The organism is Micromonospora maritima (assembly GCF_902825405.1).
Classification (GTDB): domain Bacteria; phylum Actinomycetota; class Actinomycetes; order Mycobacteriales; family Micromonosporaceae; genus Micromonospora; species Micromonospora maritima.
Genome location: NZ_CADEAU010000005.1, coordinates 1 through 45,147 on the forward strand (window position 1 = coordinate 1; position 45,147 = coordinate 45,147).

The 45,147-nt window shown below is 70.7% G+C and carries 73 protein-coding genes, 32 tRNA genes and 1 pseudogene; 17 read left to right on the plus strand and 89 right to left on the minus strand.

The features are described 5' to 3' along the window. Positions 1 to 214 precede the first annotated feature (214 nt). On the minus strand, positions 215 to 535 hold the full coding sequence (locus HUW36_RS01365) for a hypothetical protein (protein WP_174526394.1): 321 nt from the start codon (positions 533 to 535) through the stop codon (positions 215 to 217). A gap of 25 nt (positions 536 to 560) precedes the next feature. On the opposite strand from HUW36_RS01365, the gene HUW36_RS01370 reads away from it, so the two are divergent. The 4 genes from HUW36_RS01370 (at position 561) to HUW36_RS01385 (ending at position 2,239) form a co-directional block, all read left to right on the plus strand. Continuing rightward, the gene (locus tag HUW36_RS01370) at positions 561 to 806 is read left to right on the plus strand and encodes a hypothetical protein (RefSeq protein ID WP_174526395.1); all 246 of its coding nucleotides are present in this window, start codon (positions 561 to 563) and stop codon (positions 804 to 806) included. Positions 807 to 1,109: 303 nt separating this feature from the next. Further along, positions 1,110 to 1,403, plus strand: coding sequence for a holin (locus HUW36_RS01375; RefSeq protein ID WP_174526396.1), 294 nt, complete (start codon positions 1,110 to 1,112; stop codon positions 1,401 to 1,403). Further along, positions 1,400 to 1,999, plus strand: a complete 600-nt coding sequence (locus tag HUW36_RS01380; protein ID WP_246247779.1) for a C40 family peptidase — start codon at positions 1,400 to 1,402, stop codon at positions 1,997 to 1,999. The genes HUW36_RS01375 and HUW36_RS01380 overlap by 4 nt, the downstream gene beginning before the upstream one ends. Positions 2,000 to 2,068: 69 nt before the next feature. Next, positions 2,069 to 2,239 (plus strand): hypothetical protein, encoded by a 171-nt coding sequence (locus HUW36_RS01385; RefSeq protein ID WP_174526398.1) that lies wholly within the window; start codon positions 2,069 to 2,071, stop codon positions 2,237 to 2,239. Between the two features lie 140 nt (positions 2,240 to 2,379). On the opposite strand, the gene HUW36_RS01390 is transcribed toward HUW36_RS01385, so the two are convergent. The 9 genes from HUW36_RS01390 to HUW36_RS01430 form a co-directional block, all read right to left on the minus strand. Then, positions 2,380 to 2,580, minus strand: coding sequence for a hypothetical protein (locus tag HUW36_RS01390; RefSeq protein ID WP_174526399.1), 201 nt, complete (start codon positions 2,578 to 2,580; stop codon positions 2,380 to 2,382). Beyond that, on the minus strand, positions 2,577 to 2,804 hold the full coding sequence (locus HUW36_RS01395; RefSeq protein ID WP_174526400.1) for a hypothetical protein: 228 nt from the start codon (positions 2,802 to 2,804) through the stop codon (positions 2,577 to 2,579). Before HUW36_RS01395 ends, HUW36_RS01390 begins: the two co-directional genes overlap by 4 nt. 15 nt (positions 2,805 to 2,819) lie before the next feature. Further along, the gene (locus HUW36_RS01400; protein WP_174526401.1) at positions 2,820 to 3,842 is read right to left on the minus strand and encodes a hypothetical protein; all 1,023 of its coding nucleotides are present in this window, start codon (positions 3,840 to 3,842) and stop codon (positions 2,820 to 2,822) included. A 91-nt stretch (positions 3,843 to 3,933) separates the two neighbouring features. After that, complete coding sequence (locus HUW36_RS01405) at positions 3,934 to 4,239, minus strand: hypothetical protein (RefSeq protein WP_174526402.1); 306 nt, start codon at positions 4,237 to 4,239, stop codon at positions 3,934 to 3,936. Then, positions 4,240 to 4,818, minus strand: a complete 579-nt coding sequence (locus HUW36_RS01410; RefSeq protein ID WP_174526403.1) for a DUF6221 family protein — start codon at positions 4,816 to 4,818, stop codon at positions 4,240 to 4,242. It abuts the gene before it with no gap. Next, on the minus strand, positions 4,815 to 4,985 hold the full coding sequence (locus HUW36_RS01415) for a hypothetical protein (RefSeq protein WP_174526404.1): 171 nt from the start codon (positions 4,983 to 4,985) through the stop codon (positions 4,815 to 4,817). Before HUW36_RS01415 ends, HUW36_RS01410 begins: the two co-directional genes overlap by 4 nt. Next, a complete protein-coding gene (locus tag HUW36_RS01420; protein WP_174526405.1) occupies positions 4,978 to 5,235 on the minus strand; it encodes a hypothetical protein in 258 nt (85 codons plus the stop codon). Before HUW36_RS01420 ends, HUW36_RS01415 begins: the two co-directional genes overlap by 8 nt. 15 nt (positions 5,236 to 5,250) lie before the next feature. Continuing rightward, positions 5,251 to 6,642, minus strand: a complete 1,392-nt coding sequence (locus HUW36_RS01425) for a hypothetical protein (RefSeq protein ID WP_174526406.1) — start codon at positions 6,640 to 6,642, stop codon at positions 5,251 to 5,253. Next, positions 6,639 to 7,013: a hypothetical protein gene (locus tag HUW36_RS01430; RefSeq protein ID WP_174526407.1), complete on the minus strand. Its 375-nt coding sequence runs from the start codon at positions 7,011 to 7,013 to the stop codon at positions 6,639 to 6,641. Before HUW36_RS01430 ends, HUW36_RS01425 begins: the two co-directional genes overlap by 4 nt. A gap of 75 nt (positions 7,014 to 7,088) precedes the next feature. On the opposite strand from HUW36_RS01430, the gene HUW36_RS01435 reads away from it, so the two are divergent. Next, on the plus strand, positions 7,089 to 7,775 hold the full coding sequence (locus tag HUW36_RS01435) for an HNH endonuclease family protein (RefSeq protein WP_174526408.1): 687 nt from the start codon (positions 7,089 to 7,091) through the stop codon (positions 7,773 to 7,775). A 121-nt stretch (positions 7,776 to 7,896) separates the two neighbouring features. On the opposite strand, the gene HUW36_RS01440 is transcribed toward HUW36_RS01435, so the two are convergent. Together HUW36_RS01440 and HUW36_RS01445 are read right to left on the minus strand one after the other, a co-directional pair. Next, complete coding sequence (locus HUW36_RS01440; RefSeq protein ID WP_174526409.1) at positions 7,897 to 8,256, minus strand: hypothetical protein; 360 nt, start codon at positions 8,254 to 8,256, stop codon at positions 7,897 to 7,899. After that, entirely contained in the window at positions 8,240 to 9,172 is a 933-nt protein-coding gene (locus HUW36_RS01445; RefSeq protein WP_174526410.1) for a tyrosine-type recombinase/integrase, read from the minus strand. Before HUW36_RS01445 ends, HUW36_RS01440 begins: the two co-directional genes overlap by 17 nt. A gap of 445 nt (positions 9,173 to 9,617) precedes the next feature. Here HUW36_RS01445 and HUW36_RS01450 point away from each other — a divergent pair, with 445 nt between their 5' ends. Continuing rightward, positions 9,618 to 10,268, plus strand: coding sequence for a YozE family protein (locus HUW36_RS01450; protein WP_174526411.1), 651 nt, complete (start codon positions 9,618 to 9,620; stop codon positions 10,266 to 10,268). Between the two features lie 158 nt (positions 10,269 to 10,426). On the opposite strand, the gene HUW36_RS01455 is transcribed toward HUW36_RS01450, so the two are convergent. Next, complete coding sequence (locus tag HUW36_RS01455) at positions 10,427 to 10,636, minus strand: DUF397 domain-containing protein (protein ID WP_174526457.1); 210 nt, start codon at positions 10,634 to 10,636, stop codon at positions 10,427 to 10,429. Positions 10,637 to 10,656: 20 nt separating this feature from the next. Then, complete coding sequence (locus HUW36_RS01460; protein ID WP_174526412.1) at positions 10,657 to 11,511, minus strand: helix-turn-helix domain-containing protein; 855 nt, start codon at positions 11,509 to 11,511, stop codon at positions 10,657 to 10,659. A gap of 227 nt (positions 11,512 to 11,738) precedes the next feature. Here HUW36_RS01460 and HUW36_RS01465 point away from each other — a divergent pair, with 227 nt between their 5' ends. From HUW36_RS01465 to HUW36_RS01490, 6 genes are all read left to right on the plus strand, one after another. Then, entirely contained in the window at positions 11,739 to 12,368 is a 630-nt protein-coding gene (locus HUW36_RS01465; RefSeq protein WP_174526413.1) for a GOLPH3/VPS74 family protein, read from the plus strand. Positions 12,369 to 12,436: 68 nt separating this feature from the next. After that, the gene (locus HUW36_RS01470) at positions 12,437 to 13,909 is read left to right on the plus strand and encodes an APC family permease (RefSeq protein ID WP_246247781.1); all 1,473 of its coding nucleotides are present in this window, start codon (positions 12,437 to 12,439) and stop codon (positions 13,907 to 13,909) included. After that, on the plus strand, positions 13,906 to 14,550 hold the full coding sequence (locus HUW36_RS01475) for a GNAT family N-acetyltransferase (protein ID WP_174526414.1): 645 nt from the start codon (positions 13,906 to 13,908) through the stop codon (positions 14,548 to 14,550). Before HUW36_RS01470 ends, HUW36_RS01475 begins: the two co-directional genes overlap by 4 nt. 334 nt (positions 14,551 to 14,884) lie before the next feature. Then, on the plus strand, positions 14,885 to 15,124 hold the full coding sequence (locus tag HUW36_RS01480) for a DUF397 domain-containing protein (protein ID WP_174526415.1): 240 nt from the start codon (positions 14,885 to 14,887) through the stop codon (positions 15,122 to 15,124). A gap of 58 nt (positions 15,125 to 15,182) precedes the next feature. Beyond that, a complete protein-coding gene (locus tag HUW36_RS01485; protein WP_174526416.1) occupies positions 15,183 to 15,608 on the plus strand; it encodes a hypothetical protein in 426 nt (141 codons plus the stop codon). A 17-nt stretch (positions 15,609 to 15,625) separates the two neighbouring features. Then, complete coding sequence (locus HUW36_RS01490) at positions 15,626 to 16,531, plus strand: cupin domain-containing protein (protein WP_246247783.1); 906 nt, start codon at positions 15,626 to 15,628, stop codon at positions 16,529 to 16,531. Positions 16,532 to 16,660: 129 nt separating this feature from the next. Here the strand turns inward: HUW36_RS01490 and HUW36_RS01495 are convergent, their stop codons facing one another. The 10 genes and pseudogenes from HUW36_RS01495 to HUW36_RS01540 all read right to left on the minus strand — a co-directional run bounded on the left by HUW36_RS01495 (position 16,661) and on the right by HUW36_RS01540 (position 19,078). Further along, on the minus strand, positions 16,661 to 18,052 hold the full coding sequence (locus tag HUW36_RS01495; protein WP_174526417.1) for a hypothetical protein: 1,392 nt from the start codon (positions 18,050 to 18,052) through the stop codon (positions 16,661 to 16,663). 70 nt (positions 18,053 to 18,122) lie between these two features. Next, positions 18,123 to 18,197, minus strand: a pseudogene (locus tag HUW36_RS01500). A 145-nt stretch (positions 18,198 to 18,342) separates the two neighbouring features. Continuing rightward, a tRNA-Cys gene (locus HUW36_RS01505) sits at positions 18,343 to 18,413 on the minus strand. Between the two features lie 5 nt (positions 18,414 to 18,418). Further along, positions 18,419 to 18,491 (minus strand) — tRNA-Arg (locus HUW36_RS01510). An 87-nt stretch (positions 18,492 to 18,578) separates the two neighbouring features. After that, positions 18,579 to 18,654: transfer RNA gene (locus HUW36_RS01515), tRNA-His, on the minus strand. A gap of 2 nt (positions 18,655 to 18,656) precedes the next feature. Next, positions 18,657 to 18,729, minus strand: a tRNA-Val gene (locus HUW36_RS01520). A gap of 5 nt (positions 18,730 to 18,734) precedes the next feature. Continuing rightward, positions 18,735 to 18,822, minus strand: a tRNA-Ser gene (locus HUW36_RS01525). Between the two features lie 4 nt (positions 18,823 to 18,826). Next, positions 18,827 to 18,899: transfer RNA gene (locus HUW36_RS01530), tRNA-Asn, on the minus strand. A 29-nt stretch (positions 18,900 to 18,928) separates the two neighbouring features. After that, positions 18,929 to 19,001 (minus strand) — tRNA-Glu (locus tag HUW36_RS01535). 5 nt (positions 19,002 to 19,006) lie between these two features. Next, a tRNA-Val gene (locus tag HUW36_RS01540) sits at positions 19,007 to 19,078 on the minus strand. A 157-nt stretch (positions 19,079 to 19,235) separates the two neighbouring features. On the opposite strand from HUW36_RS01540, the gene HUW36_RS01545 reads away from it, so the two are divergent. After that, positions 19,236 to 19,712, plus strand: coding sequence for a hypothetical protein (locus HUW36_RS01545; RefSeq protein ID WP_174526418.1), 477 nt, complete (start codon positions 19,236 to 19,238; stop codon positions 19,710 to 19,712). 96 nt (positions 19,713 to 19,808) lie between these two features. Continuing rightward, entirely contained in the window at positions 19,809 to 20,297 is a 489-nt protein-coding gene (locus HUW36_RS01550; protein WP_174526419.1) for a hypothetical protein, read from the plus strand. Between the two features lies 1 nt (position 20,298). Here the strand turns inward: HUW36_RS01550 and HUW36_RS01555 are convergent. From HUW36_RS01555 to HUW36_RS01655, 21 genes are all read right to left on the minus strand, one after another. Then, a tRNA-Met gene (locus tag HUW36_RS01555) sits at positions 20,299 to 20,376 on the minus strand. A 2-nt stretch (positions 20,377 to 20,378) separates the two neighbouring features. Continuing rightward, positions 20,379 to 20,451 (minus strand) — tRNA-Arg (locus tag HUW36_RS01560). A gap of 3 nt (positions 20,452 to 20,454) precedes the next feature. Beyond that, positions 20,455 to 20,530: transfer RNA gene (locus tag HUW36_RS01565), tRNA-Lys, on the minus strand. A 1-nt stretch (position 20,531) separates the two neighbouring features. After that, a tRNA-Lys gene (locus tag HUW36_RS01570) sits at positions 20,532 to 20,606 on the minus strand. Between the two features lies 1 nt (position 20,607). Further along, positions 20,608 to 20,700: transfer RNA gene (locus tag HUW36_RS01575), tRNA-Ser, on the minus strand. Positions 20,701 to 20,842: 142 nt separating this feature from the next. Then, positions 20,843 to 20,917, minus strand: a tRNA-Pro gene (locus HUW36_RS01580). A 1-nt stretch (position 20,918) separates the two neighbouring features. After that, positions 20,919 to 20,994 (minus strand) — tRNA-Pro (locus HUW36_RS01585). A 5-nt stretch (positions 20,995 to 20,999) separates the two neighbouring features. After that, positions 21,000 to 21,072 (minus strand) — tRNA-Arg (locus HUW36_RS01590). 1 nt (position 21,073) lies between these two features. Continuing rightward, positions 21,074 to 21,151: transfer RNA gene (locus HUW36_RS01595), tRNA-Ile, on the minus strand. A 1-nt stretch (position 21,152) separates the two neighbouring features. Then, positions 21,153 to 21,242, minus strand: a tRNA-Ser gene (locus HUW36_RS01600). Positions 21,243 to 21,256: 14 nt separating this feature from the next. Then, positions 21,257 to 21,330, minus strand: a tRNA-Asp gene (locus HUW36_RS01605). Positions 21,331 to 21,443: 113 nt separating this feature from the next. Next, positions 21,444 to 21,516: transfer RNA gene (locus HUW36_RS01610), tRNA-Ala, on the minus strand. A gap of 14 nt (positions 21,517 to 21,530) precedes the next feature. Then, a tRNA-Leu gene (locus tag HUW36_RS01615) sits at positions 21,531 to 21,612 on the minus strand. Positions 21,613 to 21,617: 5 nt separating this feature from the next. After that, positions 21,618 to 21,741 (minus strand) — tRNA-OTHER (locus HUW36_RS01620). 5 nt (positions 21,742 to 21,746) lie between these two features. Then, positions 21,747 to 21,819: transfer RNA gene (locus HUW36_RS01625), tRNA-Thr, on the minus strand. 6 nt (positions 21,820 to 21,825) lie between these two features. Then, positions 21,826 to 21,899: transfer RNA gene (locus HUW36_RS01630), tRNA-Thr, on the minus strand. A gap of 5 nt (positions 21,900 to 21,904) precedes the next feature. Continuing rightward, a tRNA-Gln gene (locus HUW36_RS01635) sits at positions 21,905 to 21,976 on the minus strand. Between the two features lie 37 nt (positions 21,977 to 22,013). Beyond that, the gene (locus HUW36_RS01640; RefSeq protein WP_174526420.1) at positions 22,014 to 22,457 is read right to left on the minus strand and encodes an HNH endonuclease; all 444 of its coding nucleotides are present in this window, start codon (positions 22,455 to 22,457) and stop codon (positions 22,014 to 22,016) included. A gap of 37 nt (positions 22,458 to 22,494) precedes the next feature. Beyond that, positions 22,495 to 22,567 (minus strand) — tRNA-Gly (locus tag HUW36_RS01645). Between the two features lie 98 nt (positions 22,568 to 22,665). Then, positions 22,666 to 22,741 (minus strand) — tRNA-Thr (locus HUW36_RS01650). Between the two features lie 7 nt (positions 22,742 to 22,748). Beyond that, positions 22,749 to 23,270: a hypothetical protein gene (locus HUW36_RS01655; RefSeq protein WP_174526421.1), complete on the minus strand. Its 522-nt coding sequence runs from the start codon at positions 23,268 to 23,270 to the stop codon at positions 22,749 to 22,751. 151 nt (positions 23,271 to 23,421) lie between these two features. Between HUW36_RS01655 and HUW36_RS01660 the strand changes: the two genes are divergently transcribed. Beyond that, positions 23,422 to 23,838, plus strand: coding sequence for a histone-like nucleoid-structuring protein Lsr2 (locus HUW36_RS01660; protein ID WP_174526422.1), 417 nt, complete (start codon positions 23,422 to 23,424; stop codon positions 23,836 to 23,838). A gap of 59 nt (positions 23,839 to 23,897) precedes the next feature. On the opposite strand, the gene HUW36_RS01665 is transcribed toward HUW36_RS01660, so the two are convergent. The 23 genes from HUW36_RS01665 to HUW36_RS01765 all read right to left on the minus strand — a co-directional run bounded on the left by HUW36_RS01665 (position 23,898) and on the right by HUW36_RS01765 (position 31,691). Beyond that, positions 23,898 to 23,969, minus strand: a tRNA-Gly gene (locus HUW36_RS01665). A 12-nt stretch (positions 23,970 to 23,981) separates the two neighbouring features. After that, positions 23,982 to 24,055, minus strand: a tRNA-Glu gene (locus tag HUW36_RS01670). 215 nt (positions 24,056 to 24,270) lie between these two features. Beyond that, positions 24,271 to 24,343, minus strand: a tRNA-Phe gene (locus HUW36_RS01675). A 7-nt stretch (positions 24,344 to 24,350) separates the two neighbouring features. Beyond that, positions 24,351 to 24,423, minus strand: a tRNA-Ala gene (locus HUW36_RS01680). Between the two features lie 107 nt (positions 24,424 to 24,530). Continuing rightward, positions 24,531 to 24,603, minus strand: a tRNA-Trp gene (locus tag HUW36_RS01685). An 82-nt stretch (positions 24,604 to 24,685) separates the two neighbouring features. Further along, on the minus strand, positions 24,686 to 24,814 hold the full coding sequence (locus tag HUW36_RS34825; RefSeq protein ID WP_281357487.1) for a hypothetical protein: 129 nt from the start codon (positions 24,812 to 24,814) through the stop codon (positions 24,686 to 24,688). Between the two features lie 282 nt (positions 24,815 to 25,096). Beyond that, the gene (locus HUW36_RS01690) at positions 25,097 to 25,411 is read right to left on the minus strand and encodes a hypothetical protein (RefSeq protein WP_174526423.1); all 315 of its coding nucleotides are present in this window, start codon (positions 25,409 to 25,411) and stop codon (positions 25,097 to 25,099) included. Continuing rightward, positions 25,408 to 25,689 carry a hypothetical protein gene (locus HUW36_RS01695; protein WP_174526424.1) on the minus strand — a complete coding sequence of 94 codons (282 nt, stop codon included), beginning with the start codon at positions 25,687 to 25,689 and terminating at the stop codon, positions 25,408 to 25,410. The genes HUW36_RS01690 and HUW36_RS01695 overlap by 4 nt, the downstream gene beginning before the upstream one ends. Before the next feature lie 65 nt (positions 25,690 to 25,754). Then, positions 25,755 to 26,357 (minus strand): hypothetical protein, encoded by a 603-nt coding sequence (locus HUW36_RS01700; protein ID WP_174526425.1) that lies wholly within the window; start codon positions 26,355 to 26,357, stop codon positions 25,755 to 25,757. Next, complete coding sequence (locus HUW36_RS01705) at positions 26,354 to 26,710, minus strand: hypothetical protein (RefSeq protein WP_174526426.1); 357 nt, start codon at positions 26,708 to 26,710, stop codon at positions 26,354 to 26,356. Before HUW36_RS01705 ends, HUW36_RS01700 begins: the two co-directional genes overlap by 4 nt. A 109-nt stretch (positions 26,711 to 26,819) precedes the next feature. Continuing rightward, positions 26,820 to 27,041: a hypothetical protein gene (locus HUW36_RS01710; RefSeq protein WP_174526427.1), complete on the minus strand. Its 222-nt coding sequence runs from the start codon at positions 27,039 to 27,041 to the stop codon at positions 26,820 to 26,822. Beyond that, positions 27,038 to 27,322, minus strand: coding sequence for a hypothetical protein (locus tag HUW36_RS01715; protein WP_174526428.1), 285 nt, complete (start codon positions 27,320 to 27,322; stop codon positions 27,038 to 27,040). The genes HUW36_RS01710 and HUW36_RS01715 overlap by 4 nt, the downstream gene beginning before the upstream one ends. Then, positions 27,319 to 27,780, minus strand: a complete 462-nt coding sequence (locus tag HUW36_RS01720) for a hypothetical protein (protein ID WP_174526429.1) — start codon at positions 27,778 to 27,780, stop codon at positions 27,319 to 27,321. The genes HUW36_RS01715 and HUW36_RS01720 overlap by 4 nt, the downstream gene beginning before the upstream one ends. Continuing rightward, positions 27,777 to 28,151, minus strand: coding sequence for a hypothetical protein (locus HUW36_RS01725; RefSeq protein ID WP_174526430.1), 375 nt, complete (start codon positions 28,149 to 28,151; stop codon positions 27,777 to 27,779). The genes HUW36_RS01720 and HUW36_RS01725 overlap by 4 nt, the downstream gene beginning before the upstream one ends. After that, entirely contained in the window at positions 28,144 to 28,482 is a 339-nt protein-coding gene (locus tag HUW36_RS01730; RefSeq protein ID WP_174526431.1) for a hypothetical protein, read from the minus strand. Before HUW36_RS01730 ends, HUW36_RS01725 begins: the two co-directional genes overlap by 8 nt. After that, complete coding sequence (locus HUW36_RS01735; protein WP_174526432.1) at positions 28,479 to 28,820, minus strand: hypothetical protein; 342 nt, start codon at positions 28,818 to 28,820, stop codon at positions 28,479 to 28,481. The genes HUW36_RS01730 and HUW36_RS01735 overlap by 4 nt, the downstream gene beginning before the upstream one ends. Before the next feature lie 80 nt (positions 28,821 to 28,900). Continuing rightward, positions 28,901 to 29,263 carry a hypothetical protein gene (locus HUW36_RS01740; protein ID WP_174526433.1) on the minus strand — a complete coding sequence of 121 codons (363 nt, stop codon included), beginning with the start codon at positions 29,261 to 29,263 and terminating at the stop codon, positions 28,901 to 28,903. After that, the gene (locus tag HUW36_RS01745) at positions 29,263 to 29,946 is read right to left on the minus strand and encodes a nucleotidyltransferase domain-containing protein (RefSeq protein ID WP_174526434.1); all 684 of its coding nucleotides are present in this window, start codon (positions 29,944 to 29,946) and stop codon (positions 29,263 to 29,265) included. The genes HUW36_RS01740 and HUW36_RS01745 overlap by 1 nt, the downstream gene beginning before the upstream one ends. A 1-nt stretch (position 29,947) precedes the next feature. Continuing rightward, positions 29,948 to 30,190, minus strand: a complete 243-nt coding sequence (locus HUW36_RS01750; RefSeq protein ID WP_174526435.1) for a DUF6354 family protein — start codon at positions 30,188 to 30,190, stop codon at positions 29,948 to 29,950. Between the two features lies 1 nt (position 30,191). Further along, entirely contained in the window at positions 30,192 to 30,377 is a 186-nt protein-coding gene (locus HUW36_RS01755) for a hypothetical protein (protein WP_174526436.1), read from the minus strand. Then, positions 30,374 to 30,598 carry a hypothetical protein gene (locus tag HUW36_RS01760; protein ID WP_174526437.1) on the minus strand — a complete coding sequence of 75 codons (225 nt, stop codon included), beginning with the start codon at positions 30,596 to 30,598 and terminating at the stop codon, positions 30,374 to 30,376. Before HUW36_RS01760 ends, HUW36_RS01755 begins: the two co-directional genes overlap by 4 nt. Positions 30,599 to 30,600: 2 nt before the next feature. Then, positions 30,601 to 30,726 carry a hypothetical protein gene (locus HUW36_RS34830; protein WP_281357488.1) on the minus strand — a complete coding sequence of 42 codons (126 nt, stop codon included), beginning with the start codon at positions 30,724 to 30,726 and terminating at the stop codon, positions 30,601 to 30,603. After that, positions 30,726 to 31,691 carry a phosphatase domain-containing protein gene (locus tag HUW36_RS01765; RefSeq protein WP_246247785.1) on the minus strand — a complete coding sequence of 322 codons (966 nt, stop codon included), beginning with the start codon at positions 31,689 to 31,691 and terminating at the stop codon, positions 30,726 to 30,728. Before HUW36_RS01765 ends, HUW36_RS34830 begins: the two co-directional genes overlap by 1 nt. Positions 31,692 to 31,748: 57 nt before the next feature. Here HUW36_RS01765 and HUW36_RS01770 point away from each other — a divergent pair, with 57 nt between their 5' ends. Beyond that, the gene (locus HUW36_RS01770) at positions 31,749 to 31,997 is read left to right on the plus strand and encodes a hypothetical protein (protein ID WP_174526393.1); all 249 of its coding nucleotides are present in this window, start codon (positions 31,749 to 31,751) and stop codon (positions 31,995 to 31,997) included. Positions 31,998 to 32,002: 5 nt separating this feature from the next. Here HUW36_RS01770 and HUW36_RS01775 read toward each other — a convergent pair whose 3' ends face one another. The 16 genes from HUW36_RS01775 to HUW36_RS01850 form a co-directional block, all read right to left on the minus strand. Then, entirely contained in the window at positions 32,003 to 32,203 is a 201-nt protein-coding gene (locus HUW36_RS01775) for a hypothetical protein (RefSeq protein WP_174526438.1), read from the minus strand. A 1-nt stretch (position 32,204) separates the two neighbouring features. Further along, positions 32,205 to 32,405, minus strand: a complete 201-nt coding sequence (locus HUW36_RS01780) for a hypothetical protein (RefSeq protein ID WP_174526439.1) — start codon at positions 32,403 to 32,405, stop codon at positions 32,205 to 32,207. A 606-nt stretch (positions 32,406 to 33,011) separates the two neighbouring features. After that, positions 33,012 to 33,206 (minus strand): hypothetical protein, encoded by a 195-nt coding sequence (locus HUW36_RS01785; protein WP_174526440.1) that lies wholly within the window; start codon positions 33,204 to 33,206, stop codon positions 33,012 to 33,014. After that, complete coding sequence (locus HUW36_RS01790; protein ID WP_174526441.1) at positions 33,197 to 33,586, minus strand: hypothetical protein; 390 nt, start codon at positions 33,584 to 33,586, stop codon at positions 33,197 to 33,199. Before HUW36_RS01790 ends, HUW36_RS01785 begins: the two co-directional genes overlap by 10 nt. Positions 33,587 to 33,588: 2 nt before the next feature. Next, positions 33,589 to 33,747, minus strand: coding sequence for a hypothetical protein (locus HUW36_RS01795; protein ID WP_174526442.1), 159 nt, complete (start codon positions 33,745 to 33,747; stop codon positions 33,589 to 33,591). Beyond that, positions 33,744 to 33,965, minus strand: coding sequence for a hypothetical protein (locus HUW36_RS01800; protein WP_174526443.1), 222 nt, complete (start codon positions 33,963 to 33,965; stop codon positions 33,744 to 33,746). The genes HUW36_RS01795 and HUW36_RS01800 overlap by 4 nt, the downstream gene beginning before the upstream one ends. 6 nt (positions 33,966 to 33,971) lie before the next feature. Further along, the gene (locus tag HUW36_RS01805) at positions 33,972 to 34,346 is read right to left on the minus strand and encodes a hypothetical protein (protein ID WP_174526444.1); all 375 of its coding nucleotides are present in this window, start codon (positions 34,344 to 34,346) and stop codon (positions 33,972 to 33,974) included. 266 nt (positions 34,347 to 34,612) lie between these two features. Further along, positions 34,613 to 35,170: a PASTA domain-containing protein gene (locus HUW36_RS01810; protein ID WP_174526445.1), complete on the minus strand. Its 558-nt coding sequence runs from the start codon at positions 35,168 to 35,170 to the stop codon at positions 34,613 to 34,615. A 69-nt stretch (positions 35,171 to 35,239) separates the two neighbouring features. Further along, complete coding sequence (locus HUW36_RS01815) at positions 35,240 to 35,527, minus strand: hypothetical protein (RefSeq protein ID WP_174526446.1); 288 nt, start codon at positions 35,525 to 35,527, stop codon at positions 35,240 to 35,242. A 95-nt stretch (positions 35,528 to 35,622) separates the two neighbouring features. Continuing rightward, positions 35,623 to 36,063: a hypothetical protein gene (locus HUW36_RS34015; protein WP_217428748.1), complete on the minus strand. Its 441-nt coding sequence runs from the start codon at positions 36,061 to 36,063 to the stop codon at positions 35,623 to 35,625. A gap of 63 nt (positions 36,064 to 36,126) precedes the next feature. Next, a complete protein-coding gene (locus tag HUW36_RS01825; protein WP_174526447.1) occupies positions 36,127 to 36,774 on the minus strand; it encodes a cell division protein ZapB in 648 nt (215 codons plus the stop codon). Between the two features lie 66 nt (positions 36,775 to 36,840). Then, positions 36,841 to 37,167, minus strand: a complete 327-nt coding sequence (locus tag HUW36_RS01830) for a hypothetical protein (protein WP_174526448.1) — start codon at positions 37,165 to 37,167, stop codon at positions 36,841 to 36,843. Between the two features lie 26 nt (positions 37,168 to 37,193). Next, positions 37,194 to 37,652, minus strand: coding sequence for a hypothetical protein (locus HUW36_RS01835; protein WP_174526449.1), 459 nt, complete (start codon positions 37,650 to 37,652; stop codon positions 37,194 to 37,196). An 8-nt stretch (positions 37,653 to 37,660) separates the two neighbouring features. Beyond that, positions 37,661 to 38,440: a DnaB-like helicase C-terminal domain-containing protein gene (locus HUW36_RS01840; RefSeq protein WP_174526450.1), complete on the minus strand. Its 780-nt coding sequence runs from the start codon at positions 38,438 to 38,440 to the stop codon at positions 37,661 to 37,663. Positions 38,441 to 38,498: 58 nt separating this feature from the next. Beyond that, on the minus strand, positions 38,499 to 39,893 hold the full coding sequence (gene dnaB / locus HUW36_RS01845) for a replicative DNA helicase (protein WP_246247787.1): 1,395 nt from the start codon (positions 39,891 to 39,893) through the stop codon (positions 38,499 to 38,501). Next, positions 39,890 to 40,873, minus strand: a complete 984-nt coding sequence (locus tag HUW36_RS01850) for a hypothetical protein (protein ID WP_174526451.1) — start codon at positions 40,871 to 40,873, stop codon at positions 39,890 to 39,892. Before HUW36_RS01850 ends, dnaB begins: the two co-directional genes overlap by 4 nt. Positions 40,874 to 41,123: 250 nt before the next feature. Here HUW36_RS01850 and HUW36_RS01855 point away from each other — a divergent pair, with 250 nt between their 5' ends. After that, positions 41,124 to 41,495: a type II toxin-antitoxin system Phd/YefM family antitoxin gene (locus HUW36_RS01855; protein ID WP_174526452.1), complete on the plus strand. Its 372-nt coding sequence runs from the start codon at positions 41,124 to 41,126 to the stop codon at positions 41,493 to 41,495. 11 nt (positions 41,496 to 41,506) lie between these two features. On the opposite strand, the gene HUW36_RS01860 is transcribed toward HUW36_RS01855, so the two are convergent. From HUW36_RS01860 to HUW36_RS01880, 5 genes are all read right to left on the minus strand, one after another. After that, positions 41,507 to 41,836, minus strand: coding sequence for a LexA family protein (locus HUW36_RS01860; protein ID WP_174526453.1), 330 nt, complete (start codon positions 41,834 to 41,836; stop codon positions 41,507 to 41,509). A gap of 82 nt (positions 41,837 to 41,918) precedes the next feature. Further along, complete coding sequence (locus tag HUW36_RS01865; RefSeq protein WP_217428749.1) at positions 41,919 to 43,424, minus strand: hypothetical protein; 1,506 nt, start codon at positions 43,422 to 43,424, stop codon at positions 41,919 to 41,921. Continuing rightward, complete coding sequence (locus HUW36_RS01870; protein ID WP_174526454.1) at positions 43,421 to 43,717, minus strand: hypothetical protein; 297 nt, start codon at positions 43,715 to 43,717, stop codon at positions 43,421 to 43,423. The genes HUW36_RS01865 and HUW36_RS01870 overlap by 4 nt, the downstream gene beginning before the upstream one ends. A gap of 116 nt (positions 43,718 to 43,833) precedes the next feature. Further along, positions 43,834 to 44,346 (minus strand): single-stranded DNA-binding protein, encoded by a 513-nt coding sequence (locus HUW36_RS01875; RefSeq protein ID WP_174526455.1) that lies wholly within the window; start codon positions 44,344 to 44,346, stop codon positions 43,834 to 43,836. A gap of 1 nt (position 44,347) precedes the next feature. Next, on the minus strand, positions 44,348 to 45,106 hold the full coding sequence (locus tag HUW36_RS01880) for a helix-turn-helix domain-containing protein (RefSeq protein WP_174526456.1): 759 nt from the start codon (positions 45,104 to 45,106) through the stop codon (positions 44,348 to 44,350). Positions 45,107 to 45,147: the final 41 nt, after the last annotated feature.

Below are 45,147 nucleotides of genomic sequence, written 5' to 3' on the forward strand. Positions count from 1 at the left end.
GGCTCCGCAGCCGACTCGGCGCGGATCGGCCGGCGGCACGAATCCGGGGTCGCCTCCGGCTCCCGAGCCACCCCCGCGGCCCGCGCCGACCCCCGCGCCCAACCCTCCGCCGGCGCCCGAGCCGGACGACGGGCTGATCTGCCTGCCGCTGCTCGGCTGCGTGCTGTAGGGATTCAGGCTTCGCGCCCTTTCCTTGAACCCCCAGCCGCGAGGTTCAGGGTTCCCGGAACCACTCGCCGCCTCGCCGCGCCCACCCGGGCGCGGTGGGGCGGCCGTCCGGGCCCAGCTCGGCCGGAACCTCGCGCCAGCTGTCCCGAACCTCCTTGAGTACCTCGGCTACCTCCAAGGCGACGGCCTCGGTGGCGTACGCCCTGGCGTACGACGCCCGCTCGGCGAACCACCAGCCGCTCGGGAGGCGGCCGACGTAGACGTGCAGCGAGTCCGAGGCGGACGTGTGGCCGCTCTGCCACGCCCTAATCCGTCGCGCGCCTGGATGCTCCCAGACCCGGATCAGCTGCCCCTCTTCCATCTCCATCCTCACACCGTACGAGAGGGAGCCCATGACCCCGTCCGTCGGCCGCATCGTCCACTACGTCTCCTACGGCACCCCCGGCGGCGAGTTCACCTCGCGGTGCCGGGCGGCCATCGTCACGGACGTCGGCTTCGAGAATCGGCTCGGCCTGGCCGTGCTCAACCCCACCGGGATGTTCTTCCACTCCCTCGCCGAGGGCGGCTGCCTTCATCACGACGGCGACGGCAAGGGCACCTACCCGGGTGGCACCTGGCACTGGCCCGAGCGGGTCTGAGAAGCAGAAGAGCCCCGGCGTAAGCCAGGGCTCCTCTTGCGATCCGACGTTCGTCGCGATCCTCGACCCCGAAGGGCCGCACCCCCGCGTACGCGGGGAACCATCCGCAGCTCAAGCCAGACATCTGCCAGGCAAGGGTCACCCCCACATACGTGGGGAGCAGTGCATTGACCCAGCGTGCTTACGGATCACCCCCGCGTGCGCGGGGACGCCCTCACCATACCGCGCACCCGGTCGCCCGGGAAGTGTCCGCTGCCCGACACCCCGGGCCGGCTCGCGCGACGCCTGCCCCGAAGGAGATCCATGGACGACGGACCGCAGCACGCCGCGCCGCCGGCGCCCGTCGAGCGCAAGGTCCACGCCGCGGCGACCGGAGCCGGCGCCGGCGTCGTACTCGCCCAGCTCGTCTGCTGGGTGCTCGACAACTACGCGCTCACCCCCGGAGTGACCGGCGACCTGCCGTCCGAGGTGTCCGTGGCCGTACCTCTGGCCGTCGCGTACGCGACCGCCTGGATCGCCGGCTACAAGGCGCGCCACACCCCTCGGCCCGACCTGGCTGCCCGCCGGCCCCGCACGAACGAGGGGGAATGGCAGTGAGTGACCCCGACGCGGTCGGCCTGATGGACCTGCAGCCCGGCGACATCGGGTTCGGCCCCATTGACGGAGCTGTCGGCCTGTTCGTGGGCTTCGGTCAGGCCATCCTGGGTGACGACTCGCGCTTCCGGCACGTCTTCGTTGTGACGAAGGCCGGCCAGCTCGGCCCCAACGGCCTGCCCGCCGAGGCCCCCGAGGTCGTCGAAGCGATGCCGTCGGGTGCTCGGGTGGCCAGCGCCGCCGATCGGTGGAGCGACCGCTACGTCTACGTGCGCCTGGAGGCGTACCCGCAGGAGGTGCGCGACCAGGTCGCTTACCACGCCCTGCAGATGGCCGGCACGCCCTACGGCTTCTCCGACTATCTGGCGCTCGCGCTGAAGCGGCTGGGGATCCGGCTGCGCCTGCTCGACAACTGGATCAGCCGCGTCGACCCCTACGGCTACCCGGTCCGGGCGATCTGCAGCCAGCTGGCCGACGCCGCATGCACCCGAGCCGGCATCAAGGTCTTCCGGGATGGTCGGCTCAGCCAGGATGTCATCCCGGGGGCGCTGTTCTACCAGCTGCTGCGCATCGGCGGGAAGGCGCTCTGGCCCTCCTGAATGGCGGGACGTGGGCGTGGCCCTACACTTCGGCCTGCCCAGGCGACACCGACCCCCGGAGGCCAACCGATGGAAGCATTTGCCGCATTTCTGCTGATCGCAGCCTCGTTCTGCGCCGTACTCAGAGGCTTCGGCTTCGGCAAGGCGAAGGCGGACGGCGGCTTCGACCTCGGATGGATCGCTGTCGCCCTGTTCATCACCGGCGCGTTCACCCTTCCCGCGGTCGCCGCCAGCTCCTGACCGGCCACCCTGGACTCACGGCTCGCCTTCCCAACGGGACTTGTGGCGAGACTCCTCCTTGACGACAGGCGAGCCTCAACGACCGGCCCCTGCCTCCTCGCGCGACGCGAGGTGGCGGGGGCCGTTTTGTCGTTGAGGGGCTACAGCTTGCGCGCTCGGCGCTCCACGTCTCGGATCCTGTCCTCCATCATCCGCCGCCGCCCGGCCTCGACCTCGCGGTTGATCGAGCGCACCTCGGAGAGAGTCTTGGCGAACCACCAGGCGACGCCGAACACGATCACGAGCACCTCGATGGCCGCGATGATCAGGCCGATGACCGTCACCCAATCCCAGACATTCACCGCTGAACCACCTCTCCTACGACGACCTGGTTGTTGAACCGGAACCCGAGCCGCCCCGGGCCCTCGCACGGTGCCTTCCCGGCCCGACTCGGGCCGCGCAGCGCCGTGCTCACCGCGCGGCAGCAGACCTTGCAGTAGATGACCTCGGCGACCAGGCGCTCCTCGTCGCTCTCGGGCAGGTGCGAGCGATGTACGCCTGCCGTCCGAAACCCCCGGTCAGCCATGCCCCGCGACGACCCTCACCTCGCGGGCCCGTCCGCCTCGGCCGCCGCAGCCGTGGTGGTCGCCCACTCGGGAAGGCCGCCCGCGCGCCGGCGCCCCTTCGGCCGGACCTGCTTGGCGAGCAGCTGGGTCCACTCGCGGTACTCCTCCTCGGTGTAGAGGCGGCTGCAGGCGTCGCACTCGATGTACTCGCTGCCCGGGCGCCGCACCAGCTGGGAGACGTCGTCGCAGCCTTCGGTGCGGCACAGCACGCCCCACATGACCTGCGGCAGCGGCTCGCTCTCGCCGAGCGCCCGGTACAGCTCGGTGCGCAGATGGCGGATCTCCCGCGCGTGCTCGGCGATGGCCGGGTGCCGGTCGCAGGCCGCCGTGGAGCGGACGAGCAGCCAGTCGGTCAGCAGCGGCACCGTGGGCACCGGAAGCCGCTCGTCGGGGAAGAGGCTGTCCCGCCAGTCGCGCACGATCTCGTCGAGGACCGTGGCGACGGACTGCTTGCCGGTCTGGTCGCCGGCGGCCACCATCACCGCACTGCCGTCGTCGTCGAGCACCGGGCGGCGGCGGGTGGCGGGGTAGACCTCCTCGGCGACCTGCGGACCCTCTGGCCCGGCCACGATCCGGCGGTGAATGACCGTGCCGTGCTCGACGCGCGTTGCCGGGACCATGGTGTCGCGGACCCCTCCGGAGCGGGCCGGGGCGAGCAGGTCGACGATGTCGGGGTTGATGGGCAGCTGGCGTTCCCGGGAGCCGGACACGCTCGGCTGCGCGGACCGGGCCGGCGTAGGGGCCATCCCGCCGAACACGGAGGTCGGGTCGGCGCGGCGCAGCCCGATGAACTCGCCCTGGCTGTCGTAGGCCTCGTAGGTGCGGTCGTCGACGTCAGGAGCCTCGGGGTTGGCCAGGCGCAGGAACAGATCCCGCACGTCGACGATCTCGCCGTCCAGGCGGCGCCGGCAGCCGTCGTCGGCCTGGGCGCGCTCGTACTGCCGCGGCTCGGCGTCGCGCCGGTAGACGGCGCACAGCACGCAGGCGTGCTCGATCACGGTTCTCTCCGATCGGTGCCGGTAGGGTTGGTCAAGATCCAGCGCGAAGGATCGTCGGCGGGCGTCCTGGGGGGTCGGGGCGCCCGCCCGCTCATCGCTCGGACTCGCGCAGGTGGCGGTAGAGGTCACGCAGCGCGCGTCGCCGCGTCCAGCCGTGGCCGCACCGGTGGCCGCGGGTCCGGTGCTCGGCGAGGTAGCCCTTGAACGCGTTCCTCGCCGCACGCCAGTTGCGGGTGCGGATGTTGTGGGCGATGTAGCCGAACTCCCACCAGAGCTTCCCCATCGCCCAGCGGGCGAGCTGGGGCTGCCGGGAGCGCAGCGCCCGGCCGAGGCGGAGCAGCTCGGCGAGCACGCCGACGGGGTAGACGTCGATCAGCGGCCGGCGGGTGTGCATCACTCAGTCCTCCTCAATCAGCGGGGGGTGGCAGGCGCAGGTATACGCCGGCGGAAACAGCCGCTCCGGGCACCACCGGGCCCGCCAGGCGGGGTGATCCTCGTGCTTGCGGCCTTCGAGCATCAGCGCGTACGTCAGGGCCCAGATCCGGCCGCGCAGCATCCAGCCCTCGGCGCGGGTCTGCTCGGTCATCGTGTGGTCCTGAGGCTTCTCCTCCGGCAGGGCCACCAGGGCGCTGAGCAGCTCCGCGTTGCTGTCGCGCCGGCGGATCTCCCTGTGCCAGCGTCCGAGCAGCTGCCGGGCGGCGGCCACCTCGCGCAGGGTCCGGTACGGGGAGTGTTCGGCGATGTGCCGGGCGACCGGGCGGTCCCCGTATGCCTCGGCCACCAGGCGCTCCGGCTCGCCGGCGTCGTTCATCGCCACCACCGTGCAGTGATCGAACGTCTCGTCGTCGAGGTCGTCGCCGCAGCGCCACACCATCGGCCGGTCGGCGGCGGCGAGCCGGGCCACCAGCTCGGTCTCGTCGAGGCGCCGGGTGACGAACTCCAGCAGCGCGGTGATCTCGTCCTCGTGCCGGCTCACCCGTCGGGGTCCTGCATCAGCCGGTCGACGCACACCTCCACGTGCGCGTCGTCGCGGCGCACGCACGACCAGGTGGCCTCGTCGAGAATGCACTCCTCGACGTCGAGCCGCAGGTATAGCACAGCGCGGTCGAGCATGCCGCCGGCGTTGAACTCCGGCTCACCCACGGAACGCCACGACCATCTGGTGCTCGCGGACGCTGCGCACCTCGCCGTGCATGACCGAGCGCCGCAGGGCGGTGGCCCGGTCCTCGGTGGTGGCGTAGCCGAGGAGGGTGTGCGCGCCGTCCTGGCCGAGGACGACCAGGTCCTCGCGGGTGTCGTTGGGCCCCAGGATCGTGCCGGGCGCCGGCGGGGTGTCGAAGCGCAGCCGGCCGGCGACGTGTCGCTGCTGGCCGGCGTATTCAGTCATGCTCATGGGGTCCTCCTGTGGTTACCGGCTGCGCCGGGGGTCGATGCGCTGCGGCGCCCGCTTCTCGCGCTGCGGGCCATGGGTGCGGTTCTTCTTCGCCTCGATCGCCCGCAGCATCGGGTTGTCGGTGCGGCGCCCGAGTGCCGCGAGCGGCTGGACCAGGTGCTGCACCGGGATCCGGAGCTGGGCCATCGCGGCCCGGGCTGCGGCGACCGCGCGCTGAAACGAGTCGAAGTCGAACCTGACGGGGAGGTCGACGGCCCGGGCGGACCGGTGATAGCCGGCCGGTTCGGCCGGCCACTCGAAGCCGTCGCCGTCGGTGGTGCCCACCTCTCGCCATCCGACCTCGCCCGCGCTGGTCCCCAGCGGCGCGACCCACACCGTGCCGTGCCCGGCGGATCGGGCCCGTTCGGCGAACTCCCGCACGTCGGCAAGCGGGTTGGAGCGAGAATCGCTCCAGGGCAGGCGCACGCTGGTGGCGAGGAGCGCCTCCATCTCCCGCCAGATCGCGTCGAGGCTGTCGTGGCGGTCGAGCTGACGCTCGGGCAGCGCGTAGTGCACCATCTCCCGGCCGTAGCCCAGGCGCAGGTGCAGCCCGTCAAGCTCGGCGAACCGCTCGACCGTGGCCGTCACGTCCGCGCTGCTCACGTGGGTGCCGCAGTCGCACGTCCAGCGGGACTGCACCGACCCGTCCGCCATCAGGCGGCCCTCGGCGTTGATCGGCGTGCCGCGCCGCCCGCAGCCGGTGCAGCGAATCCGGTAGAGGAACGGGTGGTCGTAGGTCAGCGCGGTCGCGTCGAGCCGCTGGCCGTTCCCGAGCATCCTGGTGGCTCCGCCGACGCTGGCGAACACCTCACCGAGCCGGCGGTCGGCGTCGCTCTCGTCCTCGTCCAGCTCGAACCGGTGGTGCTCGTAGTCCAGGCCAGCGGGCCAGGCCACGCGCAGCGGGTACATCTCCTCGACCGTCGCCACCTCGCCGTCGACAAGGCAGACCTGATCGTCCTCGTCGCGGGTGTAGTCGTGCACGGTGATCGAGGTGGGCGTGGTGATGATCGGGTAGCCCTCGGCGACGCGCATCGGGTCGATCCCGTTGGCGCGCAGCCACTCGACGATCCGCGCCCGGCGCTCCTCGCCCTCCTCGCGCTCCCTGCGGCGCGGGCTCAGCTCGGCGACCCGCCGGCGAAGCCGCTCGATGGGGTTCTCGGCGCGCTGGCGGCGCATCTCCTCCGCCCGCTCCGGCTCGCCTTCGGCGATGGCCTGCTGCTGCAGATGCCAGCTGGTCTGGCAGTCCGGGCCGGCGAAGTAGGGGCTTGGGTCGCCGGGGAAGAGGTGCCGCCCGCACCCGCACGCGCACAGCTCCTCGCGGGTGGCTTCCACCGCGGCGTCGATGTGGCCCAGGACGTCGTCGCTCACGGCCGCCGCCACATGGTGCTGTGGCCGTACGGCATCACGGCCAGATAGCCGGGTCGGTCGAAGTACGGGATGCCGAGGTAGAGCATCGCCATCCAGCCGATGAAGGACGTGCGCTCGTTCTTGTCCTGGTACTGCCCGCTAGCCAGGCCGAGCAGGAGAGCCCTGCTCCGCGTCTCGCGCAGCGCCTGCTTCTGCGCGCACGTACACCACTGCGGGCCGACGAGCAGGTGGGCGTCATCCTGCGTCGCGGCGAGGCGTCGCGCCTGGCAGCTGTCGGCGTGGTCCGCGGCGGCCGAGAGCTGGTCGGCCTCGATCTGCTGCTGCAGCCAGGCGGCGAGCGTCGGCCCCGCCGGGGGATGCGGCGTGGTCATGGGGGCGAGGGTGACGATGATCCACAGGTCCGACAATCCAGCGGGGCACGAAAGCGCTGACCGTAGACTGAGGGCATGCCGCCCGGCCGTGCCACGCACCTGCCCACGGTGCGCACCTACACCATCAGCGACTGCCTGGATATCGTCGACCTCGTAGCGGGCCGCTGGGCTCGCAGAATCTTCCGGCTGCACCCGCGCGCAGCGGTGCACGAGCTGGCACCGGAAGGGTTCGCAGTCGCGCTCGACGCCGCCGCCGACATCCCCCTCGACCTGGTTGAACCGGCCGGCGAGAAGGGGTTCCTGGTTCGTGACCAGAACGGGTACTGGCCCACCTACTGGCCAAGCCTCGACACGGCCTTCTACGTCGCCAAGTCGCGGCAGCTGATACGACTACTGCCCCGCGAGGGCCGGGACCTGAATCACTGGATCGCGCCGCCCGTCGCAAGCAAGCCTTACTCGGCGCTGCCCGCTACGAGGAGGCACTTCGCTCACCTGCATCCGGAATCAGCAACCTGGGCCGCAGGGGAATCTCGCATCCGGGGCCACCGCCTCAGCTTCGTCGTCTTCCACGGGGCATGGCCCACGACGGTGGACCACCTCTGCCTGCGGAAACGCTGCGTGAACCCGCTTCACCTGGAGGACACGAGCTGGCGGGAGAACAATGGTCGGAAGTCGTTGACGACGCTGGAGCGCCAACGGCTCGCGAGTGCTGCCGCTGCCCGGTACGAGCGGAACCGGATCCCCCTTTTCGCCGAGCGGTAGGACGCGCCAAGCCGGAACTGCTTTCGGTGCGGCCGTAGATGACCGAACGGGCGGTCACCGGTGTTCCCGGTACCGCCCGCTCGCCCGCTCGGCAGAGAGCCGCTCAGGCCGTTTGCCCAGCTCAGGGCCATTTGGGCGAGGGGAGAGTGGCGAGCACGTCCGCTGGATCGCCCGCCGCGACGACGTGCCGGACGCGCCTGTAGCAGCCGCCGCACAGAGTGACCTCAGACCAGCTGGCCGCCTGCGGGTCTCGACCGAGCTGCCAGCGCGCCCGGCCCGTCATGGCGCCGTAAGCGGGGTTCCGTCCCGCCGGTCTGCAGTCGCAGTCGATGTTGATGCAGTATGCGGTGCTCCCGCCGGCCCAGCCGATCTTGGCGCGGGGGTATCCCTTCCAGCACGCGCAGAGATACAGGAAGCGGCTGTCCGAGGTGCTGTGAATCCGGATCTTCTCGCTGCCGCAGGCTTCACAGGTCGTCGTCATCGTCCATCACCTCCGCGACGGCGGCGGACGTGGCCTCGGCCAGCTCGGCGCTCTCCTCGATCCGCGCCTCGAAGTCGTCGCCCAGGCGGTCGCGCTCCTCGCGGACACGGGCGAGCCGGCGGCCGACCGCGAAGGTCGGCGCGTTCTCCGCCTGGTGCCGGCTGCGGTCGTAGCCCTCGGTGGTCTCCGACTTGGCGTGGCCCATGTCCAGCTGCAGCGCCCGGATCGAGACGCCCTCCTGGATGCTGATGGAGGCGTAGGTGCGGCGCAGGTCGTGCGGCGCGAGGTTGCCGGGGATGCCGGCCGCCGCGCCGAGTCGCCGGACCAGGCGGTACGCGGTCTGGCGGGTGAGCGGTCGCCCATCCTCCGTGGACAGCAGTGTCCGCTTGGCGGTGCGTGCGCCGGCCTGTAGAGCGGGCACCTGCGCGGTGGCCGGCCGGACGGCCAGCCACGCCCGGATTCTCTCGTCGATGTACGAATCCAGGACCTTGGTGATGGTCTTCCCGCCCTTGGCCAGGTACGTGATCTGGGCGCCGTTGTCACCCTCGGCCAGGTAGTCCTCGACCTTGAGGCCGATCGCCTCGGTGACACGCAGGCCGGCGCCCAGCATCAGCGCGATGAGCAGCGCGCTGCGCTCGGGCATCCGGCGCGGGCCGGAGTCGGCCTCGGCGGCATCGAGGAGCGCGAGCGCCTGGGAGTCGTTGAGCGCCCGGCCGGCAGTCCCGGCCTCTCGGCGCTTCGGGCGCTCCCTGGCGCGCAGTCGGTCGACGGGATTGACGTCGATCACCTCGTCGGCGAAGAGCGAGTCGTAGAAGGAGGAGACCGCGGAGACTCGGCGCGCCTGGGTGCCGGAGGCCCGTCCGCTGGAGGCGAGTTCAGCGACCCACCGCTTCAGGTCGGCCTTGCTGATCGACATGGGGTTAATGCCCCACCTGGCACACCATGGGAGGAAAGAGAATGGATCGTGCTTATCAGGGTTTTCGTGCTTGCACTCCCACCTTGGGTACCTGCATCCGAAGATGTCCCATCGGTACTCTTCGCGGGTCTTCGGGTTAGAAAGGCCTCCTGTGAAGTCATACGCCCGATCCACCGCTTCGCGGAACCCGGCCTCCGGCTCATCGACAGAAGTCGCTACCTCGACTGTGCTCACACGTACATCCTAATGGTTGTTAGGTACGCTCGCCACTCTGGACGGTCCATCATTGCCATCCGTGCGCGTTCATGAGCACACCGTGTCCTGAGCGGACGGTGACGCCGGCGGGTACTCTGCGCGATGTTCGTCAAGTCGCCCTTCCGTGCAACGGACGCCGGCGAGATTGCCGGATACTGAAACGACCGACCCATCCCCCGGAGGAGTGCTGATGCGCGAGCCGCGCAAGATCACCCGCGATGACGTCGACCAGGTCCTGGCCGAGCACCCGAAACTGGGCGAATGGGGATACGACCATCCCGATTCGCGCAGGCCGGGCGAATTGGACAAGGCCCGAGCCTCGCTCCGCCGTCAGCTCACCGAGATCCAGGCGGCCTACGACTGGCTGCTGACGTTGCACCCCATCGCGGACGGGAAGCGGTGGCCGACGTCGTACGGGCTCAAGCACGACGGCGAGGAGTCCGGGAAGATGCCCTACGTCACCAACGGGGTGATGATCGTGGCCGCGTTCCTCGCCGACGCGCCGATCCAGATCAACGACGGGCCCAACCCGTCGATCGGCCTGTCGCTGACCGCGCCGCGACCGAAGCCGGCACCCGGCAGCTTCACCGCCTGGCTGGAGCAGTACGAGGACGAGCGGCACCCGATCGGCGACCTGGCGCGCGACGTGCGCGACGACGACACCTGGCCCGTCGACGGGGTCTCCGTCGACGACCGGTGGCCAGCCGAGGCCGGCAGCTACGAGGTCTACCGCAACTACCTGCTCCGAGTGGGCGCCAGCGCCGACGCGCTCGACGTTCTGCGCGAGGCATGGACCGCCTACTCCGGCACCGCGCCGGCCGAGGACGAGGACGAGGACTGACCTCACCCTGTAGCCCTCCGCGCGCTGAGGGTTGATACTGGATGAGCCGAGCATCGCTCGATGAGCAGCCCAGAAGGTCTGCAGAGGGTACGAAGAGGCCCCGTGGCGCTACCTCCGTCACGGGGCCTTTCTTCATGCCGCGAGCGCGGCGGGGGGGGTCAGCCGCTGTAGCGGCCGGCCTTGATGTCAGCGACGAAGCTGGTCCAGTTCGTCTCGCCGAAGAGCAGGACGGGGCCCTGGCCGTTGGCCTTGCTGTCGCGAACGCCCACGCCGTGGCCGGTGCCCTTGTTGGCCTCGACGCAGGCGTTGGCCCCGTCACTCCGGCTGCTCTTGAACCACTTGTCGCTGGGCAGCGTGTTGATGCCCATCACCTACCTACCTCTCCTTGTTACTGCGTGGCCTTGACGATCCCCGCGATCAGCTCGGCGGACTGGCGGTCCGACAGGGCTGCGCCGCGGAGATAGTTCAGGCTCTCCAGGACGCGGGATACGTCCTTGGGGTCTTCAAGGTAAACGCCGCCACCCAGGTTCTCGATGTAGACGATCGGTGGGTCGTCCTCGGCGAACTCGAAGACGCTAAAGCCGGATCCCATCGGATCGTACGCACCGACTGAGAAGGGGATCACCTGCAGGTTGATGTTCGGGCGCTCGCCAACCTCCAGCAGGTGCAACAGCTGCTCCCGCATCACCCCGGGGCCGCCGACCTCCCGTCGGAGCACGGCCTCGTCGATAACTGCCCACAGGGTGGGCGGATTGGGGCGGTCGATGGACTGCTTGCGGCCCATCCGCGCGCTGACCTTGCGCTCGGTCTCGGCACCGTCGACCGTAGGACGCCAGGCGCGGAAGAGTTCGCGGGCGTAGGCCTCGGTCTGCAGCAGGCCCGGAATGAAGGACACCTCGTAGTTGCCGATCGTTGTGGCGTCACTTTCGAGCCCGACGAAGGTCCTTATCGCATCGCTGAGAATGTCGTCGTATTGCTGCCACCATCCTCGCAGTCGGGCATCCCGGGCGAGCTGGACCAACTCCTCCGCTTCCGGGCCATTGACGCCGTAGACGTGCAGCAGCTCGCGAACGTCGCCGGGCTTGACGCCCCGCCGGTTGGTCTCGATGCGGCTCAGCCAGCTTGCGCCGTAGCCGAGCTGCTGGGCGACCTGCTCGCAGCTCAGTCCGCGCGCCTCGCGCAGTTCTCGAAGCTGCTTGGTCAGCCGCCGTCGACGAATGGTCGGGCCGATCGGACTACCCATCATGACCCCCTTTCCCGAGTCCACAGTGCAACCGAGTGAGTCTGCCGGGTCAAGCCTCCCGGATCAAGGCCCGCCATGGCAACCCTCAGATTGGCACCTTGCCACGAGGCTTCGTGCCGTCCATCCTGTTCCGGTCCGCTACCCACGGCGGACCGGCGGCTGCGCAGCGCTACATCAGCGCCCGCTATGTAACGACCCATCACCTTCTGCAGCCTGGGGAAAGGCTCATGTCCCTCGTCGACGACCTCTACTTCCTTGCTCACGACGACGCGACCGGTCGACCGCTGGTCAGCACCGGCGCCACCGCGTACGGGCTCGCCGGCGCCGTGCTCACCGAGCTGCTCATCGAACAGAAGATCGTCGTCGACGCCGAGCGCCAAGTCGCCCCAACAACGAAGCCGACTCCGCCCACCGGGGCGCTGGCTCACCTGTACTTCGACGCCATTCGCAACCAGGAGCAGCACGACCTGCGCACCTGGTTGACCTACCTGAGCCAGAGCGTCTACGACAAGGCGATCGACCGCCTGGTCACCAGCGGGGAGCTGCGCGAGGAGAGCGGCAACGGACTCCTGCGCCGCGCCGTCCGGTTCCGCCCGACCGACATGATGCGCGCCACGAAGCCGTGGATCACGCTCCTGCACCACGCCAAGAACCGCCAGACGCTCGACCTGTACCACCTGGCCCTCGGTGGCCTGGCGGACATGACCGGAGTGCTCGACACCGTGCTGCGCACCGCCGAGCACTCCGACATCGCGCACCTGCGCGCCCAGCTGCCCTACCTCTGGCACCCGGTGCGCGACGTCATCGAAGAGGCGCGGTCGGCCATCGGCGCCGCCGTGCTGTCCCACCGCATGTAACCCCTTCCATCCCCTACCTGGAGCCACCCGTGAGACATTCACCCGCCCCGACGCTTCGACCGGATCCCGTGGCCAGCAGCCTGGCCCGCAACCGGCTGGGCATCCCCGCGGTGCTCTTCTTCGTGCTGTCCGCCGCGGCGCCGCTGACGGTGACCGCCGGCGGCGTCACCGCCGGGTACGCCATCACCGGGCGCACCGGCATGCCGGTGGCCTACCTGGCGGTCGCCGCGATGATCGCCCTGTTCGCGGTCGGCTACGTGTCGATGAGCCGGCACGTGGTCAACGCCGGCGCGTTCTACACCTACATCACCCGCGGCCTCGGCCGGCCGGCCGGCGCCGGCGGCGCGTTCGTAGCCCTGCTCGCCTACAACGCCATGCAGGTCGGCCTCTACGGCGGGTTCGGGGTGGTGCTGTCGCAGTTCCTCGCGAGCCACGCCGGGTGGGACGTGCACTGGCTGGCCAGCGCGCTGATCGGCTGGGTCCTGGTCGCGGCGCTCGGCGTGCTGCGTGTCGACCTCAACGGCCGGGTCCTGGCGTTCCTGCTGATCACCGAATGCGCCGTCGCCGCGGTGTTCAGCGCCGTCATGGTCGGCCACCCCGCCGGCGGGGAGCTGACGTTCTCCACGCTCGCGCCGTCGCACCTGTGGGAGTCCGGAGCCGGCGCCGCGCTGGTCACGGCCATCACGGGATTCGTCGGGATCGAGGCGACTGTGGTGTTCTCCGAGGAGACGAAGGACCCGCGGCGCACCGTCGCGCGGGCGACCTACCTGGCGGTCGGCATCATCGGACTGCTCTACGCCGGCGCCGCCTGGGCGATGTCCGTCGCGACCGGTCCGGACAGGATCGTCGCCCGCGCCACCGAGGACGGCACCCAGCTGCTGTTCAACCTGGTCGGCCCCTACGTCGGCCAGACGGTTGTCACCCTCGGCGAGCTGCTGTTCATCACCAGCTTGTTCGCGGCCCTGCTGAGCTTCCACAACGCGGTCGCCCGCTACGGCTTCGCCCTCGGGCGCGAGCGCGTGCTCCCCGCCGCGCTCGGGCGCACCGGCCGGCAGACCGGCGCCCCGATCGTCGGGTCTCTGAGCCAGACCGCGCTGGCGCTGGTCGTGCTGATCGCGTACGCGGTAGCCGGCGCCGACCCGTACGTGCACCTGTTCTTCTGGGTCACCGTCACCGGCGGGCTGGGCGTCCTGATCCTCATGGTCCTCACCTCGGTCGCCGTGGTGGCCTACTTCGCCTCCCGCAGCCGCGGCGAGAGCCGCTTCCAGGTCGCAGTCGCCCCGGCCGTGGCCGCGATCCTGCTGGGCGCCGTGCTCGTGCTGACGGTGAGCCAGTTCGACGTCCTGCTCGGCGTCGACCCGTCCTCGCCCTGGCGGTGGGTCTTCCCCGCGACCTATCTCGCCGCGGCGGTGATCGGCGTGGCTTGGGCGCTGGTGCTGCGCCAGCGCCGGCCCGACGTCTACCGCGGGATCGGCTACGGCGTCGACGCCGGCACCGAGGCTGCTCGTCAGCAGCCCGCCGTGGCCGGGAGTCGCGCATGAGCGACGTGGCGCGCATCCTTCCGCTGCGCGGCATCCGGCGGGCCACATCCGCGGACCTGAGGGACGTCACCGAGCTGCTGGCCCACGCGTTCCTGCACGCCGGCCCGGTCGCGCCGTGGCTCGTGCCCGACCCGGACGAGCGCCTGGAGGTCTACCTCGGCTACTTCGGGCTGTTCGCCGTCGACGCGTTCGACCGCGGCACCATCGAGATCAACCACGAGATCACGTGCGCCGCCCTTTGGTATCCACCGGACCAGGCCCTGGGCCACCCCGAGAACTACGAGGAGCAGCTGGCCGACATCACGGGCGAGCGACTCGAACGCTTCCAGGTCCTCGACCGGCTGCTCGCCGCCGCGCATCCGCGCGGGCGGCACGAGTACCTCGCGTTCCTCGCCGTGGCGCCGGAGGTCCAGGGCATGGGCCAGGGCAGCCGGATGCTGCGCCACCACCACACCACCATCGACGACCTTGACCTGCCGGCCTACCTGGAGGCCAGCAACGTCGACAACCGGCGGCTGTACGCCCGCCACGGCTACAGCACCACCGGCCGGGTGCAGCTGCCCGACGGCGGACCGACGCTGTTTCCGATGTGGCGTCCGAAGGTGTCGGCGCCGCCACCGGCGGAGGATGCGGGCGAGTAGGTGACGCAACGTGGGCCGGCGGCGCAGCCGGCCCTCCTGATCCCCCGGGGCGGCCCAGGTCCCCACAGGGGCCGCCCCGGGCCCCGCACGTGGTCCGGAGAACGTCGACACGTGACCGGTTTGGCATCTTGCCATGAGGCGCTTTGCCGGCCATCCTGAGACGGTCAGCGCTACGCATCGCGCTGGCATGATCACTCGGCGCAACGGCGCCCCGAGTGGACGCTCGACCTGACCGCCTTCCGTGGAAAGCAGACGGTCAGGCCGAGCCGCAGGTGCACCACGGCGCGGGGACCGAATCCCCGCACAGCGGCACCACCCGGAAGGAGCTTAAGCCATGGAGATCGTCGACCTGTACGGCAGCGACGAGGTCGCCAACGTGCCCCTGCAGAAGATCTGCGGGGGAGGGATCCACAACCTCAACATGGAGTCCTGCGTCGCCGCGGCCGTCCTGCCGGACCGGCCGAACGCCGTCGTCCTGGGCGACTCGAAGCTGGGCGCGGACTCGCCGCGGCTGATCTTCGAGCGGCACGAGCTGGACGCCTTCGTCGCCGACTACGGCGCCGGCAAGATCTGATCCGTCCGAGCTGGCCGCGTGCGCCCGCACGCGGCCAGCTCCACTCAGGGGGTAACGCGTGACCGCAGTGATGCACTGGCATGGATTCGGGCCGTGGCAAGGGGGCCACGAGGTCTTCGAGATGAAGAACGACGCGCTCCGCAGACCTCGCGAGGACTGGGACACCACGACGGTGCCTCCGCTGGAGACCGGGAACTACCTGCTGCGCCGCTCGCAGGCCAGCCGCGAGCGGACCTGGACGCGAGTCGAAGACGCCCTCGACTGGCTCGCCGGCCTGCACGACCAGCACCCGCACGACCCGACGCTCAACTACCCCGACAAGGCCACGCGGCTGAAGCACACCCGCGACGGCCTACTGGGGGGCGCCGACGCCCTGTGGCACTACACCACCAGCATCAGCGCCAACCGCGTCGTCGTGTACGCGGTGATCTGCTGCCCGCATCGGCACCACACGCGCACGCCGTGCCCCCTCCCGCCGCCCTGACCTGCTTGGGAGACGCCATGTCCTTGGAAATGCTCATCGGAGCCGACAACGCCGCCGCCGCGCTGCAGCGCTGGCCCGACCGCCCGTACACCGTGCGGCTGCCCGACGACAGCCCGATCGCGCGCATCATCACACCCCGGGCCGTCCGAGGGTTCCTCGACGCCGGCTGCGGGCCCGCCGGCTACGTCCACATCTACCATCAGGGGGCGGGCCTGCACCCGGCCCGCTTCACCGTCGACGACCGGGTCTCGCCGGCGTCCGTTCAGCTCCTGCTCGACCAGGGCTGCACCATTCAGCTGCGGGAGATGGACCGGTGGTGGCCCCCGCTGGCCGCGATCTGCACGGCGATCCAGACCGAGACCTGCTGCCCGACGTACGCCACGTCGTTCATCACCCCGCCCGGCACGCAGGGCCTGGACTACCACTGGGACCAGAACCTCGGCATCATCGTGCAGCTCGACGGCACGAAGACCTGGGAGCTGTGGAAGCCGCGGGTGGACTCCCCGCACCGCGACCACGCCATGTCGACCCAGACGTGGGACGGCGAGTGGGTGAAGCAGTGGCGGGAGCAGGGTCCGGAGATGGAGTTCGAGCTGCAGCCGGGCGACGTCCTGGTGCTGCCGCGCGGGTGGGTGCACAACCCGCACTCGCGCCGCTCGACGCAGACCAGCGTGCACATGACGTTCGTGCTCAAGGAGCGAAGCCCGGTGTGGGTCGCGGAGCGGCTGGTGGCCAGCGCGGTCAACGACTCCCGCTTCCGGGCCGTCATCCCGCCGGCGGACTTCGCTCCCGAGCGCCTGCCCGCCGTCATCGACAGCGTGCGCTCCCTGATCTCCGACTACCTGGCCACCCTCGACGTCGACCAGCTGGCCAAGGCGCTGCGGTACGCCGGCGAGACCGAGTCGAGCCACAACATCATGTAGGCGGCGCAACGAGGAAGGCCCCCGGGGTGGTGAACCCGGGGGCCTTCCTCGTGCACGGCCGACACCACTGGTGCGACCAGCTGACGCGACGACGTTAGCGGCTCTCGCCGGCCGGTGCCACGCGGCGGGTCACCCCGCCATCTTCTTGCCGGGCAGGTCGCTGGTGACCACGCCGCCGGCCAGGCCGTGCGCGATGTCGCCGGCGTACCCGGCCTTGATCTCCTTGCCGGAGAACGCGCCGGCGCGGCGCAACAGCTCCCCCCACACCGGATCGGCCACGGTCACCCCGTGCACCAGCTCCGGCGTCGGCTCGAACTTCGCGACCGCGCCGCGGGCGCGCGGCGCCGTCCAGCCGGACAGCTCCGGGTCGATGCCGGCGGCCTCGCAGGCCAGCGCCACCGTCTGCCGGGTGCACGTCGCCTTGCCGGCGATGATCTCCCAGGGCAGCGGGAGGATCGCCCAGACCTCGGTGTTCGGGTCGATCTGCGAGCCCGACGAGGTGTGCCAGTAGACCAGGTCGGCGGCCATGACCCGCATGACCTTTCCCGGACACAGGACGTCGAGCAGCTCCTCAGCCCCGCAGGCGTAGACGGTGTTCATCCAGCCGTCCCGCGCGGTGTTGTAGGCCTGCGCGACGGTGTTCCAGGTCGACGAGTCGACGCCCCGGCGCACCACCATAGTCAGGCGGTCCACCTCGTCGCTCCACGCCCCCTGCAGGATGCCGGCGGCCGAGCGCATCAGCGCCGACCAGCGGCCCATCAGCTCACCCTGCTCCGCCGGCGACAGCTGCTTGACGATCTCCGGCTTCGAGTGGACCCGCGAGATCATCCACCAGTTCGTCTCGTCGCCGTTGCGCACGCACCGGCGCAGCAGCATCTGCGCCACCTCGTCGAACGGGTTGGTCCGGCCGTCGAGGGTGAACTGGCGGCGCACGTTGCGGCGCGCCGTGTAGTAGGCCACGAAGCAGGCCGCGGCCGGGTCGCCGGTGAACTGCTCGAAGCTGATGTCGGCGACCAGGCCGTTGCGACCGACGATCAGTAGCTCGCGCTCGCGCGTCTGCCGGTCCAGTCGCTCGACCTTGTCGTGCATCCGCGCCAGGTGCCGCAGCAGGCGGTTGTACTGCCGCTTCGACAGGTCCAGCCCGGCGCCCTTCAGCTCGGCCCGGGTCATGCGGTGCTTGAACTTGTCCCCCGGCTGCCAGTCGACCGGGTCCGCCGCGCGGGCGATCAGCTCACGCACCTGCCGCGGGTCGGCGGCGTCAACCGTTGTCGACCACGACTCGGTCAGCCGCAGCAGCACCTCCACCTGGTGGTGCGCGCCGACCGGCCGCGCGAAGTCCGCCGACATCAGCGAGCCCCAGTAGCGGGCCCGCGAGGCCTGCACCACGTCGCTCAGCAGGCGCTCCTCGTGCCGGCTCAGCTCGTCGCCGAAGCCGGACAGGATCAGCCGCGCCACGTCCTCGGGGCGCATGCGCGCGTCGAGGCCGGCGTACAGCTCCTGCAGGATCTTCCACTTCGACACGAGGGCCTCCTGGGTTGGGGATGAAGAAGAGCCGGGGGCGCGACTCGCGCGCCCCCGGCTCCCCAGGTTGGTCAGCTGGCCGGATTCGAACCGGCGCCCATCCGGAAAGCGAGAGCCAGAGGTTCCGCCGCAGAACTTCAGCCGACACCTGGAAGCTAGTACCGTGCGCGCCGCTCGTCGAACCAGCGGGGCACCCCACGTCCCGGAACTCGGAGTCGAACCGAGGAGAGCGCCGTCATGAGCAGCACGTGGGCCCAGCCCATCCCGGGGAGACACAGTGGATGGCATCGAGGCCGTGACCGGATTCGAACCGGCGTACGCGGTTTTGCAGACCGCTCCCTCACCACTCGGGCACACGACCGTGAGCGCCCCCGGCAGGAATCGAACCTGCGACCCCCAGGCTCGGAACCTGGTGCTCTCTCCGCTGAGCTACGAGGGCATGGTGTGCGCCCCTGGTGCCGACCCAGGTCTGCTCGAAAGCGCCGGATTTACAGTCCGGGGGGCGTGCCGCCGCCCACGACGCACATGGTGTGACTGGGCGGATTCGAACCGCCGCCCCCGGGGCCACAACCCGGTGCGCTAGACCGCTGCGCTACAGCCACCGTGCCCGCGCCGGGGATCGAACCCGGGCCCTCTCCGGTGTGAACGGAGCGCTCATTCCGCTGAGCTACGCGGGCATGCGCGGAAGGGGTGGGATTCGAACCCACGAGGAGGCTCTTCACCCCCTGCGACGCTTCCAACGCCGCTCCCGTGACCGCCGGGACCCCTCCATCGCTCCGGTGGCTGGATTCGAACCAACGCCTGTACGGATTAACAGTCCGCTGCCCTACCGCTGGGCGACACCGGAATGAGCGCAGCGCTCGCAGCGCCGCGAAGTAGAGCCGACGGGGATCGAACCCGCACGATCCGCCTTGAAAGGGCGGCGACCTGCCAGTTAGTCGACGGCTCCATGCGTGCCCCGAGCTGGTGTCGAACCAGCGGCCTCCTGCTTGTCGAGCAGGCGCTCTCCCGCTGAGCTACCGGGGCATGTCGGCCAGCCTGACCAGCGCCAGGTCGAGGCAAATTCATTTGTAACTTAAAGTGTCTTACTCGTTGCCCATCTGGGTAGGGAGCAGAGATCGACAGCGAAGATCGCTCCTGCGGTGGAGGGGCCACCCGGGGGCATGAGCGCTTGGGGGAAGCGATGCCGAGTTTTGTTACCCGCGCCAACGGATCCCGCAACGGGAGCGCCGCCGCCTCGATCAGCACCCAGCCCATCACCGAGGCCATCGGGCGGGCCCGCGCCGCCGCCGCCAAGGAGCGCGAGGACCGCGACCACCACGGCCCCGGCTCGTGGCACAAGGGGCTGCTCATCGGTGCCACGATCGCCGCGCCGGCGAGCTGGATGGGGCTCGCGTGGGCTGTCGTGCAGTGGCGCGACGAGCACGTCACGGTCGTTCACGCGGTCTGGATCGGCTTCGCCACCGTCCTCGCCGCGGTCTGGGCCGTCATCGCCGCCTCGTACGTCAGCCGGCGGCAGTCCGCCAGCCAGCACGACGAGCTGCTGCTCGGCTTCGACGCCGTCGCCGACCGAACGATGGACTCCAGTCAGGCCGTCGCCGGCGTCGTGGAGCACCTCGCCAACGCCATCCCGAACGCCAAGGTGCACAGCCTCAGGTAGGTCCGTCGGATACCCGACTGAGCTGCGGCGGGAGGCGGTTCAAGGAGGGCTTGCAGCGTCTGGCCACTGTGGTCCGCGATCGGTACGCTACTCGTCGTGACCGAGCCTGCTGCCACCGTCGACGAGTCCTCCCCCGCCGCTCCGGCCGCGCCCCCACCCCACGACCGCTTCGACGTCTTCCTCGACGCGATTGGCAGGACCTTCGGACTCGGCTTCGGCCTCGGCATGGCGGCCGTCGTCGTGCTCGTCGCCGTGGCGGTCATCAGCTCCGGCAAGCTCGGCGACATCTTCGACGAGGACCAGTTCCACGACCGCGTGGACTCGATTAACGCGGTGTACCGGCAGGGCGAGCGCGTCCGGGCGGAGCTGAGCAGGTCGGGCACCGCGCTGACCAACGAGACCATGTGCGAGGACGCCTTCCACCGCGTGGGCGCCGACGATGAGCGGGTTAACCGCTGGACCAAGGACCAGAAGCCGGACACCGCCTTCGCCGAGCTGCGCAAGCTGTCGTTCATCAACGGCTGCCTCGGCCGGCCGAACCAGCTGCCGGCGACGCCACTGCCCACGCCGAGCCCAACCAGGTAGTTGGTAGCGGAGGCTGGATTTGAACCAGCGACCTCTGGGTTATGAGCCCAGCGAGCACTCCGAGCTGCTCTACTCCGCAAGCGCCCCGCGCTGGGATCGAACCAGCGACACCCGCCTTAGGAGGGCGGTGCTCTGTCCTCTGAGCTAGCGGGGCATGTGGTGCGCCGAGCGGGAGTCGAACCCGCGACTTTCGGATTAAGAGTCCGCAGCTCTGGCCTCTGAGCTACCGGCGCATGGTGCCCCCGGGGAATTCCGACATCCCGACCCGCCGGTTAAGAGCCGGCTGCTCTTCCTCTGAGCTACGGAGGCTTGGCGGAGAGAAGGAGGGTTGAACTCCTACGGGCTGTTTCACCCCAACCGCTTTCGAGGCGGTGGCCGTCGCCAGCTGTCGGCTGGTCTCTCCAGGCTGTGACCCGTCGGCTGGCCCGGCCACGTCACCGCCACAGCGACGTCCGGGGAGTCGAACCCCGGCAACACCCACCGCCCCCGGGTAACCCCAGCCAGGGCTGACATGCCCGGCGGCACCCGGGCCTTGCGGATCAACGTCGGGTAGACAGGATTTGAACCTGCGAACCTCCCGGTCCCGAACCGGGCGCGCTACCAAGCTGCGCCACTACCCGCTGGTCAGGACGGCCGGGCTCGAACCGGCGGCCTCCGGCCCCCCGAGCCGGCGCGCTACCCACTGCGCCACGTCCTGATGCGCGCCCCCGGCAGGATTCGAACCTGCGACCCCTGGATCCGTAATCCAGTGCTCTATCCGCTGAGCCACGGGGGCATGGTGTCGTCGGGTGGGCTCGAACCACCGCATCTCCGAGTTATCAGCTCGGTGCCTTCACCAGCTTGGCCACGACGACCTGGCGGAGAGGGAGGGATTCGAACCCCCGGCGGTTTCACCCGCTCCGCGCTAGCAACGCGGCGCCATCGGCCAGACTCGGCCACCTCTCCATGTTCTTGCTGCGCGGCGCCGACGGGACTCGAACCCGCGACCTCTGCCGTGACAGGGCAGCGCTCTAACCATCTGAGCTACGACACCTTGGCGCGCGACCTCCCAGCCGGCTCGGCTTCCCCGCAGGGGCTCGATCTCGCGTCTGGACCGCCTGTCGCGCATCAGCGATCCTGCGGCCACGAGCTGGCCGGACTGGGCAGTGGAATCGGGCGGAGTCGAACCGCCGGCCTCGGGATTGCGAAACCCGCGCTCTACCGTCTGAGCTACGACCCCAGGTTGTTGCTGCGTGCGCTCGGAGGGAGTCGAACCCCCACGCCTCTCGGCACCGGTTTCTGAAACCGGCGTGACTACCATTTCCACCACGAGCGCGTGGTGGCCGCCGGCAGGATTTGAACCTGCGACTCCCCGCCCCTCCTCCAGTCGTACGCACTGGCCGTCGGACGTGTCGACCCGTCGACGAACGGTGGGGCGGTTGCTCTCCCGCTGAGCTACGGCGGCACGAGAGCCAGCGGCGGGAGTTGAACCCGCATCCTCCCGATTACGAAACGGGCGCTCTGCCTGGTGAGCTTCGCTGGCGTGCGGAGCCGACGGTGGGACTCGAACCCACGACCTGCGGGTTACAAGGCCGCTGCTCTGGCCATCTGAGCTACGTCGGCGTGCGCTCCGGGACAAGGATTCGAACCTCGCTTTCCGCATCCAGAGTGCGGCGTCTTGCCGAATAGACGATCCCGGAAGGGTGGCCGGCGAGTCGCGATCTCGCCGGCCGGCGGTCAGCGCTGCACGGCGCTCGCCCAGGTGGGGACCGTCGGCTGCAGCTGCAGCTCCATGCCGGCCTCGGCCGGCGTCCGGTCCGCCTTGCGCTGGTTGCACGAGTAGCAGGCGCTGACGGTGTTCTTGTAGCTGTTCCGACCGCCGCGCGAGCGGGGCAGGATGTGGTCGACGGTCGTGGCAGGGGCGAGGCAGTACCCGCACCGGTGGCCGTCGCGGCGCAGCACGCCGGCCTTGGACCAGGCGGGGCCGTTGGTGTAGCGCCACTTCGTGACGACGTAGCGGACGAGCCGCAGGACCTTGGGCATCGGGAAGACGCCGATCAGCCGGTCCGGCTCGGCTTCGTGGATCTCGGCGACCTGGCGCATGAGCATCCGGATCGCGTGTCGTACGGGGACCCGGTGCAGTGGTCCCAGGTCGGCGTTGAGGACGAGAACGGCGTCCACCGGGCCTCCTTTCGTCTCGTGGCCGGTGATCGTTGAGAGCGGACGACGGGGTTCGAACCCGCGACCTGCACCTTGGCAAGGTGCCGCGCTACCAGCTGCGCTACGTCCGCATGGTGGGTGCTGCTATGGTGCTGAACGCCCGCCGGACCGGCCGGCCCTGCTTGCAGGGTTCCTCTTCGGAGGCTCTCCGGCGGGCGCCTTCGTGTTGTGGAGCCGCCGCGGGGAGTTGAACCCCGGGCCTCGTCCGTACCAAGGACGCGCTCTACCTCCTGAGCTACGGCGGCGGGTGGATCAGATGGCGCCGAGGCCGACGTGCTCGCCGTGAGCTTGGGCGACCAGGCAGGGCCATGCCACGGCTGCGCAGGCGCGGCAGACCCATTGCTGACGCTCGCGGCTCCAGGCCGGCCGGTGGTAGGCGGGCGGGAGGGTGAACCGCGTCGTGGCTTCGAGGCCCTCGATGCCGGCGAGGTCGTCGACGAGCAGCCCGGCTGGGGCGGCGGGTCGGCGGGCCTTGCAGTGCGGGCAGATCAGCGGCGGGCGGCAGCGGGCGACGTCCTGGATCCCGGGCTCGCCTCCACCCCTCAGGGTGGCCATCGCCTCGTCGAGATCGGCGCCGGTGGCGCGACAGAATGCGCGCACTTTGCCGATCTCGGGGTAGTCGTCCCATTCGCCGTTCTGCCACCGGAACACCGTGCTCCGGCCGATGTGCCCTTGAACGATCTGGGTGATCGACGTGATCTCGTCGGTTTTGGCATTCTCGACCGCGCGCCGCACGAATGCGGCCCATCTCTGCTGCGGCGTAGTCGATTGCATCTCCGCCACTCCCCCCAGGCGTTGAGAATCGCGAGGCCGCTACCTGCTCCAATGGGCGCCCTCGTCTTGATGATCTGCTCAGCTGACGCTACGTTGTGCACCATACCGTCTCGTACGGAGTGGTTCACTCTGGCTCATCCCTGGGGGACAAGTGGCTCGTCAAGAGATCGTCAAGCTGTTCGACGACATCACCGGTGAGGACATCACCGATCAGCGCGGTGCCGGCCGCGTCGAGTTCGAGGTCGGGGGCAAGCGGTACGAGGTCGACCTCAGCACCAAGAACCAGGACGCGCTCAAGGAGGCTCTGGAGCCCTTCATCTCTGCTGGTCGGCGCGTCGTCAGCGCCAGCGTCCGCCGGCACCTGGAGTCGCCCAGTCGCCGCACTGCGCACCTGGATCGTGCCCAGCTGGCGGAGATTCGCCGCTGGGGGCAGGAGAACGCCGCGGCTCTGGGCCTGAAGCCGCCGTCCGACAAGGGTCGGGTCTCCAACGAGGTGCTGGAGGCGTACCGGGAGCACGACGGGCAGCGGGTGCGCCGGCCGGTGCCGCCCGCGTTTGCCGCCGCCTGACGTGCAGAACTGTCGACGAGGCCGGTGGTGGGGCGACTCGCTGCCGGCCTTCGTCGTTGAGCGGTGCCGGGGACTTGAACCCCGCCCAGCAGCTTGGAAGGCTGCCGCTCTGCCAGATGAGCTAGCACCGCATTGATCTTGCGTAGGCCGTAGGGGGCTCGAACCCCTAACCTCCTGGGCGAGAACCAGGTGAGCTGCCAGCTTGCTCCAACGGCCCATGGAGCCGGCGAGGGGTCGGGTTGCGCGCCCGGGCGCTTCCCCTCGCCAACGTGCCCGACCGGGACTCGAACCCGGAACCTCCCCCTCAGCGGGGTGCTCTGCCACTTGAGCTACCGCGCCAGCCGGATGCCAGTCCGGCCCCCGCCCTACCGCTCTCGGTCCTCCTCGCCGCTGGCACGGCGGATCGTCGCGAGTTCGGGTCGGGCGAACCTGTGCCCACCGCCGGCGTCGAACCGGCAACCTCCGAGTTTTCAGCCCGGCGCTCTACCCCCTGAGCTTGGTGGGCGTGCACGTGGAATCGCAGGGAGTCGAACCCTGGGCCTCCGCTCTGCCGAAGCGGTGCTCTACCAACTGAGCTACGACCCCATCGCCCGGCCGCCGACAAGGAGCTGCCGGCGGCCGGGGTGTTGCATGCCATCCACTGTGTAGTTCTCAATGATCATCGCCGAGCCGGCCGAGGCCGGGACGTTGCGCAGGGGCGACAGGACTCGAACCTGCAACCGCCGGTTTTGGAGACCGGTGCTCTACCAGTTGAGCTACGCCCCTATGAAGTTTTTCCTGGTCCGGATATGGAAGAAGCCGCCTCACCCCGTGTGCTGGGTGGGCGGCTTCCGCGTTCTGCGGGGCGCTAGCCGCGCCACCTGCCCAGCGTCTGGGTGTTCCACTGCTCATCGAAGGCTCGTCCGTTGCACGCGGGCAGCACGACGTAGCCGAGCGGCATGGACCGCTTCGACTCGCTGATGTGCTGCGCGTTCATCGGGGAACTCCTCGATCGGTGGTTGACCTTGCACTCATGACGGTAGGTGGCAACGTGCCAATCGGGCAAGGTTTTTTCGGGGCACGGCATCGACGGGGATGCGTCGAGGGGCGGTCACCGGATGGTGTCCGCCCCTCGTTTTCGCAGGTCAGTCCTGTTGTTCGTCGGGCTCATCGGCGCGCCGAAATTCTTCGACCTCGGCGAGCATCTGCGCGCGGTAGGCGGCCACGCGATCCTCGTCGAGGTCCATCTCGGCGCGTACCTCGGGCCAGCTTCGACCGCTCACGCGGCGACCGACCTCTGGGCGATCCGGTCAATCAGTCGATGCAGCTCGCCGACCGGCACGACCCGGTCCTCACGATCCCCCTGGCTCGCCCTGAGTCGGGCCTCCTCGGCTAGCTCGCGCACAAGATCGTTCGGGGTGATGCCGCGGCGGTCGGCTTCATCCTCCAGCCAGATGGCCAGGGCCTCGTCCTCGCCGCGGATGCGGAACGAGTAGGACATCTTGACGGGGCGCCGCTCTCGTTCCACGGTGGCGCCGGTTAGATCAATGGGCTCCTGGGAGAGCTTCAGTGCTTCCTCGCGTTCGCGGTTCATGACGCACCCCTGTTCAGCAGTACCTCGGCATCGGTGATTTCATCGCCGGTCAGGTGTCGAGCGGTGACCACCAGGTACTGGTCATCGCTCTCCTCGATGAGGGTTACCGCCAGGAGCTGGGCGTCGCGCCCCCGTCCGATGATCCGCAGGATGGAGCCGATGTGCTGGCGGATCTTGGGGTGGGCGTAGCGCAGGACGTAGACGACGTCCTGCCAGGCCACCTTGTTGACAGCTAGGGCCTCGTAGCTGTCGTCGTCCCAGCGGTATTCCTCATCCACAGGGTGAGTATACATTTGTAGACACCGCCAATGGGGAGTTCGCTCGGGTCGCTTTCCGGAGCTGCTTACTCGATCTCGTCCTCGGACGAGGCCCCAGGAAGCCACCGTACGCCGACGCGCTTCGCCTGCAGCTCCTTGACGAGCCCGTCAACGTCGCGGCCGATCCAGCCCAGCTTCCGGGCGTACGGCGGGGCGGCGACCACCCGGCCGTCGCGCACCTCCACGCCGACGGTCGCCCGCCCCATCGGCACCCAGAGCGCGCCGGCCTCGACCGTCCGCGGCAGGGTCACCCGCCACGCGAGCGCGCCCTGCTTCTCCGCCTGGTCCGTCGTCCAGCCCGAGCCGTAGGTCTTGGACCAGCGGCAGGCGATCCGCAGGATCCGGGTGCACTCGCCGGCGATGAGCAGGTTGCGCTCCTGGAAGCCGCCCGGGCCATTCCATTGCCGCACCGTCGGCAGGTGCTCCCGGTGCGGGATGCCGTGCTTCTTGGCCAGGGCGACGCCGAGGGAGTCGATCCCCTCGGCGCCGCCCGACACGACCAGGTCCGGCCGCCGGCGCGCGAACACGCCCTCGATGATCTCCTCGGCGGCGGCGAGCGCGCTCAGGTCGACGAACGTGGTGCTGCCGACGATCGCCAGCACCACCGGCTCGGTCGGCAGGGTGGTCACTGGCAGGACAGGTGCTGCTCGGCGAACCCGTCCGCCGAGAAGCTGATCATGCTGGAAACAACTCGCGCGGCGGCCACCTCGGGCAGGGCGACCAGGCTGCCCTCCGGCAGCACCGGCAGGACGCCCTCCCAGGTCACGTCCGACCCTCGGCCCACGACCCGAAGCACCGTCTTCATCCCGCCCTGCGGCACCGTCGCGGTCAGCGCGTGAGCCACGGCGAGCGCCGTCCGCTCCACGGCCTCCATGCCAGACCAGCCGTGCTCGGTGTAGGTGGCGCCGGCGACGTAGTCGCCGTCGACGTAGACGTGGACCGTTTCGTCGTTGGGTCGCTCGATGGTCACTCGATCGGTCATGCCCTCTCGCCTTCCTCGTTTGTCGTTGCCGCGTGCTCCTGGCTGGCGCCCACGCGGCTTCTGCCCGGCGCCGCGCGGGGGGCTCAGGGAGAACCGGCCCGGCATCGGGTCAGGCATTGCGCTGTTGCGCCTGCTTCTCGAAGTGCTTGCGGCGCCTGGCGAAGTATCGCCGCACGGCGAGCCACTCGTCTTGCACCGCTTCCACGTCCTCCTCCGAGGGCTCCTCGCCGGTGGCGCGCTGGAGGTGGGCTCGCATCTCGTCGTACTCCAGGCCGCTGATGATTGACTCGAACAGGTCGTAGGCGTTGGCGTTGACCATGGGGTCGCTCATGCCGGCATCTCCGAGCGTGGCCGAGGCGGCGCGTCCGCGGCGGTCAGCTCGCAGCCGCACTCGATCGGATCGTGCGCGTGCCCGTCCTTGCGGGCCTGCCAGATCAGGCCGAGCAGCTGCTCCTCAGTGAGGACGAACAGGGCCCGCCGGTCGCTCTCGCGGACCTCGATGTCGAGGCCGAGCACCAGCACGGTGCCGTACAGCCCCTCGGCCGTGCGCTCCGGCTCGGGCAGGGACGCCCAGTGCGCCCGGAAGTCCTGGAGCATCTGATCGAGGCTCATCGGTCGGCCGCCTGGAGCCCGGCGCGCACGCCGGCGTTGAACACGGCGATCGTGGCGTACTGGAACGCCTCGTGGCGGGCCTCGGTCCAGCGCGTGGACATCGGCTCCTTGGCCAGCAGCCAGCCGGTGTACGCGCCGATGCCCTCGATCCGGGCCATGTCGTAGTCCTCCTCCAGGATCTCGTGGGCCCGGGCGGGGTTGCGCTTGACGCACTCGGTGCAGCTGACGCTGACCCCGCAGCGGCTGAATCCGCAGCCGGGGCAGCGCCGCAGGTCGAGGGGCTCCACCGGGCGGCGCCTCGGCGCGACGACCGGCACGAAGCGGCCCTCGGCGATCAGGCCGCCGAGCAGCGCCCGGGTGGCGGCCAGGTGCTGCTCGGTCACCTCGGCGTCCGGGTGTCCGGCGATGTAGGCGGCGAAGCGGCGCACCTCGTTCTCGTCGATCAGGGTGTCGCTCACGGCTCGATCCTCTCGATGACCAGGGTCGGGGTGTCGTCGCGCCACCAGCGGTTCATCGGGCTGCCCTGGTCGTCGACGGGCCAGGTGGCGCGGTGTCGGTCGGCGGCGTCGGCGAACGCCTCCCGCTCCTCGGTGGTCATCTTCTTGGTCAGCCACCACCAGTTGCCGTGGAGGTAGACCGAGAAGCAGGCAGCGTCCAGCTCCGGGTCCTGCAGCCGGCCGGCGGCGGCCAGGGCCCGCAGGGCGGCCCGGGCGTTGTTGCGGTACTCATCCATGAAGTCGGGCTCGCTCGTCAGCGGGTCCCCGGGGTAGTCGCTGAGGAAGATGGCCTGCGCGACCCGCTCGATGTCCTCCTCGCGCGGCTCAGCCACCGCTGCTCACCTTCGCGCCGTTGCCGCCGAAGCCGCCGCGCGCCGGCAGGCCGAGGTTCGACCGCCCGGAGCTGTTCCCGGCGGCCACCTTCTGGCCGCCACTGGGCAGCCGATCACCGGTCCGGTACGTGCTGCCGCCGTAGCTGCCGACGTAGATGAAGGCGCCGCCGTCGTCGTCCTCGCACTCCTCGGCCGGCAGGATGGTGCGCTGCTCGTCACCGCAGTACGCCGTGTCCTGGGTGCTGCTGCAGCCGGCGATCGTGGTGCCGACGGCGGCGGCGAGGGCCAGGAACGTGGCCGACAGGGCCACCTTCGAGCTGCGCCTGTTCACGCCTTCTCCGGCCGCAGGAAGGTGGTGGTGTCGGCGAGCGCCCAGGCGATCGAGTCCTGGCGGTACTCGCCGGCGAGCCGGATCAGGTCGGCGCGCAGCCGGCTGATCGCATCCAGGTCCACGGGCAGCTGCAGCGCCCAGCAGGCGTTCTGCCACGGGTCGGTCGGCTTGGAGTGCCAGTTGCCGTGGATGTGGCCGCCCCGGTACGAGGCGGCGATGCCGATGGCCTGCTCGACGCGCCGGGCGAAGTCCGCCCACTCGCGCTGGGGCAGCTCGTCGTCGGAGTTGCCGATGCTGATGTAGGCCACCGCGCGGCGGCTGATCTCGGTCTGGCTCATCGTTGGCCAGCTCCTTTCGTTCTCTCTCTGGCCTGGCGGCCACCGCGGGGGCTCGGGGATCCCGAGCCCCACGGAAGCGGTCAAGCGGAGGCACCGCACACGCACTGCTGGGCGTGCGCGGTGCGCGAGAAGGCGCCGAGCAGCAGTGCGGCGGTCTCGACGGCGGCGCAGTCGCAGTGGTGGTCAACGTGCAGGCGGGTGGTGGGGTTGACCGGGGCGTTGAGGTCAGGGCGGCAGTCGCACAACGGCGACCCGGGGCGCTCCACGATGCGGGCGTCCCGGAAGCCGTGCTCCACCAGGGCGTCGACGACCCGGCCGGCGAGGTCGGCAACCCACTCCTGGGTGTCCGGGCTGTCATGCAGCAGGCTGTCGACCTCGTCCAGGCCGTAGTTGTCGAACGGGAACCGGCAAATGGCCATGGCGGCCACGTCGGCGGCAGTCATCAGGCAGTCTCCAGGTGAGCCAGGCGCACGCGGCGCAGCCACGCCTCGATCGGCGCGGGGTCCGGGTGCGCCGGCAGGGGCGACGTCATGTTGTAGAGGGCACGCTCGGCGCCGGCCAGCAGCTCCAGGGCGATGCCGGCGTTGCCCGCGGCGACCTGCTCGCCGAAGTTGCGGTACCAGTCCGGGTCGTCCAGCTCGATGCGCAGGCTGCCAGTGCGGTACAGCTCGACACCCTGGGCGATGAGCCGGGCGAGATGCCTGGCGTGCTTCGCCGTGCGCTTCCGGAGGTCGGAGGAGAACGAACCGTCGCCGCGGTCGTTCAGCTTCTGGAACTGCTTGGTGGCGTAGCCGAGGTAGGCGCGGCGCACCAGCTCGGAGCCGAGCAGCGTGGAGCGCAGCTCGATCAGCTCGTCGCCGAGCGGGGTTCTGACCTCATAGAGGCGCTCGGGCAGCCACATCAGCTCCATCGCGGTTGGATTGCAGCCGAGCGCGAGCTTGCAGAGCTTTCTCGCCTCATGCAGCGTGAAGTCAGGGTTCGTCGTGACGACTGACTCCTTGGGCTGATGCAGCCCGTGGAACTCGACGGTGGGCGCGGCGAAAACCCCAAGCCGGTCAACGTCGGAGCCGCGGTGGGCCAGCCCGTAGGCGGTCGACCCGACGATGCCGGAGAGCAGGACGTGCACGTCAGCCCTCCACGTCTCGCACGAGGCGGTAGCCGGTGCTCGTCGGGCGGAACCGGTTCAGGCGGATCCGGGTGCGGCGCGCCCTCAGGATCGAGGGCGACGGCTCGCCGTGGGCGTCCACGGCGATGACGTCAGCGTGGGTGCTGTCGACCGCCGTCACCTTGACCAGGCGACCCTCGCTGCGCTTGTCGTTGTCGGCCCAGATCTGCCCGACGCGGACAGCGGGCAGATTCTTCTCGGCCATGTCACTTCCCTCCAGAGGTCTCGGCGACCTCCATCTCGCTGGTGATGTCGCGCAGCTCGGTGACGATCCTGCGGATCGTGGCGGGCAGGGAGCCCTCGCCGAAGACGCTGAGGCCGGCCTCCACGCCGGCGAGCTGCCCGGTGACGCTCTCCAGTCGCTGACGCAGGTGGGTGGTCGTGGTGCTCACGCCGCCTCCTTCTGCTCGGCCGCGGGGCGCGGCCAGGTCTTCCACTCGTCGAACTTCTCGGCGGGCACGGGCTGGTCGAGCAGCGTGGCCGCGTCGACCTCGGACAGGCCGTTGGCCTGCAGGCCGGCCATGGCGCGCTCCCGGGTGAAGTGGCCGGAGGCGTAGTGCACCCAGACCCCCTCGTTGGCCTCGCCGATCAGCTGGTGCAGCAGGTACGCCATCGTCAGCTCCCCTGCTCGCGGTAGTTCCGGGCGCCGAGCGGGCTGCACCTCACCGCGAGCAGCGCGTAGGTGGCCACCGCGCCGAGCGGCAGGGAGGCGAAGACGAGAACCTTGCCCCAGAAAGGCATCAAAACTTCCCTTCATCGACCTGAAAGACGGTGAGCCCGAGCGACCTCCACATCCGCACGACCTGCTCCCGGTCGTCGAAGACCCCGACGACGGTGCAGCGGTCGCGGATCTCGCGGTCGAAGATCTCCCGCTTGACCTCGGCGTCGGTGCGGCCGTCGCCCTTGGCGCGCATGTAGAGGCCCAGGGACGGCACGCCGACGTGCTTGGTGAGCCAGGCGGTCGTGTCGGCCCGGGCGGTCTCGTCCCGGCCGGAGCAGAAGACGATCGGGAAGCCGGCGGCGTACATCGCCCGGACGGCGGCGATCACCCCCGGGTTGGGCAGGTCCTCGGACACCCGGGTCATGTCGAACGGCGAGCGGTCGCCGCGCAGTGCCACCGTGCCGTCGATGTCGACCATGACGATGTCCGGCGCGCCGGGCTTCGGCACGTACGGCTGAGCGGGCGGCATCGAGACCAGCTTCGGCAGCGCCAGCTTGCCCTTGCGCTGGACGAGGTAGCGCTCGTGCATGCCGCGGATGGCATCCTCGCCGACCCACGGGTGGCCGGCGATGCGGCGCAGATTGTCGCGCTGGATGCACTCCTCCACCGACACGGCGAGGCACTCGTCATTGACGGCCAGCTCGGCGCCGGTGCGCGCGATCATCGCGACCCAGACCCTGGTCGCCTCGGCGGACAGGTTGGTGTCGTCGACGATGACGGTCCTGCCGGCGGCCAGCAGCCCCTCGACGGCGGCGTGTCCGGCGATGGAGACCTGATCCTCCTGCTCGCGCTCCTGCGAGCGGTCGCCGTGCAGGAGGTCGCGCAGGCCGTCGCGGCTGATCCGGGCGGCGACGACGCCGTCCTGCAGCAGCTTCGACCGCAGTCGCAGGGCCTCGGTGGTCTTGCCCGAGGCGGGCAGGCCCCGGAAGACGATCAGTTTGCCGGCCGAGCGGATCACCACGCCGGCAGTCGAAGAAGTGGGCACCCACATATCGTACGCGAGGCTTCCCAAAAGTGGGACCCCACATGGCAGACTGATCGGGTGGCAGACAAGACCCCGGAGCCGGACCGGCACGTAGATCCGCGCGTGCCCGCCCGCGCGCCGAGGGAGCTGCAGGACGCGGCGCGTCGCGCGCTGCCGGAGGGCAAGGTCCTGTCGCAGGCCGTGGTGGCATTCCTGCACGCGCTGGTTGCGGATCCCGAGCGGGCGCTCGCGCTGCTCCGTGACCACTGGCCGCCAGAAAAGAAGGGGCGCCCCAGGACCAGGTCCCAGGGCACCCCTGACGAGTAGCGCCGCTACGCCGGCGGCCGGATGATCGGCTCGGCCGGAGCGGCATGTCGTTCGAGGAAGCGCAGCGCGGTCTGCAGCGGCTCGCAGTCGACGAGCCCGCATTCGCCGCACCGCCGGTCCTCACCCTGCGGCCGGTGCTTGGCCGCCCTACGCTTGGCGACCGTGACCATCCAGCCGAGGTCCCGACGGCGGACTGGGGCGTCCATCTCAGCGCCTGCCGTGGAACGCCGCGCCGCTGACGAGCGGCCGGCGAGCGACGTCGCGCAGGTGGGCCAGGGCCTCGTCGAGCGCGGGGCATCCCTCTTCGGTGCAGCGGTCGCAGCACGGGATCCACGGCGCACCTTCGGGCCGGCGGTGCACGGCGACGACGCTGTTGGAGCGCAGCGCCTCGGCTGTCAGGACGCTCACGACTGGGCGCCCGGCACTCGGTAGAGCATCTGCTGGCCGAAGGTGGGCTGCGGGTCGGCCTGCGGGTGAGCCTCGGCCGGAGGGTGCGCGGGGGCCGGCGCTCGCCCCACGGCCCGGCGCATACCGAGAGGGCCGGCGTCCATCGCCGTCATCTCCCGGCGGAGCCTCCACAGTCGCCACCTACGTACGGGCCAGGGTCGTCGCATCATCCTCACGCTCCCAAGTTGGGTGGGCCGGGAGGGGCGCGGCGGCGAGGAGACCCCCTCTCCCCGCCGCCGCGACCCGGATGACGGGCCCGACAGCAGGGCCCCTTCGGCTCCTACCGCCGCGCCCGGCCAGCGGGCGTGGGCGTCCCCCACGGGGGAAGGCGACACCCACGCCCAGCAAGGGGGTGCGGGGCCATCCGGACCGCCTGGGGGGACCGACCGGAGTCGGGTGCCCGCACCCTGTCTGTGGGCGTGCTGCTCGGTGCATTTCCTGCGCCGGCACCGTGCACACCGGCAACCATCAATCTGGCACGTTGCCATTAGGCACACAAGGGGGAGCGCCGATTTAGGTGACAGAAAGTTTGGGGACCGGCACCCGCAGGCGTCGATCCCCAGCTCGTCAGTCCCCGTACTCGGCTGCGGCGGCGTGGAACGCGCCGCGGAGCACGTCCAGCGCCACGTCGGGCGGCACGCCGTGCTCGCGCAGCCGAACCGCCAGGTCCAGGTAGGCGTCCTCGCCGGAGGTCCGCCACCAGCCGTCCCCTCCGGGGATCTGCTGGATCTGCCGGCGCAGCGCCGCGTCGGTCATCTCCACCTGCGACCTCGGGGGATCTGGACGCGGGCCACGGCCGGCGCGCGGCAGTCCGAGCGGCGCCGGCGCAGCAGGGTCTTGGCGTCGGCCAGGGTGGCCGGCCGCGGCCCGGGCCCGCCGCAGCCGCACGAGTCGAACAGCGGTCCATCGTGGCGGTAGCGCGGGTCGACCGCCCGGCGGCCAGCCTCGACGAGCATGGCGATCTTGCGCCACTGCGCGCGGTTGCCCCGCCGGGGAGCGTGGAAGTCACGGCCCAGCTCGACCATCGGCTGCCGGCAGTCCGGGCAGCGCGGCGCGGCCTGCTGCGGGTGCTTGGCGCTGCGCCGGCAGGCCACGCAGCCGAAGTGCGTCTTGACCTGGGAGAACATGCTGTATCGGCACATGGTTACTCCTCCTGGGCGGTCAGGCGCTTGCCCTCGCGGCGAGCCCGCCGGCGCAGCCCTCGCTTGATCCGCGAAGTGACGCCGGCGCGCCGCAGGAAGGGGTAGGTCCGCCGGTGCTCGATGGCGTCCTGCTCGTCGCCGCTGTTCAGCTTCTGCTTCACGCCGCCTCCCCTTGCCGATGGTCGACCACGATCGAGGCTCGGGCGGCGAGCGGGCTCAACCGTCGCCGATCCTCGGCGGCCATGAAGGCGGTCGTCGCCGGCTGGCCGAGGAGGTCGACGGTCAGGTGGGCGCGCTCGGCCTCCAGCGGCCAGCGCTTCGTGGTCATGCCGCCGTCGTCGTGCTCGATCAGGTGGATGATCGTGTGCTTGTCCGCCACGGTGCTCTACCAGGCCTTTGCGCGAATCGGAGGGACATCGAGGTCGTGGTGGCCGCCGCGCTGCGCGGCGAGCAGCTGGTGGCGCATCGCCCGCCAGCCGTGGCGCTCCTGTCGCCGCTTGCGCCGCCGCGTGGGCCGCCCGGCGCAGAGCCGGCAGCAGCCGCGGGTGCCGACGAACGTCGGCGAGCAGCGGGTCCAGATCCGGGCCTCGTCGTCGCGCAGGTGCAGGTCGCAGGGGACGGAGAGCTTGACGAGGTGCCGCTTCAGCTCGGGGTCCCACTCATCGAGGAGCCAGTGGTTGTGCTGCACCCGGAACTCGTGGCGGCAGTACGGGTCGTGCTCCTGGACCCAGTAGGGTCGGTGGACATCGGTACGGGCCATGACGACCTGCCCTTCGGCCGCCCGCGCACCCTGCGCGGGACTAACGCCTGGATGACACGTCGATCACCTCCGAGGTCGAGGGGTGCCGGTACGCGGGTAGCGGGGGGCGTGCCCATCTCCCGGCTCAGCAGGGGAGCGCCCGTCAGGCGATGGTCTTCACGGGCGGGAAGGTACGACACCGCGCAGGATGCGGCAACGACGAATGACCCCCGCAGACAGCGAAGCCGGCCGCCCCGCTTGGGACCGGCCGGCTCGCGCGGCGAGACTCAGCGCTGCTTGGTGCAGGTGAGCACGATCAGCTCGTCGACGTCGACCTTGCTGCCCTTCTTCGCCGACTGCTTGGTCACGGTCCAGTTCTCCGGCAGGACCACCCACGTGTCCAGCTCGTCCTGGCTGCCGAACCTCACGTTGGTGATGCCGAGCTGCTTGAGCTTCTCCTCGGCGACCGCGGCGTTCATGCCGACCAGGTTCGGCATGGTCACGGTCGTGGGCGCGGGCGGCGGCGCGGGCTCGGAGGTGGTCGGCGCGGCGCTCGGCGCAGCCGTGGTCGGCGCGGCCGAGGCGGTGGTCGCCGCGACGGCCGGAGCCACGGCGGCCTGCTTGGACGCGCTCGGCGCGGGGTTCGGTTCGCTGCCGCCGCCGACGATCGCGCCGATGGCGCTCACGCCGCAGCACAGGAGGACGACGGCGCCGACGACGATGCCGACGATGGCCCACGTGCCGAGCTTGCGCTTCGGGGCCACGGGCGGCTGGGGCGGGATCGGCGAGCCGGGCATGGAGGGCTGCGGGCCGTAAGGCGGCAGGTGAGGAGGCTGAGAGGTCACCGGGGGATTATGTCGACCACCCTCGCCCTGGTCAACCGTACTGAACAGCGGTGCTTCGGCGCTGAACAGCTACAGGTTCAGCTCCTGGCGGTGCTGGTCGCGGCGAGCCTCGTACCCCTTGACCCAGCCGCGGTACCAGTCCATGCGGCCGAAGGCGATCAGTGCGAACAGCAGGCCCACCGCGTAGACGGCGTACCAGCGGAAGGCGCCGGCGACCAGGGCCAGGGCGGCGATGACGAAGGAGGTCCACTTCGCCCGCCGGGCGGCGCGCTGGGCATCCTCGACGGACTCCAGGTCCGCCCGGGGCGGGATCAGTCGAGAAAGCCGACGCCTCGTGCTCTGCTCGGTGGTGGTCACCTGCGCCCTCCCGTCCCCTGCCGGCCCCTGCGGCCTTCGTCACCCATGGTGAACCACGGCGCGCAGCGGATTGATACCCGTCGCGCGCCGTGCAATCACGGCAGGTTCGCTCGACCCAGCTGGACGGTCGCCTCGTTGAGGCACTCCTGGCAGTCGTAGCCTGGGCCGGCGTGGCCCTCACCGACGTGCAGCGCCTCGACCAGGACGTGCCAGGCGACGAAGCCACCGCCGGCGCCGGCGCGGGCCTCGGCGAGCCCGCGATCAGCCACCTGGGCCAGCAGGGTCTTGATGGCCTCGCGGCCGGCGATGCAGCGCCGACTCAGCACGACGACGTCCGCGACAAGGGCGCGCAGGTCGGCTGCCAGGCCGGGCTCCTCGTCGGCGACCGCGTCGGCGTACGCGGCCAGGGCGACCCGGGCCTTGGGGTCGTTGACGTAGTCGAGCACGAAGTACCGGGCGCCGGCCTTGTCGCCGCCCGGCCCGTCGCGGCCGTCGGTGCGGCGCACCTCGAATTTGGGGTAGAGCTTGTCGGTCATCGGGGTCCTCTCCGGGGGCGCGAGGGAGCCCGGCGCGCTCGGGGCGGCCGGGCTCCCCCAGGGTCAGTTCAGGGCGGCGCCGGCCTTGAGCGGCTCCTGGCCGAGCATCTTGCGGAACCGGTTGATCTCGCCGAGGTAGACGTTGCGCTCGTTGCGCACGTCGGTCAGCTGACCCTCCAGCTTGGCGGTGCGCGCCTTCAGCTGCCGGCTCTCGGCCCGCAGCTTCTCGTTCTCGCCCTGCAGCTCCTCCAGGCGCCGCAGGATGCCCTCCACGGTGATGGTCGGCATCAGCGACTTCTTCGCCGACACGGCGGCCGGGGCGCTACCGCGCTTCGCGGCCTCGGCCCAGTGCCCCTGGGTGACCTCCCTGATCACCGGGCGCTGGGTGTCGGCCACGACGTCGGCGAGGGTCGCGCCGCCGCTCCGGCCGGCGCCGCGGCCCTTGGTGGCCCGGTCCTTGGCGTCCTGCTCCTTGGCCTTCTTGACCTTGCAGTTGCCCAGGTGCGGCCGGATCGACATCGGGTTCAGGCTGGTGTAGGTGCAGTGCAAGCAGCCGTAGTAGGTCTCCTCCGGCCGCCCATTGCCGGCCTCGACCAGCAGCTCGCGGCTCTGCACCAGGTACAGGGGCTCCCCGGTGCCGCGGTTGTTGACCCGGGCGCGCATCGGGACGTCCATGATGACGGCCCGGCCGTCGACGTGGGTGGCAGTCACTTGACTCGTTCTCCTTGGGTTGAGCTGGTGTATCTCGTCCCGCACGGCGCGGGAGTTCAGGGGCCGCTACGCAGCGGCGGGGAGGGTGGCGCGCAGCGCGCCGAAGGCGTCGAGCACGGCGCGCAGCTGACGGGCCGCGTCGGCCTGGTCGACACCGCGGATCGTCCAGTGCCCGCCCGGGCCGGACAGGACCACGTCGTACGGGCCGCGGTCGCTGGCGGTCTGCGAGCCGTGGTAGATGGCCCACAGGCCCTGCGGCGTGGACCAGGTCCACGAGTCGTCCAGCGCGGGCGCCTTGCGCACGATCGCGGTGTGGTCGGGCACCATGTCGCGGATCAGCTCGGCGAGGCTCGGCTGCGCGACCGCCCGGGCGGTCTGGGTGTCGGTCTGCACGGTGATGCTCCTCAACGGGATGGTCGTCACTGGTGGGGCCCCGCTGGCTTCGGCGGGTAGTTGCCGGGATTGATGACCATGTCGGTCAGCCACTGCGTCAGGCGCTCCAGGGCGGCCTGCCGCCGGTTCGCAGCGCGGCGAGCGCGCTCCTTGCGGTGGTCGCTGGTGCAGCCCACGATCCACCGGGCCTCGCCGTAGAGCGTCGCCATGTCCTCGATCGCCTCGCGCAGCCACTCAGCGCGGCGCTGCCGCCAGCGCGCCGCCAGCTCGTCGCGGGTGAGCGCACCCTCGCCGGAGACCGCGCCGTGGCCGCACCCGCCGCACGCCGTCACCCCGTCGTCAGGGTGGCCGCGCCAGCACTGGTCGACGTCGATGATCCCGAAGCCGCAGCCGTTCTCCCCCACGCAGTCGTCCTTCCAGGACTTCCACTCGGCGAGGTGGTCGGCGTGGGTGTAGCCGCAGGGCGACTCGACCTCGACGCTCACCGGGGCGCTCATCGGGCGCCGCCGACCAGTCGGGCCAGCGCGAACTCGGCGGTGAGGCTGACGGCACCCAGCGGTGCGCGGCGCGCCTTGGCCACGGTCAGCTCGACGCGCTCCGCAGCCGCCGACCGGTGGGTCTCGTCGCGGTGCACCAGGATCACCGTGTCCGACAGCGCCGCCGCCGCCTGCTCGCGCATCTCGCCGAGCGTGGGCCGCGCGCCGCTGCGGGCGGGTCGGCTGACGTCGCCCCCGACCAGCACCGGGACCTCGAACTCGCGGCTCATCTCACTCAGGTCCCGGTACACCTGGCTCATCAGCCGGTCGAACGGGACGCCGGGGGCGACCTCCAGCAGGTTCGGGTCGTCGACGATGAGCAGGTCGACGCCACCGTGCTGGACCGCGGCGTGGCGCAGCATCGGGCGGATGACCTGGTCGACACTCCTGCCGGCGCTCGCGTCCAGGTACAGCGGAGCGTGAGCGGTTCGACGCAGGTAGGCGAGCCTGGCGGCGTACAGCTCATCGTCGGCGCCGCGGTGACCGAGGGGCACGCCGGAGCCGGCGGCAACGATCCGGTCGCGGATCGCCTCGACGGTCTCGCCCGGGGCGCTCATCGCCACGACCCCGCCCTGATCCATGGCGACATGGCGAGCCACGTTGAGCAGGACGGTGGTGACGCCCGCCCCGGGCGGGCCGGCCACGGTGGTCACCGTCCCGGGCGCCAGGGGGCCGATCAGGTCGTCGAGGTTCGGCCAGCCGGTGCTGACGCCGGCCTTGCTGGCGAGCGTGCTCATGTTCAGGTCCTTTCGCAGGGGATGCGCGAGACCGCGTGCGGCGCGGCCCCGGACGGGGTCAGTACAGGGACTCGTCGTCGTCGAATCCGAAGTCGACGAACCGCGAGTAGTGCAGGGGGGCGGCGACGGCGACGGTGTCGGTGGGTCCGCCTCGATGCTTCGCGATGATCATGTCCGCTTCGCCGGCGCGCGGGGACTCCTGGTCGTAGTAGTCCTCGCGGTGCAGCAGGATGACGATGTCGGCCTCCTGCTCGATTTCGCCCGAGTCGCGAAGGTCGGACAGCTGGGGGCGCTTGTCGGTCCGCCCCTCGTTGCCTCGGTTGATCTGCGCGGGCGCGATGACGGTGCACTGCAGCTCCTGGGCCAGGAACTTCAGGTCGCGGGCGTTGGCGCCCACGGCCAGGTCGCGGCGGTCGTACGCCTTGGTCTCGCGCAGCCGCTGCAGGTAGTCGACGGCGAGGACGCCGATGCTGCCGTAGCGCTGGTGGAACCGGCGCGAGATCGACCGGATCTGCGCGACGGTGTGGCAGTCGTCGACGACGTGCAGCGGCCAGCTGGCGATCTCCCTCGACGCCGCCTCGGCCCGAGCCAGGTCTCGCTCGCTCAGGTTGCCGCTGAGGAACAGGTGGGAGTTGATCTCGCCGACGTCGGAGAGCAGCCGCCACATCAGCTCCCGCTTGCTCATCTCCAGCGAGAAGATGATCGACGGGTACCCCCGCTGGGCGGCGGCCTTCGCGAACCCGAGCGCGGCGATGCTCTTGCCCATGCCGGGCCGCCCGGCCGGGATGACGAGCTGTCCGGGCCGGAACCCGCCGAGGAGCTTGTCGAGCGCCCCCAGGCCCGAGGAGATGCCCTTCGGCACGCGGCCCTCGGCGAGCGCCCGCAGGTGGGCCAGCTCGTCGTCCACGAGGTCACCCACGGCGGCCACGGTCGACTGCTGGTTGGCGGCGGTCGCCTCGTGGATGGTCCGCTGGGCCAGGTCGACGATGTCCTCGACGTCGCGGGACGAATCGTCGCCCTGGCCGTACCCGAGCTGGACGATCCGGGTGCCCGCCTCGACCATGCGGCGCAGCACCGCCCGCTCGGCGACGATCCGGGCGTAGTACGCGCCGTTCGCCGCCGTGGGCGGAGTCGCGACCAGCGTGTGCAGGTACGGCGCGCCGCCGAGGCGCTGCAGGTCCCCGGACCGGTCCAGGGTGTCGGCCATGGCGATCGGGTCGATCGGCAGGTTGCGGCCGAGGCGGCTGACCATCAGCTCGAACAGCGTGCCGTGCACCGGCCGGTAGAAGTCCCGCGGCTGCAGGATGTCGATCACGTCGTCAGCGGCGTGCTCGCTGAGCATCATCGCGCCCAGTACGGCCTGCTCGGCGGCGACGTCACTCGGCGGCGTCCGATCGAACTGAGGATCGCCGACCAGCCCCTCGCTGAGGTCGGTCGCGGTCGCGGCGCTCACTTCGTACTCCCGTTGTCTCGGCGGCCGGCGCGCTCAGCGCGGCACAGTCCGCAGTTGTCCTTGCGCTTGCCGGGGTGCTTGTCGCACTTCTCGTCGGCCGGGACGGCCTTCGGGGAGGTGGCGGGACCCTGGCCGCGGGCGGCGGCATACCGCGCCTCGCGGTCGAGCTGCTCCTGGATCCGCTTCTGCTCCCGGCGCATCCAGCCCCGCCAGGTCGCCACCCAGTCGACCTTGACGCCCTTCTGCCCCGGCGCCGACTTGAAGTAGTCGATGAAGGCGTGGGTCTCGACCTTGCCAACCTTCGGGGTGTGCTCCTTCGCCCAGGCGATCATGTCCTCGTCGGGCCAGAAGTCGTCAGGGATGCGGGTCCCCCGGACCGTCTTCGACGCCTTGCTGGTGGGCTTCGCGGCCTCGTCGTCGGAGACGATCTTCGTCTTCGGGTCGGGCTTCGGCGGCGAAGCCGACGAAGAAGAAGAACCACTACTAGAAGAAGAAGTAGAGAGGTTCTTAAAAGCGCGTCCCGCTGCGGGACTAGTCCGGTCCCGCTCCGGGACCAGTCCAGCCCTCGAATCGGGCATTTCAACGTCCCGCTCCGGGACTAGTCCCGCTCCGGGACTAGTCGAACTGGTCTCGCTCTGGGACTGGTCCCGCTCCGGGACTAGTCCCGCTCCGAGACCAGTCAGGGCCTCCGGGATGGTCAGGAGGTAGCTGTTGGTTTCCTTGTCTTGCCATGACGCCTGCACGTTGGGGACGGAGACCTTGAACCAGCCGTCCTCCTTGAGCTGCGGCATCAGCCGGATGGTCGTGGAGCGCCCGAGACCCGCGTACTTCGCCAGCTTGGTGTAGCCGGGCTGGCGCTTCTCCGGGATCAGCCCCGTCTCCGGGTCGGCCAGGGAGAGCAGGGTGAACAGCAGGACCTTCTTCGGGTGGGGCAGGTCCGCCATCCGGATCGCCTCGCCGTACGCCTGTACGTTGACCATCGTCGTCGCCCTCCCCTCTTTCTTCTTCGCCATCACGCTCCGATCCGCCCACTCACGTGCAGCTGGTCGGAGGGTCGAAGTATGATCTGGTCAATGAATTGCCGACCGGCTTCGAGTTGCTTGCCGATGGCATAGAACGTACACTAGACGGGTCAAGGTTGCCACCGCAACTCCGACCGTGAGGCGAGGAAGTCTGATGGGAGCCACCACGCTGACCCGGGGGTCGCGCACCTCCGGGTACGATCCCGCCATGGCCAGCACACCCCCGCTTCGGATCACGGGAGCCCGAGAGGCTCGCGACTCGTGGGCCGACACGGTGGAGCGGGTCACCGCTGGCGAGCACCAGATCCTGCTGCGCAACGCCGCAGCGACCGCCGTCATCCTTCCGCCCGAGTGGTACGCCGCCGCGGTGCAGCAGGTCGGCGAGCCGCCAATGAAGCTGCGCGCTCTCGTTGCCGTGGCATCCGCCCGCACGAACTGGTCCGCCACCGTGCGGATGGTCGAGGACGACGGCAAGCACGTCCTCCTGCTGCGCCACGCCACGGGTGTCGCCTACCTGGTGCCGACCCAGTGGTACGCGCAGACGCTGGAGGCCCTGGGGGGCCCGAGGCTCAACTTCTGACGCCAGCTCGTTCACGAGGCGCCACCAGCGATCACCGTCAGCTGGTGGCGCTTCTCCTCGTCCTGGTCCACGATCACCAGCGCGCGGGCCCGTACCGGATCACGGCGGATGTAGCCCTTCTCGGCCAGCTGGCGCAGCTGGTAGTGCGCGGCGGACACGCCCAGGCCCACGGCCTGGCCGATCTCGCGCACAGAGGGCGGGAAGCCATGCATGCTCACGTGGTCACGGATGACCGCCAGAACGCGGCGCTGGCGCAAGCTCAGGGGCGGGAGCGGGGCGGTCGCGGAAGCGGTGTCCGCGTGATCGTCGCTCACCGGCGGGAGGGTCTGCTGGTCGGTCATCGTCGCGCCCTTGCTGCTCGTTCTGGGGAGGGGGTGGCGCGGCCTGCCGTGGTGGCCAGGCCGCGCCGGAAGTGGTGGAAGGTCAGCCGCGCGGACAGGTCTTGTCGAGGCGGCACGCGGCCTCCTCGGCGACCCGCCGCTGCAGCTGGGCGAACTCCGCGTCCGACATCGACCGAAGGTCGCCCGACGGCGCCGGCTGTGGAGCGGCGGGGTTGCTGCTGCCGTACTGCGTGCCGACGCCGTTGCCGCCGACGCCGGCGAGCGTGCCGCAGCGCCAGACGCTGCCATCGGCGCGCAGCAGGCAGGTCGGCTTGTCGCCCTTGAGGTTCCCCGTGCCGGTGGCCCGGTAGAGGATGTTCTGGCCGGTGCCGAGGGTCGCCACCCACGAGTTGCTGCCGGTCGGGATGACCTCGTACACCTTGATCGACTGCCAGTTCGGGATGTCCTGGTAGTCGGCCTTGACCTTGTCCACGATCGCGCCCGGGGACACCCACACGGGGTTGAGCTTGTGCACTCGCATCGGCGCCAGCGCGAGCCCGGAGTGCCGGGCCGGCACGGAGGTGACCACGGAGATCGCGGTTGCCGAGCCGCGGCCGGTCAGCGGGGTCACGTACGCGGGACGGCCGGCAGCGTCGAGGGTGAACTCCGAATCGTTGCCGGAGTTGACGTCGTCGTCCGGGGCCTCCCAGCCGGCGCGATTGAACACCCAATCGCTGAACGAGCCCATGCCGGCGGTGGCCTCCCGCTGCTTCTCGGCGATGCTCAGCGGGTACGACGGGCCGGGGACCTTCGACGTGTCCGTGGTGATGGACACCTCGCCGGTCTTGCCGTTGTAGAGGGCGACACCGGCGGGCTTCTCGATGATGGTCAGGAAACCGACCTGTCGCTTCAGGGGCACGGCCACCATCGGGGTGCCCCCGTCGCAGTAGGCGTAGGCGTCCGTGGAGCTGAACCGCACCCAGCGCTGCTTCTTCGAGATCTGCCGACCCAGGTTGTGGCTGAAGTTGCCGCCGAGGCGGGCGTCGGCGCGGTCACGGTCGAAGGCGCACTTCTGGTCGGCGCTGCCGCGGCCCTGCAGCGGAAGCTGCTGGGTGAAGGCGACCTCGTAGCCAGACAGCCACCCGCGCCGCTCGACCAGCGTGGCGTACCGGTCCTGGCCGGGCAGGTACGTGGTGTCCACGATGTTGCCGGCGGTGTCGCCCAGGTTGGGCCGCGCCTGCGCCTGGCCCACCTGGTACGGCGCGCGGGCGCCGAGCTGCGGCAGCGGATCGGTGACCACCTTCGTGTCCGCCAGATAGGCCCGATCCTGGTCGTAGTTGATGTGCGCCGCCCACAGCACACCCAGGCCGATGCCGGCGAGAACGCCGACGACGGCCAGGCCCGTGGCGGTGTCCTCGCTGCGCAGCGCGCCGAGGCCGGTGCCGATGATCAGTCCGACCGCGATCACCGCGATCACGGCGAACAGTGGCATCAGCGACCGCAGCTCCCACACCGCGATGGTGCTGTAGTACGGAGCGACGCCGGCGCACAGGAGCAGGCCCAGCGCCGGAAGGCCGAGCCCGAGGCTGACCTTCGCGAAGCGGCTCACCAGTCACCGCCGCAGCTCGTCGACGAGCCGGGGTCGCTGCTGTAGCTCGACGGCGAGTTGATGTCGTTGGCCGGCGACGGCGCGCAGTCCGCGGCCGGGGTGGAGGTGACGGCGGTGTCGAGGGTGCCGTAGAAGGCGCCACCGTAGGCCGCCTGGTGGGTGAGGCTGGTCGGGTCGGCCAGCGAGCCGCTGGCCGCGGCCCGGCTGGCGTCGCGCGACTGCTGGTCGCGGCGCTCCTGGATGCAGGCGGTGGACCTGCCGCAGTGGGCGACGTTGTGGCGCGTGCAGCGCATCGGGTGAGTCCTTTCCGTTGGGGATGGAACGGGTGGTGCTCGACCGGCCGGTGCCGGTGCTCGTGGGGCGGTCGCCCGCAGCGCGGGGCTGCGGGCGACCGCCGATCAGGCGCGGATCAGAACGGAGGCTGCTCGTCGGCCGTGGTGCCGCTGCCGCCGAAGGTCTGGCCCTGCGGGCTCGCGTTGGCCCACGGGTCGCTGCCGTCGGGCGCGGACGCCCCGGTCGACCACGGGTCGCGCTCGCTGCCGCCGCCCCCGCCGCCGCGCGTCATCTTCTGGACCTTCGCCGTGGCGTAGCGCAGCGACGGGCCGATCTCGTCGACCTCCAGCTCGATGACGGTGCGCTTCTCGCCCTCGTTGGTCTCGTACGAGCGCTGCCGCAGCCGGCCCGAGACGATGACCCGGGAGCCGCGCTGCAGGGACTCCGCGCAGTGCTCGGCCATCTGCCGCCACACGGTGCAGGAGAGGAACAGCGGCTCGCCGTCCTTCCACTCGCCGCTGGCCTTGTCCATGAACCGGGGCGTCGACGCGACGCGGAACTTCGCGACCGCCGCCCCGGAGGGGGTGAAGCGAAGCTCCACGTCACCGGTCAGGTTGCCGATGACGGTCAGATTGGTGTCGCCAGCCATGTCAGGCCGCCGCCTTCCTGTTGATGGGTCGCCGGCCGGGGCGGCCGTGCGTCTTGATCGGGCCGCCGACGTGCCGCCAGGTGCGGCCGTTGACGATTTGGCTGATGTAGCCGGCGCTGACCCCGAACTCGGCGGCCAGCGCGGCCTGGGTGTCGCCGCCGCGGAATCGCCAGCGGATCGCCAGGACCTGCTCGGTGAGCAACTTCGACCCGCCGCGCTCCTCGCCCCGGGGCATCCGGTCGCGGCGGACCATGTCGTTGACGTTCTGCTGGTGGGTGCCGAAGTACACGTGCGCCGGGTTGCAGCAGCTCGGCTGGTCGCAGGTGTGGCAGCCCTCCAGGTGCTCCGGGCAGACCTCACCGGTGGTCAGCTCCCGGGCGAACACCTGGGCGGGCACCTTGCCTCGGGTCGGGGAGACGTAGAACTCGCCGTACCCGCCCTTCCAGGTGCTGCCCTTCCACGGCCAGCACTCGTCGTCGCCGCGCCGCTCGACCTTGGCCCAGAACCGCTGCTCCGGCGTGGCCCGCTTCAGGCTCAGCGCCTTCGGCGGGTTCGCGTCGCGGTTGGCCCGCCACCAGCGCATGTAGTGCTTGTGGCAGCGACCGCGGCCGGACAGCTTCCCGCCGCAGGTGCCGTCGTCCTCGACGCAGCCGGTCAGGCCCTGCGCGCTGACCACGTGCGGCAGCGTCGACCCGGCGGCCAGGATCGCCGCCTGCGCCTCGGTGGGCAGGTCCGCCACGAGCCTCAGGTGCGCGCTCATGCCGCCTCCCGGACGCTCGCGGCCGGCGGGCCGGGCACCAG

Coding starts and splice junctions, on each gene's coding strand:
- HUW36_RS01705 (WP_174526426.1), bottom strand. CDS start 26,710: ATGACCGATCGAGTGACCATCGAGCGACCCAACGACGAAACGGTCCAC.
- HUW36_RS01450 (WP_174526411.1), top strand. CDS start 9,618: ATGCGCGAGCCGCGCAAGATCACCCGCGATGACGTCGACCAGGTCCTG.
- HUW36_RS01475 (WP_174526414.1), top strand. CDS start 13,906: ATGAGCGACGTGGCGCGCATCCTTCCGCTGCGCGGCATCCGGCGGGCC.
- HUW36_RS01420 (WP_174526405.1), bottom strand. CDS start 5,235: ATGAGCATGACTGAATACGCCGGCCAGCAGCGACACGTCGCCGGCCGG.
- HUW36_RS01805 (WP_174526444.1), bottom strand. CDS start 34,346: ATGGCCCGTACCGATGTCCACCGACCCTACTGGGTCCAGGAGCACGAC.
- HUW36_RS01430 (WP_174526407.1), bottom strand. CDS start 7,013: ATGACCACGCCGCATCCCCCGGCGGGGCCGACGCTCGCCGCCTGGCTG.
- HUW36_RS01655 (WP_174526421.1), bottom strand. CDS start 23,270: ATGCAATCGACTACGCCGCAGCAGAGATGGGCCGCATTCGTGCGGCGC.
- HUW36_RS01740 (WP_174526433.1), bottom strand. CDS start 29,263: ATGACTGCCGCCGACGTGGCCGCCATGGCCATTTGCCGGTTCCCGTTC.
- HUW36_RS01435 (WP_174526408.1), top strand. CDS start 7,089: ATGCCGCCCGGCCGTGCCACGCACCTGCCCACGGTGCGCACCTACACC.
- HUW36_RS01760 (WP_174526437.1), bottom strand. CDS start 30,598: ATGGCGTACCTGCTGCACCAGCTGATCGGCGAGGCCAACGAGGGGGTC.
- HUW36_RS01870 (WP_174526454.1), bottom strand. CDS start 43,717: ATGCGCTGCACGCGCCACAACGTCGCCCACTGCGGCAGGTCCACCGCC.
- HUW36_RS01445 (WP_174526410.1), bottom strand. CDS start 9,172: ATGTCGATCAGCAAGGCCGACCTGAAGCGGTGGGTCGCTGAACTCGCC.
- HUW36_RS01710 (WP_174526427.1), bottom strand. CDS start 27,041: ATGAGCGACCCCATGGTCAACGCCAACGCCTACGACCTGTTCGAGTCA.
- HUW36_RS01545 (WP_174526418.1), top strand. CDS start 19,236: ATGCCGAGTTTTGTTACCCGCGCCAACGGATCCCGCAACGGGAGCGCC.
- HUW36_RS01860 (WP_174526453.1), bottom strand. CDS start 41,836: ATGACCGACCAGCAGACCCTCCCGCCGGTGAGCGACGATCACGCGGAC.
- HUW36_RS01370 (WP_174526395.1), top strand. CDS start 561: ATGACCCCGTCCGTCGGCCGCATCGTCCACTACGTCTCCTACGGCACC.
- HUW36_RS01480 (WP_174526415.1), top strand. CDS start 14,885: ATGGAGATCGTCGACCTGTACGGCAGCGACGAGGTCGCCAACGTGCCC.
- HUW36_RS01490 (WP_246247783.1), top strand. CDS start 15,626: ATGTCCTTGGAAATGCTCATCGGAGCCGACAACGCCGCCGCCGCGCTG.
- HUW36_RS01385 (WP_174526398.1), top strand. CDS start 2,069: ATGGAAGCATTTGCCGCATTTCTGCTGATCGCAGCCTCGTTCTGCGCC.
- HUW36_RS01460 (WP_174526412.1), bottom strand. CDS start 11,511: ATGGGTAGTCCGATCGGCCCGACCATTCGTCGACGGCGGCTGACCAAG.
- HUW36_RS01465 (WP_174526413.1), top strand. CDS start 11,739: ATGTCCCTCGTCGACGACCTCTACTTCCTTGCTCACGACGACGCGACC.
- HUW36_RS34825 (WP_281357487.1), bottom strand. CDS start 24,814: ATGAACGCGCAGCACATCAGCGAGTCGAAGCGGTCCATGCCGCTCGGC.
- HUW36_RS01715 (WP_174526428.1), bottom strand. CDS start 27,322: ATGAGCCTCGATCAGATGCTCCAGGACTTCCGGGCGCACTGGGCGTCC.
- HUW36_RS01750 (WP_174526435.1), bottom strand. CDS start 30,190: ATGGCCGAGAAGAATCTGCCCGCTGTCCGCGTCGGGCAGATCTGGGCC.
- HUW36_RS01855 (WP_174526452.1), top strand. CDS start 41,124: ATGGCCAGCACACCCCCGCTTCGGATCACGGGAGCCCGAGAGGCTCGC.
- HUW36_RS34015 (WP_217428748.1), bottom strand. CDS start 36,063: ATGACCGACAAGCTCTACCCCAAATTCGAGGTGCGCCGCACCGACGGC.
- HUW36_RS01880 (WP_174526456.1), bottom strand. CDS start 45,106: ATGAGCGCGCACCTGAGGCTCGTGGCGGACCTGCCCACCGAGGCGCAG.
- HUW36_RS01775 (WP_174526438.1), bottom strand. CDS start 32,203: ATGGACGCCCCAGTCCGCCGTCGGGACCTCGGCTGGATGGTCACGGTC.
- HUW36_RS01850 (WP_174526451.1), bottom strand. CDS start 40,873: ATGGTCAACGTACAGGCGTACGGCGAGGCGATCCGGATGGCGGACCTG.
- HUW36_RS01690 (WP_174526423.1), bottom strand. CDS start 25,411: ATGAACCGCGAACGCGAGGAAGCACTGAAGCTCTCCCAGGAGCCCATT.
- HUW36_RS01875 (WP_174526455.1), bottom strand. CDS start 44,346: ATGGCTGGCGACACCAATCTGACCGTCATCGGCAACCTGACCGGTGAC.
- HUW36_RS01440 (WP_174526409.1), bottom strand. CDS start 8,256: ATGACGACGACCTGTGAAGCCTGCGGCAGCGAGAAGATCCGGATTCAC.
- HUW36_RS01455 (WP_174526457.1), bottom strand. CDS start 10,636: ATGGGCATCAACACGCTGCCCAGCGACAAGTGGTTCAAGAGCAGCCGG.
- HUW36_RS01365 (WP_174526394.1), bottom strand. CDS start 535: ATGGAGATGGAAGAGGGGCAGCTGATCCGGGTCTGGGAGCATCCAGGC.
- HUW36_RS34830 (WP_281357488.1), bottom strand. CDS start 30,726: ATGCCTTTCTGGGGCAAGGTTCTCGTCTTCGCCTCCCTGCCGCTCGGC.
- HUW36_RS01375 (WP_174526396.1), top strand. CDS start 1,110: ATGGACGACGGACCGCAGCACGCCGCGCCGCCGGCGCCCGTCGAGCGC.
- HUW36_RS01790 (WP_174526441.1), bottom strand. CDS start 33,586: ATGTGCCGATACAGCATGTTCTCCCAGGTCAAGACGCACTTCGGCTGC.
- HUW36_RS01840 (WP_174526450.1), bottom strand. CDS start 38,440: ATGAGCACGCTCGCCAGCAAGGCCGGCGTCAGCACCGGCTGGCCGAAC.
- HUW36_RS01395 (WP_174526400.1), bottom strand. CDS start 2,804: ATGGCTGACCGGGGGTTTCGGACGGCAGGCGTACATCGCTCGCACCTG.
- HUW36_RS01735 (WP_174526432.1), bottom strand. CDS start 28,820: ATGAGCCAGACCGAGATCAGCCGCCGCGCGGTGGCCTACATCAGCATC.